Genomic DNA, 57,671 nt, shown 5'->3' on the forward strand with positions numbered 1-57,671 from the left:
CGCGGTCGAGATAGATGGTCTGGCCCGGATAGATCCAGTGCGGGTTCTTGATCTCGTCCTTGTTCATGCCCCACACCTCGGGCCAGCACCAGGGCGTGGCCAGGAATTTGGTCGAGATATCCCACAGCGTATCGCCCTTGACGACCTGGTACTGGTCGGGGGCGGCGGGCAGAATCGTGCAGTCGGCGGCGAGCGCGGGACGGACCGCGGCGGCGATCAGACAGGCTGCCGCGACGAAGCGGTAGCCGCATGTGCTAGAATTTTTCATTGGCTTGTCCGTTAAAACGCTTGCCGAAGTGGTTCAAATTCTGCACATAAATCCTTGAAACTGCAAGGAATTCGGCAATCTCCCCTAGCATCTATGGCAATACTGAAGATCCTCCGCTATCCCGACCCCCGCCTGCACAAGGTGGCCAAGCCCGTCACCGTGTTCGACGAGCGCCTGCCGCGCCTGGTCGCGGACATGGCCGAAACCATGTACAAGGCGCCCGGCATCGGCCTGGCCGCCACCCAGGTCGACGTGCACGAACGCGTGATCGTCATCGACACCTCGGAAACCAATGACCAGCTGCAGGTCTTCATCAATCCCGAGATCCTGTGGGCCAGCGCAGACAAGGCCGTGTACGAGGAAGGCTGCCTGTCGGTGCCCGGCATCTACGACGGCGTCGAGCGCCCGACCCAGGTGCGGGTGCGCGCCCAGGACGTGCACGGCGCGTTTTTCGAGATCGACTGCGACGGCCTGCTGGCCGTCTGCATCCAGCACGAAATGGATCACCTGATGGGCAAGGTCTTCGTCGAATACCTGTCCCCGCTGAAACGCAACCGCATCAAGCAAAAGCTGCTCAAAGAAGAACGCGGTCTGGAACGCGAGGCCTCGGCCCGCGCCGCCGCCCGCCGCTAAACCTGCTCTTGCCGGGAGGCCTATGAAAGTCGTTTTTGCCGGAACGCCGGAATTCGCGGCCTGCGCGCTGCGTGCCATTCTCGAGGCCGGGTTCGAGGTCCCGCTCGTGCTGACCCAGCCCGACCGCCCGGCCGGGCGCGGCCTGCAGCTGCATGCCTCGGCCGTCAAGCAGCTGGCCCTGGCCCATGGCCTGCGCGTGCTGCAGCCGCTCTCGCTGCGCCTGGACAGTACCGATGCCCAGCGCGCGGCCGAGGCCGCCGCAGCCCATGCGGCCCTGCAGGCGACCGACTACGATGTGATGGTGGTGGCCGCCTACGGCCTGATCCTGCCGCGCTCGACGCTCGACCTTCGCCCCTGCATCAATATCCACGGCTCGCTGCTGCCGCGCTGGCGCGGGGCGGCGCCGATCCAGCGCGCGATCGAAGCCGGCGACGCCGACACCGGGGTCACCATCATGCAAATGGAGGAAGGCCTCGATACCGGGCCGATGCTGATGATCGAGCGCCTGCCGATCACGCCCCAGGACAGCACGGCCAGCCTGCACGACAAGCTGGCCGCGCTCGGTGCGCGGATGATCGTGGCCACACTGCGCAAGCTGCAGGCCGGCCCGCTCGAGGCCATGCCCCAGCCGGCCGAGGGCGTGACCTATGCGGCCAAGATCAGCAAGGACGAGGCGGCGCTCGACTTCAGCCGCCCGGCCGAGCTGCTGAGCCGCCAGATCCGCGCCTTCAATCCCTTCCCCGGCGCCCATGCCAGCGTCGAGGGCAGCACCATCAAGATCTGGGAAGCCGAGGCGCTGGCAGCCGACAGCCCATGCGCGCCCGGCACTGTGATCGCGGCCGACCCGCAGCACGGCATCATCGTCGCCTGCGGCCAGGGCACACTGCGCCTGCACTGCCTGCAGAAGCCGGGCGGCAAGCGTCTGCCGGCCGCCGAATTTCTCAAGGGCTTCACGCTCGAAGAGCGCCGCTTCGGCGCATAAAAAAAAGGCGGCCGCGGCCGCCTTTTTTTGTGGCCCGCGCGGGCCTCAGTGCGAGATTTCGGGATTCGAACGGGCCGTGTCGAGCAGCTCGCGCGCCTTCATCGTGGTCAGCATGCGGTCACCGGCCACGCCGGGAATGCGGCTGCCGGTCATCGTGTAGCGCGAACGGTCGAGATTCTTGACCGGGGCGGCATTTGCCACCGGCACATACAGGTCGATCGGTTCCATCGCGGCGCAGCCGCTCAGCATGGCCAGGGCCAGCACTGCCGGGATCATCAGTGTCTTCATGGGACTATCCAATCACAGTCATCATCATCCACACACCGGCCGCAGCCGGGACATCCCGCTATCCTACACCCAGCGTGTCAGTTGCGCGAGAGTTCCGGGCTGGTTTTGTTGCCGTCCAGGATGTCGCGTGCCTTCATCGTGGTCAGCATGCGGTCGCCGGCGATCCCGGGGATGCGGCTGCCCGTCATCGTGTAGCGGCTGCGGTCGAGATTCTTGACGGGACCGGCGTTGGCCACCGGCACATACAGATCAATCGGTTCCATCGCCGCGCAGCCGGACAGCAGGGCCAGCACAGCGCTGATCAGCACAAGTTTCATGATGCTTCCTTCCAGGAGGGTGAGGGGGCCAGCGGGACCTCGCCCGCCGATCTCACCATCCTAGCCGGAATACAGACGTGAATTGTGCAAAAAGTGTAAGCGCTCAGGCGCTGGCGGACGGGTCCTGGACCGGGGCGGTGGCGATACGCGGATTGTTTTCCATGTATTCACGCAGCACCTGGTTGATGCGGGTCTGGTAGCCCGGACCCTCGGCCTTGAACCAGGCCAGCATATCGGTATCGAGACGGATCGTGACGATCTGCTTGACCGGCGTGGCCTGGCCATGCCGGCTGTTGCTGCGTGCGCGCACGCCGGTCGCGGGTTCGATACGGTTCGAGTCGATCTGGGTATGCATGGTGTCACCTTTACAAATTAAGAAAGCTGCCGCTCAGCGCACACCGCTCATCTGGACAAACACCAGCCAGGCCGCCGCGACGACGGTATAGGTGGCGATCAGCAGATAAACCAGTTGCGCTTTCATCTGAACTCCCGATGGGGGCAGCGACCAGGTTATTGTCGCCAAACCATGTATCAATAAGATTGCAAATACGGGGTAGTTTTGTATCGGCATGTATCAATACAGCATTGCCATGCAGCAACGCTGTTACATGGCACATTTCCAGCGCCGCCGGGGAAAGTCCAGGCTTTCCCGTATAATTTTCGATCTGCCTCAATCTTCTGAAAGCCCCCGATGACGTATTCCCCGACCGAAGCCCGCCTGCGCGACCTGATGGCCCAACGCATCCTGATTCTGGACGGCGCCATGGGGACCACGATCCAGCAGTACAAGCTGGACGAGGCCGATTATCGGGGTGAACGTTTCAAGGATTTCGCCCCGCCGGCCGGCACGGCCGTGCGCGAACTCTTCGTCAAGGGCAATAACGAACTGCTGACGCTGACGCGTCCGGACGTGATCCTGGCCATCCACGAGCGCTACCTGGCCGCCGGCGCCGACCTGATCGAGACGAATACCTTCGGCGCCACCAGCGTTGCCCAGGACGACTACCACATGGCCGACCTGGCCTATGAAATGAACGTGGCGGCGGCGCGCCTGGCCAAGCAGGCCTGCGCCAAGTACAGCACGCCGGACAAGCCGCGCTTCGTGGCCGGCGCCCTCGGCCCGACGCCGAAGACGGCCTCGATTTCGCCCGACGTCAACGATCCGGGCGCGCGCAACATCACGTTCGACCAGCTGGTGGCGGCCTATCACGAGCAGGTGCGCGGCCTGGTCGACGGCGGCGCCGACGTGCTGCTGGTCGAGACGATTTTCGACACGCTCAACTGCAAGGCGGCGCTGTTCGCGATCGACCAGTATTTCGACGAACACCCCGAACAGGTGCGCCTGCCACTGATGATCTCCGGCACCGTCACCGACGCCTCGGGCCGCATCCTGTCGGGCCAGACCGTGGCCGCCTTCTGGCACTCGGTGCGCCACGCGCGCCCCCTGACCATCGGCCTCAACTGCGCGCTCGGCGCCGCCCTGATGCGCCCGTATGCGGAGGAGCTGTCGAAAATCGCCGACACCTTCGTCTGCATCTACCCGAACGCGGGCCTGCCCAATCCGATGAGCGAGACCGGCTTTGACGAGCTGCCGGCCGACACCGCCGCCCTGCTGCAGGAATTTGCCCAGGCCGGCTTCATCAATATGGCCGGCGGCTGCTGCGGCACCACGCCCGAGCACATCGCCGCCATCAGCAAGACGCTGGCGCCGCTGGCGCCGCGCCGCCCGCCCCAGATTCCGGTGGCCCTGCGCCTGTCCGGCCTGGAGCCGTTCACGATCGACGAGGCCTCGCTGTTCGTCAACGTCGGCGAGCGCACCAATGTGACCGGCTCCAAGGCCTTCGCCCGCCTGATCCTCAACGAGCAGTACGACGAGGCCCTGGCCGTGGCGCGCCAGCAGGTCGAGAACGGCGCCCAGGTGATCGACATCAATATGGACGAGGCCATGCTCGATTCGGTGGCGGCGATGACGCGCTTCCTGAATCTGATCGCCTCCGAGCCCGACATCGCGCGCGTGCCGCTGATGATCGACTCCTCGAAATGGAGCGTGATCGAGGCCGGCCTCAAATGCGTGCAGGGCAAGGCCATCGTCAACTCGATTTCGCTGAAGGAAGGCGAGGCCGAATTCCTGCGCCAGGCGCGCCTGTGCCGCCGCTACGGCGCGGCCGTGATCGTCATGGCCTTCGACGAGCAGGGCCAGGCCGACAGCTTTGCGCGCAAGACCGAGATCTGCGCACGCGCCTACAAGGTGCTGACCGAACAGGTCGGCTTCCCGCCCGAAGACATCATCTTCGACCCGAACATCTTCGCGATCGCCACCGGCATCGAGGAGCACAATCACTACGCGGTCGACTTCATCGAGGCCACGCGCTGGATCCGCGCTAACCTGCCCCATGCCCACATCTCGGGCGGGGTGTCGAACGTGTCCTTCTCGTTCCGCGGTAACGACCCGGCGCGCGAGGCCATCCACACGGTCTTCCTCTACCACGCGATCCAGGCCGGCATGACCATGGGCATCGTCAACGCCGGCATGATCGGCGTCTACGACGAGCTCGACCCTGAGCTGCGCGAGCGCGTCGAGGACGTGGTGCTGAACCGCCGCCCCGACGCCACCGAGCGCATGATCGACTTCGCCGCCACCCTCAAGGCCGGCGGCGCCAAGCAGGAACAGAATCTGGCCTGGCGCGAGCAGCCTGTGCAGCAGCGCCTCGCGCATGCGCTGGTGCACGGCATCACCCAATGGATCGTCGAGGACACCGAGGAAGCGCGCCAGCAGGCCATGGCCAGCGGCGGGCGCCCGATCCATGTGATCGAAGGCCCGCTGATGGACGGCATGAATGTGGTCGGCGACCTGTTCGGCCAGGGCAAGATGTTCCTGCCCCAGGTGGTGAAATCGGCACGCGTGATGAAGCAGGCCGTGGCCCATCTGGTGCCGTATATCGAAGAGGAAAAGCAGGCCGAGGAGCGCCGCACCGGCATCGTCGCCAAGCCCAAGGGCAAGATCGTGATCGCCACCGTCAAGGGCGATGTGCACGACATCGGCAAGAACATCGTCTCGGTGGTCCTGCAGTGCAATAACTTCGAGGTCGTGAACATGGGCGTGATGGTGCCCTGCTCCGAAATCCTGGCCAAGGCCAAGCTCGAGAACGCCGACATGATCGGTCTGTCGGGCCTGATCACGCCTTCGCTCGAGGAGATGGCCTACGTGGCCAAGGAGATGGAGCGCGACCCGCACTTCCGCACCGCCAAGATTCCGCTGCTGATCGGCGGCGCCACCACCAGCCGCGCCCACACGGCCGTCAAGATCGCCCCCCATTACTCGGGCCCGGTCGTGTATGTGCCGGACGCCTCGCGCTCGGTCTCGGTGGCGCAGAGCCTGCTGACGCCGGGCCAGCGCGAACACTATGTGAGCGAACTCGAGGCCGACTACGCGCGCATCCGCGAGCAGCATGCCAACAAGAAGGCCACGCCCATGATCAGCCTGGCCGACGCGCGCGCCAACAAGGCGCGCCTCGACTTCGCGCCGCTCAAGCCGAAGTTCATCGGCCGGCGCGTGTTCCACAATGTCGACCTGGGCACGCTGGCGCGCTACATCGACTGGGGCCCGTTCTTCCAGACCTGGGACCTGGCCGGCCCCTACCCGGCCATCCTGCAGGACCCGGTGGTCGGCGAGGCCGCGCGCAAAGTGTTCGAAGAAGGCCAGGCCCTGCTGAAGAAAGTCATCGACGGCCGCTGGCTGACGGCCAATGGCGCCATCGCCCTGCTGCCGGCCAACAGCGTCAACGACGACGATATCGAGGTCTACACCGACGACAGCCGCAGCCAGGTCGCCTTCACCTACTACGGCCTGCGCCAGCAGGGCGTGAAGCCGGTGATCGACGGCGTCCAGCGCCCCAACCAGTGCCTGGCCGATTTCATCGCGCCCAAGGACTCGGGCGTGAAGGACTATCTGGGCATGTTCGCCGTGACCGCCGGCCTCGGCATCGAGAAACACGAGAAGGCCTTCGAGGACGCGCACGACGACTATTCGTCGATCATGCTCAAGGCCCTGGCCGACCGCCTGGCCGAAGCCTTCGCCGAATACCTGCACGAGCGCGTGCGCACCGATCTGTGGGGCTATGCGGCCGACGAGAAGCTCAGCAATGAGGACCTGATCGCCGAACGCTACCGCGGCATCCGCCCGGCGCCCGGCTATCCGGCCTGCCCCGAGCACAGCGTCAAACGCGAGGTGTTCCAGGTGCTGCAGGCCGAGGAGATCGGCATGGGCCTGACCGAGTCGCTGGCGATGTTCCCGGGCGCTTCGGTGTCAGGTTTCTACTTCGCCCATCCCGAGGCCAAGTATTTTGTGGTGGGGAAAATCGGCGCCGACCAGTTGGCCGACCATGCGGCCCGGCGCGGTCTCAGCCAACAAGAACTGGAGCGCTGGCTGGCGCCGAATCTGAACTAGGCGCGATCAGCGGGGCCAGCAGCTGCGAACCGCGCGGCAGGCGCGCCTGCAGGGCCTGGATCGCAGCGGCGGTCAGGCTCACGTAGGCGTTCATGTTCTCGTGCAGATGGCGCGTGATGAAGGTCCAGCCGGCATCCGTTTCGCGCAGCCAGGTCATGCCGGGCGGGAAGCGGTGCGGCAGATGCTCGGCGTCACAGGCCAGCACGGTCTGGCTCCAGTGGCCCCACAGATAGGTGGGCGGATCCTCGCGCAGCCAGCGCACGCCCTGGGCCTCGGCGTATTCGCGGTTATTGCGTACGGTCAGGTCGATCACTTCGCGCTCGCCGACCGTCTCGTCGACCGATTCGATCCAGCAGTGGTAGGCGCCGCCGGCCTCGTTGGCAAAGGCCTGGTTGTCGCGCAGGTGGATGTGCTGGCCGCCGCCGCAATCGATGATGGCAAAGCCCGCCACCGGCCGGTAGACGCGGTTGAACACGATGCTGATCAGATTCGCGCCGACGATCGCATGCGCATGGCACAGGGCCGAATAGCGCTGCGGATAAGTGCGCCGGATAACGCTTTGCACACTGTCGGTAATCAGGGCCTGGAGGGGTAAAGACATGCTGCTGCCGCTTTCGGGATTCATCCCCCGTAAACGGCAGCCGCGGCGCTTTCTTTACCCTGTGCAATATCTTCAGGCGCGCCGCGCGTCGGCCGAGAACTTCCACAGGGCCAGCACGCCGAACAGCAGGGCAAAGCCGAGCTGGATGGCGGCCGGCACCAGCGCCGCCTCGAGGCCGAGGCCGCGCCAGGTCATGGCGTCGAGGCCATCGACGGCCCAGCGGGTCGGCACGGCCAGGGTGGCGGTCTGCATCCACGGCGGGAAGATGAAGGACGGGGCCCAGGCGCCGCCCAGCATGACCAGGATCAGCGTGGCGAACACGGCCAGGCCGCGCGCCGCTTCCGGCGTTTTGCCGAAGGCCGCGATCAGCAGGCCGAAGCAGGCCGTGAACAGGGCGAAGCTCAGGGCCACCAGCACGAAGCCGAGCGGATTGCCGATGCTGACCTTGAACACCAGGATGGCCACGCCGAACACCACGGCCATCAGGCCGCTGGCGATCAGGGCGGCCGAGGCGGCGCGCGCCAGCAGCACGGTGTGCAGGCTGACCGGGGCCGCCAGCAGGCGGTTCCAGATGCCGCTGCGGCGCGCCAGCAGAATGCCGATGCCCATGTCGATGCCCATGAACAGGATGAACTGCACGCTCATGCCGGCGAAGGAATGCGCGTAGCCGTTGTAATTGGCCATGGCGGCGCCGGCCACGATGGCCTGGTCGCGGGTGGCGAACGGCATGCTCAGGCCGGCCGGTGCGGCCTGGCCGGCGGCGCCCGGCTGGCGCTGCTGATAATGCTTGACCTCCACCAGCAGCTGCTGCAGACGGCGCGTCTCGGCATCGTCCTTGTGGGCGAGCGCGAGCAGGCTCTCGTCGATGAACTGCTGGCCGCTCGGCCCGCTCATCATTTCGCTGCTGACGTGCTGCATCACCTGCTGGGTCAGCAGACCCTTGACCATGCCCAGCACGGCGCCCTCGCTGGGGTCGTACAGCAATTCCAGGCTGGGGCGCTCGCCGGCGCCGAACAGGGCCTTGCCGGCCGCCGCGCCGAAGCCGGGCGGAATCACGATCGCCACTTTCTGCTTGCCTTTGCGCACCTGCTCGCGCGCGGCCTCGAGGCTCAGCACGCTGACGTGCAGATTCGGATCGGCGGCCAGGCCGGCGCCGATCCGCTGGCCGAGCACGCCCGTGTCCTGCTGGACGACGGCGATGTCGATCTTGCTGGTTTCGTGTTTGCCGGAACCGCCGAACAGGAAGCCGAAGAAGGCGGCCAGCACGATCGGCATGATCACGTGCATCAGGAGCGCGCGGCGCTCGCTCAGGTAGAGCTGGAGATCCTTGCGGATCAGGGCGAGAAAGGCAGTCATGGCATCAGTCGCGCAGGGTGCGCCCGGTCAGGTTCAGGAAAATGTCTTCAAGGCTGGTGCTGGCGGTGGCGAAATGGGTGGGCGCCACGCCCTGGTTCTGCAGCCACAGCAGCACCGGCAGGGCCTGCTCCTGGCTGTGCAGGCGCAGCACCAGCTGGTCGCCGGTGCTGTCGATGCGGGTCACGCCGGGCTGGGCGCGCAGGGCCGCGAGCAGGGCCGGATCGGGGGCCGCGGCCAGGCTCAGGCTGAGCGCCGCCTGGGCCGGCAGGCGCCGGTACAGTTCGGCCGGGCTGGCGTCGGCCAGCACCTTGCCGTGGTCGATGATCACGATGTGGTCGGCCAGCCGCTCGACCTCCTCCATGTAGTGCGAGGTATAGATCAGGGCGCAGCCGCGCCGCTTGAGCGCCTCGAGCGTGTCGAAGATCGCATTGCGGCTCTGCGGATCGACGCCGACCGTGGGCTCGTCGAGGATCAGCAGCCTGGGGTCGTGCATCAGGGCGGCGGCGATGTTCAGGCGGCGCTTCATGCCGCCCGAGAAGGTGCTCGGCTTGTCGCCCGCGCGCTCGCTCAGCTGGACCAGCGCCAGCACCTCGGCGCAGCGCTGACGGCGCGCCGCCAGCGGCATGCCGTACAGGGCGCCGAACAGCAGCAGATTGTCGCGCGCCGGCAGGTCCTCATACAGGGCCAGGTCCTGCGGCACCAGGCCGATCTGGCGCTTGGCCGCGGTCACGCCGGCCCCGATCGCCTGGCCGTCCAGACGCACGCTGCCCTGGTCGGCGCGCAGCAGGCCGGCGATGATCGCCACCGTGGTCGATTTGCCGGCCCCGTTCGGTCCCAGCAGGCCAACGGTCTGGCCGGCGCGCACCTGGAAGGACACGCCGTCGAGCGCGCGCCGGCTTCCATAGGACTTGACCAGGTCCGCCACTTCCAACAACACCTCGCTCATGCTTGCTCCTTCGGTAATGACGCGAGGCAGTGTAGCCTGATTGACATCAACAACACCAGGGAGAAGTGCATTGAACTTTATGACAAACGTCAGGCTCTAAATGCATATACCCTGATACGGAGGTGTTGATATGGCAATCCATTTCTCGACCAAACGCTGGCAGGATCAGGTCATCCTGCTGCTGGGTCTGTGGCTATTCGTGTCCCCCTGGGCCATGAATATCGCCGCCGACTCGCCGCTCGCCATGAATGCCCATGTCTCGGGCCTGCTCATGGCCATCCTTGCGGCCTTCGATTTGTACAGCACCTATTTGTGGGCCGTACTGCTCAATATGGCGGTCGGGGTCTGGACGGCACTGTCGCCCTGGGCGCTGCGCACGACCGATAACCAGGCCATGGTGGCCAATGCCGTCATCGTCGGCGTGGCCGTCGTGGTACTCGGCTTGTGGGAGCTGCAGAGCGACCCCGAACTGCACCAGAAGTGGGCCGGCTCCACGTCCGGCTAAGGGCACATCACCACGCCTTCAGTGCGTGCTGCGGGTGACTCGGTCACTCCATTCAAAGGCGGCCATTTCCAGATGAACCAGTTCATCCGTGGAGATGGCCAGCCCGCGCAAGGTCGGTAGCAGGTCTTCCTCGCGTTCCTCGATGCGTTCGACGCATTCGGTCAGGTAGAGCAGATTACCGAGGAAGCCATCGCGCTCGATCAGGGCGCGCGCCACATCCTGGTTGACGGGGATCTGGGTGATGATCTCGTTCATTGGGATGCCAAACAGCGCATCCATCAGCGACATGATGCCGACCGTGAAGGCCATGTCGGCGCGCTCGCGGTCGTGCGGGCGCAGGCGGTTCGACAGCAGCTCGAGCAGGCGGCCGCGTGTCGTGGCCAGGGCCAGCAGCGGATTGCCGCCGCCATTGCCGCGGTTCGGTTCCGCGTACAGCATGATCTGCAGCCAGCGCTGCAACTGGCGCCGGCCCAGCACCATCAGGGCCTGGCTCAGCGAGGCGATCGGCTTGACGGCGCCCATGGCCGGTGAATTCACGAGGCGCAGGAGGTTCAGGCTCAGCGAGGCATCGCCTTTGACGGCGCGCTCGATGTCCGCATGTTCGGCGTCCGAGGTGATCAGATTCATCAGCTCGACGATGGCCAGCTGCGAGGGCGACAGCTTCTTCCCGCTCATCACGACGGGGCGCGCGAAATAATAGCCCTGGAAGTAATCGAAGCCGAGTTCGAGGCAGGACTTGTACTCGTCCAGGGTCTCGACCTTTTCGGCCAGCAGTTTCTTGTGGTCCTTGCGAAAGCGCGGGGCCAGCTCGCGCAGCGTGGCCGGGGCCACGTCGGCGATGTCGAGCTTGACGTAGTCGATCAGCGGCAGAAAGCGCTGGACGTCGGGCGAATCGGCCACCACATCATCGAGGGCGAAGCGAAAGCCATGGCCGGCCAGTTCCTGCATGCGCGCGATCACCTCGTCGCTGGCGCGGGTCGACTCGACCACCTCGAGCACGATGTTCTCTTTGGGCAGGAAGTTGAAGATATCGCTCTTGAGCACTTCACCGTCGACGTTCACGAAGCCGAGCGACTCGCCGATCACCTTGTCCAGGCCGAGCTGGGCCACGTGGGCGATCACGGCGGCCGTGGCCGTCAGATCATTGGGGATATTGGCCGGGCCGCTGGCCGCGCCGCGAAACAGCAGCTCGTAGCCGAACAGGCCCTGGAAGCGATCGAGAATGGGTTGCCGCCCCAGGTAAAAATCGCGTGCATTCAGCGGTTCGAGAATGGGGTCGGTCATGGCATTACACTTTCAGAACGTCAGAACCGACACTCTACACGGTTTTAGACGCCTTCTGGTCGAAAAATTACTATTGAGCAACTTTCAAACCAAGGGCGGGCGCACCGGCCCGCCCACCTGGCCACTCAGTGCAGCAGCACCGGCTGGCTCATGAGCACATCGTAACTGCCGAGGAAGTCGTCCACCTCTTCCATCGTCGGCTCGCTTTCGATGAGGCGGTTGACGTCATCGCGGAAGGTCTGGGCCAGCCTGCCGCCGATGAAGACTTCGCGCTTGCCCGATTTGTCGACGATTTCGAAACCGCCGAAACGCAGGGCCTCCCTTTGATGGTCGGCACCGAATTCCACGACGCTGTACTGCTCGCTGTTGTAGATGAGATGCATGGAGGACTCCTTTCTCTGACTGCACACGCTAGATGGGGCCGGCCCCCACGCTTTCAAGGGCAAACCAGATCGGGCGTCAGATGCAGGTGCGCCGCATACGGTGCGCTCTGCAGCCAGGCGCGCAGGCGCCCGACGTGCTCCTCACCGCTGGCCAGACCCAGAAACAGCCGGCGCGGTGCCTGACGCAGGATCCGATTCAAGCTTACCTGTAAAACCAGCTGGCCGGCGCAGCATAGACAGCCGGCCGCCACGCGTGTTGCGCTGGGCAATTCCACCTGGCCCGAGGCCAGGCCTTCGATCAGGATGGCGACGCCGTCCTCCCCGTCGGCCGCGGCGGCAATGGCCGCTTCGCGCGCGGCCGCTGTCCCGCCCCAGACCAGGGTGGTTTCGGTCATCCGTTCTTCTTGGACAGCTTGCCCGGCTCGACGCCGAGCTGCTTGAGTTTGCGGTAGAGGTGGGTGCGCTCGAGGCCGGTCTTTTCGGCCACGCGCGTCATCGAGCCGCCTTCGCGGCCCAGGTGATGTTCGAAATACATGCGCTCGAAGGCATCGCGCGCCTCGCGCAGCGGCAGGTCGAAGGACAGGTTGAGCGGATGCAGCTCGCCATTGCCGCTGCGGGCCAGCGGCAGCGGCGCCACGCCGCCCGTGCTGAAGGCGGCGGCCGGATGCTGGTCCTCGGCCGCCGGCGCCACGGCCACGGCCGGACGCGCCGCCAGCACCGGCGCGCGCGCCACTTCCTGGGCGCGGCTCAGCCCCTGTTGCACGGCCTTGAGCAGCTTGGCCATGGCGATCGGTTTTTCAAGGAAATTCAGGGCGCCGATGCGGGTCGCTTCGACCGCCGTATCGATCGTCGCATGGCCCGACATCATGATGACGGGCATGGTCAGCTGGCCGTCGCGCTGCCATTCCTTCAGCAGGGTCACGCCATCCGTATCGGGCATCCAGATATCGAGCAGGACCAGGTCTGGCGCGCCTTGGGCACGGGCCTCCCGCGCCTGCTGGGCATTTTCCGCAAGCGTGATCGCGTGGCCTTCGTCGCTCAAGATCTCCGAGAGCAGCTCTCGGATTCCCATTTCATCATCAACTACGAGAATGTTTGCCATCTGTAAGCCTTCCTGATTTCCCTACCGGGGCCAGCGCCTGGGGCAAGCCGGCGCCAACCATGATTCTATGCGCGTTCCTGCCCGTCCGCCAGAGGCGAGGCCTGTGCTAACTTTAACAGCAAAATCACAATCCTTGCTCCGCTGCCATCGGTCCGATTCTGGATCTCGATGCGCCCGCCGTGCTCATCCACGATCTTCTTCACCATCGGCAGGCCCAGGCCGGTGCCGCGCACTTTCGAGGTCACATAGGGCTCGAAGGCGCGCGCCAGGATCTTCGGCGAAAAGCCCGGGCCGTTATCGCTGATCACCAGGCGCACGGCCGTGCCGGCCCCGCCCTCGGCGCTTTCGTAATGCACGGCTTCGGTGCTCAGCGTGATGCGCGCCGGCGGCGCGGCCGGGTCGCGGTCGCTGAGCGCGTCCTGGGCGTTCTGCAAGAGATTGTGGATCACTTGGCGCAGCTGGGTCGGGTCGCCCATCACGCGCGGCAGCGCCGGGCCGAGCACGGTGTCGATCATGCCCAGCTCCAGGCCTTCCGAATACAGCTGGAGGATGTCGTCGATCAGGGCGTTCAGATCGAGCGGCTGCAGCACGGCCGGCGGCGTGCGCGCGTAGTCGCGGAAATCGTCGACCATGCGCTTCATCGCCGCCACCTGGTTGATGATGGTGGTGGTCGATTTGCGCAGCAGCTCGGCCTCGGTCGCGGCCAGGCTGGCCTCGAGCTTCATCTGCAGGCGCTCGGCCGACAGCTGGATCGGGGTCAGCGGGTTCTTGATTTCGTGCGCGAGGCGGCGCGCCACTTCGCCCCAGGCGATCGAACGCTGGGCCGCGATCACGTCCGAGATATCGTCGAACACCACGATATAGCCGCTGCCGCTCGAGACTGGCAGGCGCGAGCCGCGCGCCAGCAGGGCCAGGCCCTGGTCCTCCTGGCTGCCGCCCTGGCGCGGCAATTCGATCTCCTGCTGCCAGTGGGTGCGCTGGGCGCCCTGGCCCGACGCCTTCTGCGCGCTCTGGGCCGAGAAGGCCTGGCGGATCGCCTCGGCAAACCCGGCATCGACCTCGTCCACCGCTTTGCCCACCAGCACAGGGTCGCTGGTGCCGAGAATCCGGCCGACCGCCTCGTTGGTGCTGACCACGCGGAACTCGGCGTCGAGCACCAGCACCCCGGCCGACATATTCTCCAGCACCGATTCGAGGTGGGCCTTGGCGTCCTGCAGGGCGGCGCGGTTGCGCTCGACGGCGGCGCGCGCCTCGAACAGCTGGCGCGTCATGGTGTTGAAGGACTGGGTCAAGGTGCCCAGTTCGTCAGTCGTCTCGATGATCGGGCGCGGCGAGAAGTCGCCGGCCGCCACCGCCGCCGTGCCCTCGGCCAGCACCAGCAGCGGAGTCGCCAGCTTCTCGGCAATCACGAACGAGGCCACGACCGCGCCGAACATGGCCAGCAGCAGGGTCAGGGTCAGGGTCTCGATATACATCTTGCGCAGGCCGACGCGCGCCAGATCACGCTCCTTGTACTCGGAATAGGCGGCCGTCAGCACGGCCGCATTGGCCGCCAGATTGGTCGGCGCCGGCGTGATCAGCTGCAGGAAGCGCTTGTGGTTGGCCTCCACATGGTCGGGCACCACGATCAGCACGCGCAGGCGCAGGCCCATGGCGGCGTCGAGCGGACCGGTGTCGCGCGCGCCGCTGTCGACCCCGCCTTCGAGCACGGCATAGCCATCGGCCGCATCGGCATGCTCGATCATGTCGCCATTGGGCAGATCGGCCTGGCCCTCGGGCGCCCCATGCGGTTTCAGGCTCAGCAGTACATTGCCGTAGGCATTCACCAGCAGCGCATCGTCGAGGCCTTTTTCGCTGCGCTTCAGGCGCTCGAGTTCGGCGCGGGTACCGTCCAGATCGCGGTCGGCCAGCTGGGCCGCCACCTTGCGGGCCGTGCCGCGCAGGGCCGTCAGCTCCTCGTCGAGCGCATTGCGGCCCAGGGTCAGGCCGGAGTCGAGCGCCTGCTCGATGCGCACATTGAACCAGGAGTCGATCGAATGCGAGACGAACTGGATCGAGACGACGAAAATGACCAGACCCGGCAGCACGCCGATGCCGGCGAACAGCAGCACCAGGCGCAGCATCAGGCGCGAGCCGAACTTGCCGCTGCGGTAGCGCGCCACCAGGCGCCACAGCGACACCGCCACCAGCACCAGCAGCGCGAACGCGGCCAGCGCGTTCAGGCCCAGCAGCCAGGGATAGTAGCGGTCGAACAGGCCCGAGTTGTCGGAGGCGGAAGCGAGCAGGAACAGCAGGATGCCCATGATGGCGCCACCGACCACGAGCGCATAGCGCAACACCCGCCCGACCACGTTTATTCCGCCTTGTAGCTAAAGGTCTTGGTCTTCGATTCGAAGCGCCAGCCCGCGTTGTTCAGGGCGTTGACCTGCAGGGGTTTGGACAGGTGCTCGCGGTCGAGCAGCAGGCGCACATTGACGTTGTAGACGTCGCCCGGCTTGAGCTGGCCCTTGGCCGCCACCGTCCAGCGGCTCGGCCGCCGGATCAGGAACAGCGCGTCCTCGAGCGAGGTGAAGCGCTGCTGAAAGCCGCCATTGACCGACACATGGTACTGGCGTGTCAGGGGATTGAAGGCAATCGTCGTGGTCTGGCGCGCCAGATTGAATTTCTCGTCGAACCAGTACCAGCGCGGCTTGGTGATCTGCACTTCGGTATTGAAGCGCAGCGTCAGCCCGTGCGTGAGGGCGTCCTTGAGTTCCTCCGACAAGTCGAAGGAGAACGCCGCCGCCAGCTTGTAGCCGTCGTCGCTCAGTTCGATCTGGGCCTTTTCCACCTCCACGGTATCGGATGCCCACGCCGGCAGGCTGGCCGCAGCCAGTACCAGCGACAGGATCAGGAGGCGAAGAAACTGAAGAATCACGTGGGCGCCAGGATCGTTTTCGGTAAGGGTTTAGGCCGCGCTCTTTTCGAACAGGGCATAGAACAAGCCATCGTGGTCGGCGTCGGGCGCCTGCGACGGCAGCAATTGGCCCGGCGCCGCCAGCCGTTTTGCCTGATGGCGCACAGCGAAGGCGGCGGCCTGCGCCTCGGACTCCTGCGGCCAGAGCGAACAGGTCACGAACAGCAATTTACCACCCGGTGCCAGCATCTGCCACAGGTTGTCGAGGATTTTGGCCGAAAGTGTTGCGAGTTGTAGGGTGTCCGACTTGCGCCGCAGCCAGCGGATATCCGGGTGGCGCCGCACGATGCCCGAAGCCGTGCACGGCACGTCGGCCAGGATGCGGTCGAAGGGCTGGCCGTCCCACCACACGCGCGACTGGGCGTCGAAGGCCTTCAGGCGCGCCGTCAGGCCGAGCCGGTCCAGGTTCTCCTGCACGCGCGTCAGGCGCTTGGCGTCGGCGTCGAGCGCGGTCAGCTCGAGATCGGCCAGCTCGAGCAGATGGCCGGTCTTGCCGCCCGGCGCCGCGCAGGCGTCGAGCACGCGCATGCCGTCGCGCACGTCGAGCAGGGGCGCGGCCAGCTGGGCGGCCGCGTCCTGCACCGACACCAGACCGTCGGCGAAACCGGGGATCTGCTCGACCGGCACCGGCTTGTCCAGGCGCAGCGCAACCGGGCCGATCTGGCGCGCGCCGAGGCCGGCGGCCGCCAGCGTGGCCAGATAGGCCTCGACCGTGGTCTTGCGCACATTCACGCGCAGGGTCAGCGGCGGCGGCGCGTTGCCGGCCGCCAGAATCGCTTCCCAATCGCGCGGATAGGCCTGGCGCAGGCTGTCGATCCACCAGCGCGGGTAATTCCACTGGGCTTCGGGCTCACGCAGGGCGGCCGCCAGCAGACTGTCTTTTTCACGCAAAAAGCGGCGCAGCACGGCATTCACCATGTTCTTGCCGTGCGCCATGTCCGGATGGGCATTGGCGGCCGTCACGGCCTGGTCGACCACGGTGAAGGCCTCATACGGCGCGCTCGCGCCGGCCGGCGTGTCGAGCAGGGCCAGGGCCACGCCCAGCAGGGCCGCCAGCAGCGGCGGCTCGGGCGCCTTGCTCGTCATCAGGCCGATCAGCACCTGCGTGCGGCCCCATTGGCGCGCGCCGCGGTAGGCCAGGTCCTGGATCGCCCCGCGCAACTGGGGACCGGCGGCGGCCACGCCGAAGGCCACCTGCAGGGCCTGGGGCAAGGTGGTGCCGGCGCGCATCTGGGCCAGGGCATTGGCCGCGCCCACCAGCGCCATGGCCAGGGAATCGGCCTTCAGATCGGGGCGCACGCCGCTGCTGAGGGCGGCGCGCGGCGGCCGTTCCGGACGGGGGGAACGGGCCGGGGCCGGGCGGGCCTTGGGTTGCAGCGACAGCGTCGGGCGCTTGGTGTTCATAGTCTTGTCTTGGTAGAAAGGCGGCATTGTAATGCACACGGCGGCCGCGCACGCCAGTACGGGGTCAAGCCCAGTATAATGGACGCTGTTTGCTTTTCAGAATTCAACTATGCTCGCCCAACAAAAACAAGAGATTGCCGCCCTGTTCCAGGCCGCCCTGGCCCCGCTGCTCGCGGGGACCGACCTGACCCCGAACCTGGTGCTGGAGCGCCCGCGCGACCCGGCCCACGGCGACGTCGCCTGCAATGTGGCCATGCAGCTGGCCAAGCCCCTGAAGACCAATCCGCGCGCCCTGGCCACCCAGCTGGTCGACGCCCTGCTGGCCGATCCGAACGGCAAGGCCCTGATCGCCAGCGCCGAGATCGCCGGCCCCGGCTTCATCAATCTGCGCATCACCGACAGCGCCAAGCAGTCGGTCGTGCGCAGCGTGCTCGAAGCTGGCGCCGACTACGGCCGCGGCGCCTCCGGCAACGGCAAAAAGGTCATCATCGAATTCGTCTCGGCCAACCCGACCGGTCCGCTGCACGTCGGCCACGGCCGCCAGGCCGCGCTCGGCGACGCCCTGTCGGCCCTGTTCGAAGCCCAGGGCTGGACGGTGACGCGCGAGTTCTATTACAACGACGCCGGCGTGCAGATCGGTAACCTGGCGCTGTCGGTGCAGGCGCGCGCCAAGGGCCTGAAACCGGGCGACGCCGCCTGGCCGGAAGCGGCCTACAACGGCGACTACATCGCCGACATCGCCGCCGACTTCCTCGCCAAACAGACCGTCTCGGCCTCGGACGGCACCCCGGCCACGGGCTCGGGCGACCCCGAGGACCTGGAGTCGATCCGCCACTTCGCCGTCACCTACCTGCGCCACGAGCAGGACATCGACCTGCAGGCCTTCGGCGTCAAGTTCGACAATTACTACCTCGAGTCCTCGCTCTACACGGACGGCAAGGTCGAAGGCGCCGTCAACGCCCTGATCGCCTCCGGCAAGACCTACGAGGACGGCGGCGCCCTGTGGCTGAAAACCACCGACTACGGCGACGACAAAGACCGCGTGATGCGCAAGACCGACGGCAGCTACACCTATTTCGTGCCGGACGTGGCCTACCACATCGTCAAATGGCAGCGCGGTTTCGCCCAGGCCATCAATATCCAGGGCTCGGACCACCACGGCACCATCGCGCGCGTGCGCGCCGGCCTGCAGGCGGCCAATATCGGCATCCCCCAGGGCTACCCCGACTACGTGCTGCACAAGATGGTCACCGTGATGAAGGACGGCCAGGAGGTCAAGATCTCCAAGCGCGCCGGTTCGTATGTGACGGTGCGCGACCTGATCGAATGGTCGGGTAATGGCGACATCACGCGCGGGCGCGACGCCGTGCGCTTCTTCCTCATCTCGCGCAAGGCCGACACCGAATTCGTGTTCGACGTCGACGTCGCCCTCAAGACCAATGACGAGAACCCGGTCTACTACGTGCAGTACGCCCATGCGCGCATCTGCTCGGTGCTGGCCCAGTGGGGCGGCGACGAGGCCAGCCTGGCTACGGCCGATCTGTCGCCGCTGACTTCGCCGCGCGAAGCGACCCTGCTGGCCACCCTGGCCGCCTATCCGGACATGCTGGAACGCGCCCAGAGCGAGCTCGGCCCGCACCAGGTCGCCTTCTATCTGCGCGATCTGGCCGGCGAGCTGCATGGCTACTACAATGCCGAGCGTTTCCTGGTCGACGACGCGGCCCTGCGCCACGCCCGTCTGGCCCTGCTGCTGGCCACGCGCCAGGTGCTGCGCAACGGCCTGGCCCTGATTGGCGTCTCGGCGCCCAACAAAATGTAAGCGACCATGACTGTCCTCCATAAGCAACGCGGCAACACCCTGACTGGCATCATCATCGGCCTGGTGATCGGCCTGGCCGTGGCTGTGGTGGTGGCCCTGGTGATCACCAAGGGTTCGACGCCCTTCACCGACAAGTCCGGCAAGCTGGGCAAGCCGGCCGAGCTGCCGAACGGCCAGCTGGCCGATCCCAACAAGCCGCTGTATGGCAAGGGCGACGCCGCGCGCGAGGCCAACAAGGACTTCCAGAAGGACGAGAAGCCGGCCGCCCCGGCGGCGCCGGCCGCCGCGCCCGACCCGATCGCCCAGATCGCCGCCGGCGTCAAGCCGTCGGCCGTGGTGGCGGCCCAGACGCCGGCGCCGGCCAAGCCAGCTGCGGCTACCGCCCCCGCCCCGGCCGCCGCTCCCGCCGCCGCGCCGGCCGCGGCTGGCGCCGACGACAAATACGTCTACTACCTGCAGGCCGGCGCCTTCCGCGACATGCCCGACGCCGAAGCGGCCAAGGCCAAGCTGGCCCTGCTCGGCTACGAAGCCGCCATCAGCGACCGCAGCAGCGACTCGGGCGTGCTGCACCGGGTCCGTCTCGGCCCCTACAACCAGGTCGAGGCCATGAACAAAGTGCGCGCCAAGCTGTCCGAAGCGGGCGTCGATGTCGCCGTTGTGCGTAACCAGAAATAAGGAGTCGCCATGCAAGTGTTCCGCCGCCTGATGTGTCTGATCGCCGTGCTCGCCCCCATGCTGGCGGCCGCCGCACCGATCAATCCCCAGCCGGGCGTGGAATACGTGGTGCTGCCGACCCCGCAGAACACCGACACCGGCAAGAAGATCGAGGTGATCGAGTTCTTCGCCTACTACTGCCCGCACTGCAATGCCTTCGAGCCCGAGCTGAACGCCTGGGTCAAGAAACAGGGCGAGCGCATCGTGCTCAAGCGCGTGCCGATTGCGCTCAACGAAGACGTGCTGGTCCAGCAGAAGCTGTACTTCACGCTGCAGGCCATGGGCGAGCTCGACCGTTTGCACCAGAAAGTGTATGACGCCATCCACAAGGAGCGCCTGCGCATGAACCGCGACGAGATGGTGTTCGACTGGGTGGCCAAGCAGGGCGTCGACCGCCAGAAGTTCGCCGACACCTTCCGCTCGTTCGGCGTGGCCGCGGCCGTGCGCCGCGCCAAGGCCATGATGGACGCCTACAAGATCGACTACTGGCCGCGCATCATCATCGATGGCCGCTTCCAGACCTCGCCCAGCCAGGCCGCCGCCACCCTGCCCGACTCCGTCAGCGAAGCCGAGCAGAACAAGGCGGCGCTGCAGGTGATGGACGTGCTGGTCTCCAAGGCCATCTCCGAGAAGAAATAAGCCGATGCGGCGCGTCTTCATCACCGGCGCCTCGAGCGGCATCGGCGCCGCCCTGGCGCGCGCCTATGCGGCCCAGGGCGCCAGCCTCGGCCTGGTGGCGCGCCGCGCCGACCTGCTCGAGGCCCTGCGCGCCAGCCTGCCCCGTCCCGAACGGCACCGCTGCTATGCGCTCGACGTGACCGCGCACGCCGCGCTGGCCGCCGCGGCCCAGGATTTCATGGCCGCCCACGGCGGCTGCGACGTGGTGATCGCCAATGCCGGCGTGTCGGCCGGCACCCTGACCGAGCATGCCGAAGACCTGCCCGTGTTCCAGCGCATCATCGACATCAATGTGACGGCCACGGCCGCCACCTTCCAGCCCTTCGTGGCCGCGCTCAAGGCCCAGGGCAGCCCGGCGCGCCTGGTCGGCATTGCCAGCGTGGCCGGCATCCGCGGCCTGCCCGGGGCCGAGGCCTACAGCGCCAGCAAGGCCGCCGTGATCAGCTATTGCGAGTCGCTGCGCCTGGAGCTGCGCGCCAGCCCGGTCAAGGTGGTGACGATTGCGCCCGGCTACATCGACACGCCGATGACCCAGAAGAACGCCTACCCGATGCCCTTTCTGATGCCGGTCGAGCGCTTCGCCGCCGCGGCCGTGCGCACCATTGCGGCCGGGCACAGCTACCGCGTGATCCCCTGGCAGATGGGGGTGGTGGCGAAAATCCTGCGCCTGTTGCCGAACGCGGTGTACGATGCCTTATTCGCCAGGGCGCCGCACAAGGCGCGGGGAGGCCAGCCATGAGCAGCACACTATCCGCCGCCGCGATTGCGGCGCACAGCCGCGCCGGCGTCGCCATCGAAGTCGTCGCCAGCACCGGCTCGACCAATGCCGACCTGATGGCGCGCGTGCCGACCCTGACGGCGCCGCTACTGCTGGTCGCAATCGAACAGACGGCCGGCAAGGGCCGCGCCGGGCGCAGCTGGCTGTCCGACAGCGCCGGCTCGCTGACCTTCTCGCTGGCCTGGCGTTTCGCCCGCCCGCTGCCGCGTCTGGCCGGCCTGCCGCTGGCCGTCGGCGTCGCCCTGGCCGAGACCCTCGGCCAGCTCGGCGTGCAGGTCCAGCTCAAGTGGCCGAACGATCTGCTCAAGGACGGCAACAAGCTGGCCGGCGTGCTGATCGAAAGCCGCTCGAGCGCCGATGGGGCCCTGTGGGGCGTGATCGGCGTCGGCCTCAACCTGGCCCTGCCCGACCACCTCGAACAGCAGATCGCGCGCCCGGCCGCGAACGCCACCTGGCTGGCCCAGATGGACCGCAACGCCCTGATGGCCGCCCTGCTCGACGGCCTGGCCAATGCCGTGCGCGAATTCGAAGAGCGCGGCTTCCTCGCCTTCATCGACCGCTGGAATGCGCGCCACGCGTATGCCGGCGCCGACGTCCAGATTCTCGACCATGGCGCCGTGCTACAAAGCGGCACCGCAGCCGGCGTGGACGAACAGGGCAATCTGCTGCTCGACACCGCCAGCGGACGCGCGGCCGTGGTGGCGGGCGACGTCTCGCTGCGCCCCAAGGCCTGACATGCTGCTGCTGATCGACGCTGGCAATACCCGCATCAAATGGGCCATGGTGGCCGAAGCCGATTCGCTCGGCGCCTGGAGCGTCAGCGGCGCCGTCCTGCATGCCGAGGCCGAGCGCCTGGGCGCGATCTGGGGCGCGGCCAGCATCAGCCGCGTGCTGGCCGCAAATGTGGCCGGCCCCGCCATGCGCGCGCGCCTGAGCGGCCTGCTGGGCGCCACTCCGGCCGAGTGGTTCCGCTCGAGCGCTGCCGCGTGCGGTCTGAAGAACGGCTACCGCGATCCCGAGCAGCTCGGCTGCGACCGCTTTGCGGCCGCCATCGGCGCCTGGCAGATGCAGCCCGGCCAGCGCACGATTGTCGCCACCTGCGGCACCGCCACCACGATCGACGCCATCAGCGCCGACGGCGTATTCCTGGGTGGCATGATCGCGCCCGGCCTCGGCACCATGGCCGCCTCGCTGGCGCGCAACACCGCCCAACTGCCCCAGGTCCAGGCGCATGCACCGTTTCCCCAGGGCTTTGCGGACAATACCGACGACGCCATCCTGAGCGGCTGCATTGCCGCCCAGGCCGGCGCCATCGAGCGCGCCTGCCGCATGCACCAGGCCCAGAGCCTGTTGCTGTCGGGCGGTGCGGCCAGCTATATCAGCCCCGCCCTCTCGATTCCGCACCGGATTGTCGATAATATCGTGCTGCTCGGCCTGCATGCCGTCGCGCTCGGAGAACGCCCGTGTTGAAATTCATCGTCTGGACCCTGGTGGCCGCGAACGCCGCCGTCTTCGCCTACAGCCAAGGCTGGCTCGGCAGTTTCAGTGCGAGCAGCCGCGATCCGCTGCGCGTGCGCCAGCAGCTCAATCCCGAGAAGCTCGTGCTGATGAGCAGCGCCAGCGCCACGGCGGCCGTCGCCGCGCTCGAAGAAGCCAAGGCCCCGCCCAAGCCGGCCGAAGTGCCGCAGTGTCTCGAGGTCGGCGACTTCAGCCAGGCCGACGGCAAGAAATTCGAAGCCCAGCTGAGCGCCCTCAAGCTCGGCGAGCGCCAGTCGCGCCACAACACCCAGGTGCAGGAGGTAAGCAGCCACATCGTCCTGATCCCGCCGCAGGGCAGCAAGGACGGGGCCGAGAAGAAGGCAGCCGAGCTGCGCGCGCTCGGCGTGAAGGACTATTTCATCCTGAGCGACGCCAGTTCCGGCCCGATGCGCTGGGCCATTTCGCTGGGCGTCTTCAAGAGCGAGAGTGCGGCCCAGGCCCTGCTGGCCAATCTGCAGAAGCAAGGCGTCAAGAGCGCCCGCATGCAGGACCGCACGACCAGCGCCACACGACTGCAATACCGATTCAAAGAGATCGACAGCGCGACCAGCGCCCAGATCGAAGCGATCGCCAAAAAATACGAAGACACCAAGCTCCGCGCCTGCAAGTAACGGAACGGTGTCAGGTCCGGCAATCGGACATTTCGGGAACTTTGCAGATCCTGAACGGTGTCAGGTCCGGCAATCCGACATGCTGGAACTTCTCGGCCGAGCCTTGGTCGCGCGCCACCTGCGCGACAGGATGTGCGCTGCAAAGTTCCAGCATGTCCGATTGCCGGACCTGACACCGTTCCGTTTCTAGCGCTGGATGACGATGGGCTTGACGCCGAGGCTGGGGGGCAATGCGTCGGCGGCTTGCTGGGCTTCTTCGCGCGTGGCGAAGGGGCCGGCGTACAGGCGCTGCATGCTGCCATTGGCGACCATTTCGACATTGCTCAGCGCGCCGCCGTGGCGCTCGAATCGACGCTTGGCCGCTTGGGCATTCTCTACCTTGCCATACGCGCCCAGCTGCAGATAGAAGGCACTGGTCGTGATGCGCGGCACGGCCGCCGCGGCCATGTCGACAACTTTGTCCTCCAGCATCAGGCGCTCGACCTCGGGCGGCGGCTTGGCGCCGCCACTGCGCGCCGCCACAATGCGCCGGATCTCGTCGGGCAGGATGCGCTCGATCCGCACTTTGTGGCTGCCCTTGCCGAGAATCCCGAGCTTGAGCGCGGCCGTGTAGGACAGGTCGATGATGCGCTCCGCATGGAAGGGCCCGCGGTCGTTCACACGCACCACCACGGTCTTGCCGCTCTCCAGGCTGGTCACGCGGATGTAGGAGGGAATCGGCAGCAGCGGGTGCGCGGCCGTCATCTTGTACATGTCGTAGGGCTCGCCCGAGGACGTGCGCTGGCCATGGAACTTCTTGCCATACCAGCTGCCCACGCCTTCCTGCACATAGGGGTCGTATTCGCCCAGCGGCGTATAGGTCTTGCCGAATATGACATACGGGCGATTGGTGCGCGGGTTCAGCGGCTCGAGCTTGACGTCGGCATCGGGCATGTCGACCAGATTCGGCGGCGGATTCTCGCCCGGGCCGTCGTCCTTGTAGTAGCCCCCGCGCCCGGAATTGGCAGCCGGCAGGGTCGGCGTGGCCGGGTCCTGGCTCGGCACGTTCGCGGGGGTGACGGCCGGCGTTCGCGCGGCCGGCGTGGGCGCAGGCGCGGGACTGCGCGGCGCCGGCGTCGGCACACTGGCACAGGCTGCCAGCAGGCTGGCAAGCGCACACAGACTGGCGGCCGATCGGAACATGCGCATGGCGCCCGCCTGCTTCAGGTCTGCACCAGCTTGCGGTGGCGCTGGATACTCATCAGTATCCCGGTCCCGAGCCCGAGCGTGATCAGCGCCGTGCCGCCATAGCTGATGAAGGGCAGCGGCACGCCGACCACGGGCACCAGGCCGCTGACCATGCCCATATTGATGAAGGCATAGGTGAAGAAGATCATCGTGATGGCCCCGGCCAGCAGGCGCGTGAACGCATTCGGCGCATTCGCCGCGATGATCATGCCGCGCCCGATCAGCAGCGAGTACAGGATCACCAGAATCAGATTGCCGACCAGGCCGAACTCCTCGGAGTAGACCGAGAAGATGAAGTCGGTCGTGGTCTCGGGCACGAATTCCAGGTGGGCCTGGGTGCCTTTCAGCCAGCCCTTGCCGGACAGGCCGCCCGACCCGACCGCAATCATCGACTGGATGATGTGAAAGCCCTTGCCCAGCGGATCGTGCGAGGGATCGATAAAGGTCAGCACGCGGTTGCGCTGGAAATCGTGCAGCAGCGACCAGATGATCGGCAGACTGGCGGCGCCGGCAATGAACAGCGCAGCCAGCGCCTTCCAGGCGAGCCCGGCCAGAAAAATCACGTAGAAGCCGGCCGCCAGCACCAGGGTCGCGGTCCCCAGGTCGGGCTGCTTGGCGATCAGGCCGACGGGCACGGCCAGCAGCACGGCGGCGACGGCGAAGGTCTTCCAGTTCTGCACGCTGCCGCGGTACTGGAAATACCAGGCCAGCATCAGCGGCATGGCGATCTTCATGATCTCGGACGGCTGGATGTCGACGCCCACATACAGCCAGCGGCGCGCGCCCTTCTTCACCACGCCGAACACGGCCACGGCGATCAGCAGGGTCACGCCAAACGTGTAGATCGGCACGGCCATGCGCTGCAGGGTCTGGGGCGGAATATTGGCGGCGATCCACATGATGAAGAAGGCCAGCGCGATATTGCGCAGCTGGGCTTCGACTCGGCCGGGAAAATCGATGCCGGCCGAATACAGGGTGATCAGGCCGGTCGACAGCAGCAGGAACACGAACAGCGCGAGCGGCCCATCGAAGACGGTGAAATAGGGCTTGAGCCGGGTCAGCAGGGGTGTCTTGTGGATCGACATGGCTTACTCCTTATTGCCCGGGGTCTCGCCGCCCGATTTGTGCTCGGTCGGCACATCGCCCTTGGCCTCGTCGACGCTGCGCAGCACGGCGTCTTCGCGCGGCATCTTGGGCGCGTCTTTCTTGTCCGGACGAATGCCCAGCAGATAGTAGTCGAGCGCCTTGCGCGCGATTGGCGCCGCATAGGTGCCGCCGAAGCCGACGTTCTCGACCACCAGCGCCAGCGCGATCTTCGGCTTGTCGGCCGGGGCGAAGGCGATGAACAGGGCGTTGTCGCGCAGGTGGGCGGCAATCGTGTTGGCGTTGTACTTCTCGTTCTGCTTGATGCCGACAACCTGGGCCGTACCGGTCTTGCCGCCGGCCAGATAGGGCGCCGTGTGGAAGGCCGCGTAGCCGGTGCCGAAGGTCTCGGTCATCACCCCGACCATGGCGCGTTTGACGAAGTCGATGTTCTCCTGCTTGAGCGGAATCCGCCCGCTTTCCTTGGGCACGGTCAGGCTGCGCTTCTTGCTCAGCGGATCTTCGATGATCTTGACCAGGTGCGGCTTCATGATCACGCCATTGTTGGCGAGGATGGCCATGGCATTGGCCAGCTGCAGCGGCGTGTAGTTGTTATAGCCCTGGCCGATCGAGACCGACACGGTGTCGCCGCCCTGCCATTTCTGCGCCGCCTTGTTTTTCTTGAAGCGCTCGCGCTTCCATTCCTGCGAGGGCAGTACGCCGGCCTTCTCGTGTTCGAGGTCGATGCCGGTCAGCGAACCGAAGCCGAAGGGGCGCATGAAATTGGCGATCGCATCGATGCCGAGGTCGACCCCGAGCTGGTAGTAATAGGTGTCGCACGAGGCGACGATCGAACGGTACATGTCGACGAAGCCATGGCCTTCGGGCTTGTCGTCGCGGAAGCGGTGGCCGCCCAGCACGAAGAAGCCGGGGTCGGCGATGCCCTGGGTCGGCGTGCGCTTGCCCAGTTCGAGCGCGGCCAGGGCCATGAAGGGCTTGAAGGTCGAGCCCGGCGGATAGGTGCCGGACAGCGGCCGGTTCACCATCGGCCGGTCGAGCGAGGTATTGAGTTCGTTCCAGCTCTGGCTGTCGATGCCGTCGACGAACAGATTCGGGTCGTAGCCGGGCTTGGACACATAGGCGAGGATATCGCCCGTTTCGGGTTCGATCGCGACAAAGGCGCCGCGGAATTCGCCGAAGGCCTCTTCCACCACCTTCTGCAGTTCGATGTCGATCGACAGAATCAGATTATTGCCCGGCACCGCATCCTTGCGCGACAGCGTGCGCAGCGCGCGCCCGCGCGCCGTCTTCTCGACCGACTCGTAACCGGTAATGCCGTGCAGGTATTTCTCGTAGCTCTTTTCGAGGCCTTCCTTGCCGATGTAGTCGGTACCGCGGTAATTATTGTCGTCGTCCGATTCTTCGAGCGCATCCTTCTCGGCGGCATTGATGCGGCCGATATAGCCGATCACATGCGAGGCGATTTCGCCCAGCGGATATTGGCGGAACAGGCGCGCCTGCACCTCCACCCCGGGAAAGCGGTAGCGGTTGGCGGCGAAGCGCGCGACTTCCTCGTCGCTCAGGCGGTTGCGCAGCGGGATCGATTCGAAGGACTTCGACTCCTCCAGCAGGCGCTTGAAACGCTTGCGGTCCTTGGCTTCGACCGCCACCAGGGCCGCCAGTTCATCGATCACCTGATCGAGCGGCGCGCGCAACTTGGACGGCGTGATTTCGAGCGTATAGGCCGAGTAATTGCGCGCCAGGACCACGCCATTGCGGTCGAGGATCAGGCCGCGATTGGGCACAATCGGCACCGGCGCGATGCGGTTGCCTTCCGCATCGGCCAGAAAATCATTGTGCTTATACACCTGCAGGTAAAAAAAGCGGCCGATCAGGGCCAGGAAGCACAGCATCACAAAGCCGCCGAGCACCGTCAGGCGCACGCGGAACTGATGCAGTTCCTGTTCGGTATTCTTAAACTCGGTCATGGTCGCTTACAGGGGGCGCGTATGGTCGCGGTCGACAGCGCGCCGTTGCGGCGCCATCAGCAGCACGGTCAGCAGCGGCCACAGGGCGGCCGAGACAAAGCTGTCGATAAAGTGCAGGAAGCCGCCAAAGCGGCCCGAGACGATGAACTCGACCAGCACCTGCACCAGCTGGGTCATGGCCATCAGCGGCAGCACATGCAGGGCCTGGGTCGTCACCGGGAACCACAGCACGCGCTTGTGCAGCATGATCGCGAAATACGACAGCAGCGTGTAGGCCAGCGCATGCTCGCCCAGCAGGGCGGCCGCATGCACATCCATCAGCAGGCCCATCGAGAAAGCCACGCCGATGCCAACCTTGCGCGGCTGGCGGATACCCCAGAACACCAGCACCAGGGCGACGAAGTCGGGCACCCCGACATGCGCGCCCCAGGGCATCAGATTAAGCATGAAGGCCAGCGCCAGCGAGAACGCGATGAACAGCGGGCTGACCGGCAGCAGAATGTACTGCGGCTGGTTCATCGTCCACCTCCGGCCTCGGCCTTGCTGTCGGCCTTGGCGCCCTTGCCTTTCTTGGCCGAAGCGGCCGGCTTGCCATCGTCCTCGGCCGGGCGCGGCAGCGGTTCGGGCAGATCGGTCAGCACCAGCAGCTGACGGTTGCGTTCGACGCCGCCGAGCGGCTGGCAGATGATGCGGCCGAAACCGCCCTGCCCGCCCGCATCGACGCGCAGCACCTTGGCCACGGCCAGGCCGGCCGGATAGATGCCGTCCAGGCCCGAAGTGACGATGATGTCGCCGACCTGGACATCGGCGTTCGGCGCCACATGGCGCAGTTCGAGCTGGCTGCCGGCATAGCCATAGGCAATGCTGCGCAGGCCGCTGCGCAGCACCTGCACGGGTGTGGCCTGTTCCTTGTCGGTCAACAGCGTCACTTCCGAGGTCATGGGAAACACGCGCGTGACCTGACCGACCACGCCCAGGTGGTCGATCACCGGCAGGCCGACGTGCACGCCGGCCGTGGTGCCGCGGTCGAGCACGATGCGGCGCGCGGTCGGGTCGCGTGCGTCATACAGAATCTGGCCGACCAGGGACTTCAGGCCGACCTGCTCGCGCGCGCCCAGCAGACGGCGCAACTGGGCGTTCTCCGCGAGCAGCATCTGGTATTGCTGGAGGGTGTAGGCGCTCTCGACCTGCTGACGCTGCAAACGCGCCACCTGGCCCTGCAACTCGGACACGCTGGTGAAATAGTTGACCACCCCGTCCTTGGCCTTGACCGGCAGCAGGGCGACCATTTGCAGCGGATACAGCAATGTCCCGGCCACCTGGCGCACCGTGGTCAAGGTGTGCAGGTGGGAGTCGATCATCAGCAATGCGATCGAGATCAGCGCGAACACCGTCACTTTCACCCTCGCCGGGGCACCTTGCTTGAAAAGTGGCGGTGGACTGTATTCCATGTATTCCTATCGGGCGGCCGCGGCCGCCAAGGTCTTACTCGTAGGAGAAAATGGAACCGAGCTTGTCCATGCGTTCCAGCGCCATGCCCGAGCCGCGCACCACGCAGGTCAGCGGATCCTCGGCCACCAGCACCGGCAGGCCGGTCTCTTCCATCAGCAGACGGTCGAGGTCGCGCAGCAGGGCGCCGCCGCCGGTCAGCATCATGCCCTTCTCGGCGATGTCCGCGCCCAGTTCCGGCGGGGTCTGCTCGAGGGCGTTCTTGACGGCCGAGACGATGTTGTTGAGCGGATCGGTCAGGGCTTCGAGGATCTCGTTCGAGGAGATCGTGAACGAGCGCGGGATGCCTTCCGACAGATTGCGGCCCTTGACTTCCATCTCCTTGACTTCGGAGCCCGGGAAAGCCGAGCCGATGGCTTTCTTGATGGCTTCGGCCGTCTGTTCGCCGATCAGCATGCCGTAGTTACGGCGGATATAGTTGACGATGGCTTCATCGAATTTGTCGCCGCCGACGCGCACCGAGCCTTTGTAGACCATGCCGCCGAGCGAGATGATGCCCACTTCGGTGGTGCCGCCGCCGATGTCGACCACCATCGAGCCGGTCGCATCCGACACCGGCAGGCCGGCGCCGATCGCGGCCGCCATCGGTTCTTCGATCAGATACACCTGCGAGGCGCCGGCGCCGAGCGCCGATTCGCGGATCGCACGGCGCTCGACCTGGGTCGAGCCGCAGGGCACGCAGATGATGATGCGCGGCGAAGGGCGGAAAAATTTCGAGTCGTGCACCATGCGGATGAACTGCTTGAGCATCTGCTCGGTGACGGTGAAGTCGGCGATCACGCCATCCTTCATCGGACGGATCGCTTCGATATTGCCCGGCACTTTACCGAGCATCTGTTTTGCTTCCTTACCAACTGCCTGAATCTGCTTCTTGCCGTTCGGTCCACCTTCCTGACGGATGGCCACCACCGAGGGCTCATCGAGCACGATCCCCAGGCCACGCACGTAAATCAGGGTGTTGGCGGTACCGAGGTCGATCGCCAGATCATTCGAAAAATAACTACGCAGAAAACCAAACATGTGTGTCCTGACGCGCAAACACTTGCGCAAACAAATAATTAACGGATCCCGTTCTGGAATGCGGCGGCAGGCTGTTAAAGCGCCGACAACGCATTAACCTGCCATTCTACCTTATAATCTGTGGACTTTTGTCGGAAAAAACGGCACTTTGTCTTTGCGAGAAGCCGGAGATTCGCGGGGTTTTACGGCCCGGATCACGACATTTATCAAAACTTCACCAACCTTATCCCAGCTGCAACAGCTGCTTTGCACACCATGTCCCTGACCCTATCCGACGTGAAACGCATCGCCAATCTGGCCCGTCTTGACATGGACGACAACCATGCCGAGACCGTCCTCGGCGAGCTCAATGGCATTTTTGCCCTGGCCGAACAAATGCAGGCGATCGACACCACGGGCGTGGCGCCCCTGGCCCAGCCGCTCTCGGCCGTCCTCGAGCACCTCGATCTGCGCCTGCGCGAAGACCGCGTGACCGAGACCGACCAGCGCGCCGCCTACCAGGCCCCGGCCCCGAAGACCGAAGACGGCCTCTACCTCGTGCCCAAAGTCATCGAATAAGAGCGAACATGCATAACCACACCATCAAGGCGCTGTCCGCGCTATTGCAATCGAAGCAAGTGTCGGCCACCGAACTGGCCAAGGACTATCTGGCGCGCATCGCCGCCAGCGACATCAATGCCTTCCTGCACGTCGATCCCGAGCTGACCCTGGCCCAGGCCGCCGCGGCCGACGCCCGTCTGGCCACCGGCAAGGCCGGCCCCCTGACCGGCGTGCCGATGGCGCACAAGGACATCTTCGTCACCAAGGGCTGGCGCTCGACGGCCGGTTCGCACATGCTGGCCAATTACACCAGCCCCTTCGACGCCACCGTGGTCGAGCGCCTGAGCGCGGCCGGGATGGTCAACCTGGGCAAGCTCAACTGCGACGAATTCGCCATGGGCTCGTCCAACGAGAACTCGGCCTTCGGCGCCGTGAAAAATCCCTGGGACAAGCGCGCCGTGCCGGGCGGTTCCTCGGGCGGCTCGGCCGCAGCCGTGGCCGCACGCCTGGCGCCGGCCGCGACCGGCACCGATACCGGCGGCTCGATCCGCCAGCCGGCCGCCTTCTGCGGCATCACCGGCATCAAGCCGACCTATGGCCGCGTGTCGCGCTACGGCATGATCGCCTACGCCTCCTCGCTTGACCAGGGCGGCGTGTTCGCCCAGAGCGCCGAAGACTGCGCCCTGATGCTGAACGAGATGATCGGCTTTGACGAGCGCGATTCGACCAGCCTGACGGTCGAACAAGGCAACCACAAGGAAGACCTGACGCGCGATCTCCATCAACCGCTGGCCGGCCTGCGCATCGGCGTGCCGAAAGAATATTTCGGTGAAGGCCTGGCGGCCGACGTCGAAGCGGCCGTGCGCGCCGCTCTCGCCCAGTTCGTGCAGCTGGGCGCGACCCTGGTCGACATCTCGCTGCCGAAGACGGCGCTGTCGATTCCGACCTATTACATCATCGCCCCGGCCGAAGCCTCGTCCAATCTGTCGCGCTTCGATGGCGTGCGCTACGGCCACCGCGCGGCCGCCTACAGCGACCTCAACGACATGTACAAGAAGACCCGCGCCGAAGGCTTCGGCGCCGAGGTCCAGCGCCGCATCATGGTCGGCACCTATGTGCTGTGCCATGGCTACTACGACGCCTACTACGTCAAGGCCCAGCAGATCCGGCGCCTGATCGCCAACGACTTCCAGGCCGCCTTCCGCGAGCACTGCGACGTGATCATGGGCCCGGTGGCCCCGAGCGTCGCCTGGGATCTGGGCGACAAGGCCAACGACCCGGTCGCCAACTACCTGGCCGACATCTTCACGCTCTCGACCAGCCTGGCCGGCCTGCCCGGCATGTCGATCCCCTGCGGCTTCGGCCAGGGCGAGAAGAACAGCCAGCGCCCGGTCGGCCTCCAGATCATCGGCAATTATTTTGGCGAGGCCAAGCTGCTGAACATTGCCCACCAGTTCCAGCAAGCCACGGACTGGCACACGCGCGCGCCCGCCAACGTTTAATAGCGAGAACAGAACATGCAATGGGAAGTCGTCATCGGTCTTGAGAACCACGTGCAGCTCACGACCCAGTCCAAAATCTTTAGCGGCAGTTCGACGCAGTTCGGCGCCGCGCCCAACACCCAGGCCTCGGCCGTGGACCTCGCCCTGCCGGGCGTGCTGCCCGTGATGAACAAGGGCGCCGTCGAGCGGGCGATCCGCTTCGGCCTGGCTGTGGGCGCGACGATTGCGCCGCGCTCGATCTTCGCGCGCAAAAACTATTTCTATCCCGACCTGCCCAAGGGCTATCAGATCAGCCAGTTCGAGCTGCCCGTCGTGCAGGGCGGCGCGCTGACCTTCGGCTACGAGAAGGACGGCCAGTTCGTCACCAAGACCGTCAACCTGACCCGCGCCCACCTCGAGGAAGACGCCGGCAAGTCGCTGCACGAGGACTACCACGGCATGTCCGGCATCGACCTGAACCGCGCCGGCACGCCGCTGCTGGAGATCGTGTCCGAGCCCGAGATCCGCTCGGCCGCCGAAGCCGTGGCCTATGCCAAGGCCCTGCACGGCCTCGTGGTCTGGCTCGGCATCTGCGACGGCAATATGCAGGAAGGCTCGTTCCGCTGCGACGTCAACGTCTCGGTGCGCCCGCTCGGCCAGCAGGAATTCGGCACGCGCTGCGAGATCAAGAACCTCAACTCCTTCCGTTTCATGGAAGAAGCGATCCACTACGAAGTGCGGCGCCAGATCGAGCTGATCGAAGACGGCGGCAAGGTCGTGCAGGCGACCCGCCTGTGGGATCCGGACAAGAAGGAAACGCGCGCCATGCGCTCGAAGGAAGATGCGCAGGACTACCGCTACTTCCCCGACCCCGATCTGCCGCCGCTGGTGATCGGCGCCGACTGGATCGCGCGCGTGCAGGGCGAGATGCCCGAGCTGCCGAGCGCGATGAAAGCGCGCTTCATCGACGACTACGGCCTGCCCGAGTACGACAGCCTGGTGCTGACCGCCTCGCGCGCGATGGCCAGCTACTACGAAGCCGTGGTGGCCGCGGCCGGCAAGGAGAACGCCAAGGCCGCCTCCAACTGGATGATGGGCGACGTCGCCTCGACCCTGAACCGCGAGGGTGTCGAGCTCAGCGCCGCGCCGGTCAAGCCGGCCCAGCTCGCGTTGCTGCTCAAACGCATCGCCGACGGCACGATTTCCAACAAGGCCGGCAAGGAAGTTTTCGCCGCCATGTGGGAAGCGGGCGTGGACGCCGCCGATCTGGCCGACACCATCATCGCGCAGAAGGGCCTGAAGCAGATTTCGGACACCGGCGCGCTCGAGGCCCTGCTCGACGAGGTCATCGCCAACAACGCCAAGTCGGTCGAGCAATACAAGGCCGGCAAGGAAGCCGCCATCAATGCCCTGATCGGCCAAGCGATGAAAGCCTCGCGCGGCAAGGCCAACCCAGCCCAGCTGACCGAGCTACTCAAGAAAAAACTCGCCAGCTAATCCTGAACGGTGTCAGGTCCGGCAATCGGACATGGCAGAACTAAACGGCCCGCCGATTGTCACGCTAAAGCGCGACATCGTGCGGGCCGTTTAGTTCGGTGATGTCCGATTGCCGGACCTGACACCGTTTGGGATTTATTTGAGGACGTCGGTCAGCACGCGGCCTTCGGCACCGGCGGGCGGGCGCACATGCAGCAGATAGGCCAGGGTCGGCGCGAGATCGACGACTTCGGTATAGCTGCCCACACTGCCGGGCTTGATCCAGCGCTTGCCCATGATGAACAGCGGTACGTTCGTGTCGTAAGCATACGGCAGGCCGTGCGAGGTGCCGTTCTTGCCATAGCCGATCACCCAGTAGGGCTTCATCACGATCAAGAGGTCGCCCGAGTTATTGCTGTTCCAGGCGCGCTGCATGAGCGTGCCGATGCGCGTGTGCGGCACATTCCCGCTCTCGAGCTGGGTGCGCGTATAGGCCTCGGCGATGCCGGGCTGATCGGACAGCCAGCGCGCGGCGGCTTGCTCGATTTCCGCGCGCTTGAGGCCGGCCTTGTCGATCTGCGCATAGTCGAGGTGCAGACTGGGCAGCGAGGTATTGCGCACCAGCTTCTTCAGACCGGTCTTGGCTTCGAGGAATTTGTCGAGGTCGGCGCTGAGCTTCTTGCCATCCACGCGGCCGCTGTCGAAATGGCGCGCCTGGTAGAACTCGGGCGTGTTCGGGAAGCCGTGGTCGGCCGTCAGCACCACCAGCACATTCTCGAGGCCGACTTTCTTGTCGAGGTCCTGGAAGAAGCCGGCCAGCAGGCGGTCGAGCTGCTGCAGGTGGTCGTGCGAGGCGCGGCTCTCGGGGCCATACGCGTGGTTCACATAGTCGTGGCTCGACAGGCTGATGCCGAGCACGTCGGGCACGCCGGCCGGGTTCTTGCCGAGCTGCTCGCCGTCGATCGCGGCACGCGCGAAGTCCAGCGTCAGCGCGTCGAGGAAGGGCGTGGCGCGCAGGCGGTTGTAGTACTTCTCGTCGAGATCGCCACTGTCGCTGGCCATCGTGAAGGGGAAGCGGTTACGCTCGGTGCCGGCCACGCGCGGCGCGATCAGATCGTCGTCGGCGTCGTGCGCGTAGGCGTTTTCGGGCAGCAGCTTGGTCCAGCTCTTGCCGTAGTACTTGTCGGCCGGACGCGCAGCATTGAACTTCTGCACCCAGGCCGGATGCTGCTGCATGTAGTAGGTCGAGCTGGCGAAGCTGCCGCCGCGGTCCATGAACATATAGGCGCTGCCGCTCTTGCCGGCCAGCAGAATCGCGCCGCGGTCCTTGCCCGACACGGTCACCACTTTCGACTGGTTGCCGGTCGCATAGCGCAGCTCGTCGCCGACCGTGTTCACGCGCAGATTGCGCGGCGAGGTGCCGTCGTTCGGCTTGGTCTCGGCGCCGATATAGGTGTAGGCCGGATCTTCGGTGCAGTACATGTTCGCCTGCGTCTTCGGATCGATCCAGTTATTGCCGATGATGCCGTGCACATAGGGATAGGCGCCGGTCAGGATGGCCGCATGGCCGACCGCCGTCACCGTCACGCCATGGGCCTGGTGGGCATTGTTGAAGTAGGCGCCGTCGGACATCAGGCGGCGGAAGCCGCCCGCGCCGAACTGCTCGCGGTAGCGCTGCACCTGCTCGTTCGGCAGGCCGTCGACGACCATCACGACGACCAGTTTGGGCAGGGCCGGGGTGGGCGAAGGAGCCGCCGCCCAGGCCGCCTGTACCGCGAACAGGGCTGACAGAGCGAGGGCGTGTAATGACATGCGTTGTGGTTTCATGGGCGCGGTGGGATCCGTGGGAAAACTTCGGATCATACCGGAAACTTGTCACCGTTTCATGTCCGCCCGCGCAGTGTGGCCGGCGGCTGTGGCTTATACGCCGTAGCGCGCGCGGTAGGCGCTGACGGCCTCGGTGTAGCGCGCCAGTTCGGGGTCGGCGCCCTCGGCCGAAATATAGCCGAGCAGATCGTCGAGGTTGCCGATCGAAATGACCGGAATGCCGAACTCGCGGCTCACTTCCTGCACAGCCGAGCCGGCCGACAGGGCGCCATCCTTGCCCGAGCGTTCCATGCGGTCGAGGGCGATCAGCACGGCGCAGGGCTCGGCCCCGGCGGCGCGGATCAGGTCGACCGATTCGCGCACCGAGGTGCCGGCCGAAATCACGTCGTCGACGATCACCACCTTGCCCTGCAGCTTGGCGCCGACCAGGGTGCCGCCTTCGCCGTGGTCCTTGGCTTCCTTGCGGTTGTAGGCGAAGGCGGTATTGTGGCCGAGCTGGGCCAGGGCCACGGCGGTCGCGCTGGCCAGGGTGATGCCCTTGTAGGCCGGGCCGAACAGCATGTCGAAGGCGACCCCGGCATCGAGCAGGGTGCGCGCGTAGAACTGCGCCAGCTGGCCCAGAGTCGCGCCGTCATGGAACAGGCCGGCATTGAAAAAATACGGCGACTGGCGCCCCGCCTTGGTCGTGAATTCGCCGAAGCGTAGCACTCCCGTGGCCACGGAAAAGGCGATAAACTGTTGGCGCAAATTGCTCACGTGTATCCTCGCTGGTGCATGTCAAAGCCCTATTTTACCCTGCCGATCCATGCCCAAAATTATCTCCGCCAACCTGAATGGCATCCGTTCCGCCCATAAAAAAGGTTTCTTCAACTGGATGGCCGGCACCCAGGCCGACTTCGTCTGCGTGCAGGAACTGAAGGCCCAGCAGCCCGACATGACGCCCGAGTTTCTCAGCCCGCCCGGCTACCACGGCGCCTTCCATTACGCGGAGAAAAAAGGCTATTCGGGCGCCGGCGTCTACTCGCGCCAGGCGCCGGACCGGGTCGTGACCGGCTTCGGCAGCCCCGAGTTCGACGCCGAGGGCCGCTATGTGCGCGTCGATGTCGGCGACCTCAGCGTGATCTCGGTCTACTGCCCCTCGGGCTCGTCCTCGCCCGAGCGCCAGGAGGCCAAATTCCGCTTCATGGACCTGTTCCTGCCGCACCTGCAGGCGCTGCGGGCCGAGGGCCGCGAAGTCGTCATCTGCGGCGACTGGAACATCGCCCACAAGGAAATCGACCTGAAAAACTGGAAGTCGAACCAGAAGAATTCGGGCTTCCTGCCCGAGGAGCGCGCCTGGCTCAGCCGCGTGTTTGACGAGCTCGGCTTCGTCGACGTGCACCGCAGCCTCGACCCGCGCCCCGAGCAGTACACCTGGTGGAGCGCGCGCGGCGCCGCCTACGACAAGAACGTCGGCTGGCGCATCGATTACCACGTGGCCACCCCGGGCATCGCCGCCCGCGCGCGCGAGGTCGCCGTCTACAAGGACGAACGCTTCTCCGACCACGCGCCCCTGGTGATCGACTACGGGCTGTAAATACATTGTCCGCGCGGTGTTCGGGATGGACAACACCGGTGCCGCAATTCCAATGAAGATACGATAAATTTAATGTATATCAACACTGGAATTGCTACACTAACCACTGTCCACCCCTAACCCGTTGGCGCTGAGAATGTGCGCCCAGCCGCGGCCGTGCCGCACGAGCGACCATGAGTACTGCGCGTTTTGTCGACCAGCTCTACCACACCTATCTTGGCCGCGCCGCCGACCAGGGCGGCCTGACCTTCTGGAGCCAGCTGCTCGACTCGGGCGCCGCCAACGCCATCCAGGTCACCCAGGCCTTCCTGAACAGCCCTGAATTCGCCGACAAGGTCGAACCGCTGGCGCGCCTGTACGCGGCCGCCTTCCACCGCATTCCCGACGCCGGCGGCCTGGCCTACTGGCTGCAGCGCGCCCAGGCCGGTCTGGGCCTGGACGAGATCAGCCGCGCCTTCGCCGCCTCGGGCGAGTTCCAGCAGCGCTATGGCGCGCTCGACGACAGCCACTTCCTCAGCCAGCTCTACACCGATATGTTCGGCCAGGCGCCCGACGCCGCCACCCTCGCCCACTGGCAGGGCCAGCAGCTCGACCGCGCCGGTCTGCTGAGCGGCCTGGCCAATGCGCCCGCCTATGTGGCGGCCGAGAGCCAGGCGGTGAAGGTGATCGCCCAGTTCCACGCCGTGCTCGGCCAGGCGCCCACCGAGGCCCAGCTGGCGGCGGCCCTGGCCATGAAGAATCCGGGCGCCCTGCTGGCCAGCCTGTATGCCAGCCCTGACTACCAGGGCGAGCCCGTACCGGGCATGACGACCGGCGGCAGCATCGTCGACGGCTATGTGCGCAACGCCGTCGTCTTTGTCGACAGCAACCACAACGGCCAGCTCGACAGCGGCGAACTCTCGGCCCTGAGCGACCATGCGGGCCGCTTCCAGTTCTCCCAGCCGGTCTTCGGCGGCACCCTGGTCAGCCTGGGCGGGATCGACACCAGCACCGGCAAGCCGAGCGGCGAAGGCTATCGCGCGCCGGCCGGCGCCAGCGTGCTCAATCCGCTGACCAGCGTCCTGGCCCAGCTCGTCGATGAGCAGCATCTGGGCGTCGACGCGGCCCAGACCCAGCTGCTGCAGGCGCTCGGCCTGCCGTCCGGCCTCGACCTGCTGCACACCGATCTGCTGCAGCGCGCCCTGAGCGGCGACGGCAACGGCCTCGCGGCCCAGCGCCTCGTGGCCCAGCTCGACGCCTATGCGACCCTGAGCGGCGCCCTGCTCAGCGGCAGCGGCCTGGCGGCCAGCACGGCCCAGGCCGAAGCGGCCGCCTACAGCGCGCTCGCCGCCTGGGTCAGCCACGGTGGCCAGGGCGCCCAGGTCCTGAACTCGGCCGCGGCGCTCGCGACCCTGGTGGCCGAGGCCGCAGCCAGCCTGGGCGCCAGCGCGGCCCAGCTGCAGACGGTCGGCCATCTGGCCGGCCAGACCGGGCAGATCATCGCCCAGGTCAACAGCACGCTGGCCCACGCCACCGGCTTGAGCACCAGCGCGGCCGTCCTGGCCATGGCCACCATCAGCGCCAATGTCGACAGCGTGGCCGGCGCCCTGCGTCTGAGCAGCGGCAGCGGCGACCTCGGCCCGGCCGTACTGATGGCCAATGCCGATCTGTTGACCAGCGCCAGCGCCGGCGGCAGTGGCGGCGGGGCCGGCCCTTCGCTGGTCGACCTGACGGCGCCGACCCTGCTCTCGGCCAACCCCGGCAATGGCGGCACCATGCAGGCCAATGCCAACCTCGTGCTGAGCTTCACCGAGGCCGTGCAGATCAATAACAGCGGCGGCCAGATCATCCTCACCGATGGCGCCGTGCAGACCGTGTTCCAGGGCAGCACCCTGGCCACGCGCATCGTCGGCGCGACCGACACGCGCTACATCCAGATCAGCGACAGCGGCCAGGTCAGCATCAGCGGCAGCAATGTGACGATCAACCCGAGCCAGGATCTGGTGGCGGGCCTGAACTACAAAGTCATCATCAGCAACAATGCGCTGTCCGACGCGGCCGGTAACCCGCTGGTCAGCATGGCCAGCGGCAAGGCCCTGGCCTTCAGCGCCACGGCCGTACCCGACACCACGCCGCCGACCCTGACCGGCGCCAGCCCGGCCGACGACAGCACGGGCTATGTCGGCCAGTCGCTGAGCCTGAGCTTCAGCGAATCGGTGCAGGCCGGCACCGGCAATATCGTGCTGCACGCCGTCAATGGCAGCGTCGACACGGCCACCACGATCAGCGTCACCGACACCACCCAGGTCAGCTTCCAAGGCAACAGCCTGACCCTGACCCCGACCGTCCACCTGAACGGCGCCACCAATTACTACGTGAATGTCGACAGCACGGCCGTGCGCGACATGAGCAACAACGCCTTCGCCGGCATCAGCGACAGCACCACGCTGAACTTCAGCACGGGCGCGATCGACAACACGCCGCCGACGCTGACGGCCACCAGCCCGGCCGCGAATGCCACCGAGGTGACCGCCACGGCCACGCTGAACTTCACCTTCAGCGAGCCGGTCAAGGCCGGTACCGGCTACATCTCGATCAACAACTACGCGGGCGACAGTCGCAGCTTCCTGATCACCGACAGCACCCAGGTCAGCTTCTCGGGCAATGTGCTGAGCGTGCATCCGAGCACGCCGCTGGCCAACAACTCGACCTATGCCGTCACGATCGACGGCGTCTCGGTCTACGACAACAGCAATAATCCTTTCGCCGGCACCGGCGTCAGCACCGGCCTGGTCTTCAAGACCCGGGACACGATCGTGCCGACGGCCACGCTCGGCACCTCGGCCAGCCTGATCAAGACGGGCGAGACCCTGACCATGGTGCTGAGCTTCAGCGAGCCCGTCACGGGTCTGTCCAACAGTTCGCTGTCGGCCTTCACGGCCAGCGGTGGCACGCTGAGCAACCTGAGCGGCAGCGGCGCCAGCTACACGGCCACCTTCACGCCGAATGCCGACACCGAGCTGAGCAGCGCGAAACTCAGCGTCGACTTCAGCCAGCTCAATGTGCGCGATGCGGCCGGCAACCAGATCACCAGCATCCTCGACAGCAGCGGCTTCAAGATCGACACCAAGGCCCCGACCCTGCTCGCCAGCAGCCCGGCCGACAACAGCGCCAGTGTGGCCGTCAGCAATGACATCGTGCTGACCTTCAGCGAAGCGATGGCGGCCGGCGGCGGCTATATCCACATCACCAATGGCAGCGACGAGCGCCTGATCCTGGCCAATGACCACAGCCAGGTCAGCTTCAATGGCGCCACCGTCACCATCAATCCGCTGCAGGACCTGAGCGCCAACGGCCACTACCACGTGGAGATCGACGGCGCCGCCCTGCACGATCTGGCCGGCAATCCGCTGGCGGCCATCACCAGCAGCACGGCGCTCGACTTCTGGACCCCGGACACGATCGCCCCGACCGCCTCGCTCTCGCTCAGCAGCAACAACCTGAGCCAGGGCGGCACGGCCGTGCTGCACATCGATTTCAGCGAATCGGTCACCAACTTCGACAGCAGCGACCTGAGCGCCAGCGCCGGCACGCTCAGCAGCGTAAGCACCACCGACCACCAGCACTTCACCGCCACCTACACGGCCAGCAGCGCCACCAGCAATGGCGCCATCACGCTGAACCTGTCCGGCGTCGACGACCTGGCCGGCAACCATGGCGTGGGCAGCATCAGCACCAGCCCGATCACGGTCAGCGCCAGCCTGCCGGCGCCGTCGGCGGCGATCAGCCTGTCCGACGCCGCGCTCGGCATCGGCGAACATTTCGTCGCCACCATCAGCTTCAATACGGCCGTGACCGACCTGAGCACGGCTGCCATCACGGCGCCCCACCTGAGTTCGCTCTCGCTGAGCAGCAATGGCGCGCACACGGTCTGGACCCTGACCGGCGATCTGCCCGAGGCCGGCGAGTACAAGGGCAATGCTCTGTCGATCGACCTCAGCCAGGTACACAATGCCAATAACGTGGCCGGCAGCGGCAGCGTCAGCAGCAGCTACGACATCGACCTCGTGCGTCCGACGGCCACCCTGAGCCTGAGCGACACCACGCTGACGATCGGCGACGCGGCCACGCTGACGGTCAGTTTCAGCGAGGCGGTCGAGCAGCTGTCGACCAATGCCTTCTATGTCGAGCACGCCACGCTGAGCAATCCCCAGCACAGCGCCGACTACCTGACCTGGACCCTGACGCTGACGCCCGACGCCGACAGCGGCGACACCTATGCCTCGAGCGATCTGTTCCTTGACCTGAGCCAGATCCACGACCGCGCCGGCAATGCCGGCAATGGCAGCGCCGGCTTCTATCCGTATCTGGTCGACACCCACCGTCCGCATGCCGAGATCAGCATCGGGGCCGAGGGCAGCATCCACCCGAACGAAGACCGGCTCGTCTACATCACCTTCGGCGAGACCATCCCCGACCTCAGCGATGCGATGCTGCACACCGACAACGGCAGCATCGGCGGCGTCTACGAGTGGTACACGGGCACCTATATCGCCACCCTGGTCGCGGCCAACACGGGCAGCGCCACCGTCACCCTCGACCAGTCGGGCCTGCACGACAACCACGGCAATGCCGGCAGCGGCAGCGTGACCACCACCGTCACGGTCACCACCCTGCCCCCGCCCGCGCCCGAGGCCAGCCTCAGCATGGACGACAAGTCGCTCAAGATCGGCGACAGCGCCCAGCTGACGATCAGCTTCAACACGGCCGTGCCGACCCTGAGCGCGAGCGCCCTGAGCACGCCCTACCTGAGCGTGAGCAATCTCAGCACGAGCGACAATGGCCTGACCTGGACCGCCACCCTGACCCCGGACAGCCATGCCTCGGTCGCCGAACAGACCGTCGAACTCAATCTGAGCAGCGTGCAGAACAGCGGCGGCATCAGCGGCAGCGGCCTGGCCACCAGCGCCTACTATGTGGTCGACACGGTGCGTCCCTCGGTCACCGCCTTCAGCCTCAGCGACACCGACCTGCGCGCCGGCGAAGTGGCCACGGCCACGATCACCTTCAGCGAGGCGGTCAGCAACCTGGCCCAGGAAGACTTCAGCCACCCGAACGTCAGCCTGGGCAGCTTCTACACGACGGACAGCACGGTCTGGACCTTTGCCGTCACGCCCTACAACAACAGCTCGGCCACGGTCAGCTCCGCCAGCCTCAGCCTGACCAGCGTGTTCGACGAACACGGCAACGCCGGCAGCGGCAGCTACAGCCTGCCCAGCTACACGGTCGACACCACGCGCCCGCATCTGAGCAGCGTCAGCCTGGGCAGCAGCAGCCTGACCACCGGCGCCACCACCACCGTCACCTTCGTGTTCGACCGCGCCGTCAGCGGCTTCGATCTGGGCGACGTCAGCGTCCAGCACGGCACGCTGAGCAATCTGAGCACCAGCAACAACACCACCTTCACGGCCACCCTGACGAGCAGCGGCGGCAACAGCACCGGCAACGTCATGACGGTGAACATGAGCGGGCTGACGGCCGCCGGCAATGGCAATCCCGGCAGCGGCAGCACCGACTCCGGCTACTACGACGTGGTGGCCCCGCACCCGACCGCCACCGTCAATCTCAGCCCGAGCACGATCACCAGCACCAGCCCGGTGACGGTGATGGTCACTTTCTCGGAAGCGGTGACCGGCTTTACCTCGGCCGACATCAGCAGCAGCGTGCTCAGCGGCGGCACCCCGACCAGCAGCGACGGCATCCATTGGTATCTGACGATGACGCCGAGCAGCGACGTCTACAGCAGCAATGCCAGCCTCAGCATCGATCTGGGCGGCGTCGCCAGCAGCGCCTACAACCAGGCTGGCAGCGGCAGCGCCACGGCCAGCTTCAGCATCAACACCGAAGTCCTGAGCGGCAGCATCAGCCTCAGCGACACCAATCTGCTCCACGGCGAAACGGCCCTGGTCACGCTCGCGCTCAACCATGCGCTGAGCGGCACGCCGACCCTGTCGGCCACGGCCGCCGGCGGCAGCCTCGGCGCCTTCACCTCGAGCGACAACCAGACCTGGTACGCGAGCTTCACGCCTAATGCCAGCCTGGACCAGACGGGCAACACGATCAGCGTCAATCTGAGCGGCCTGAGCACGGCGCACGCGAGCGGCAGCGGCAGCATCAGTTCGCCGACCTATGCGGTCCACACAGTGATCCCGACGGCCACGCTGAACCTCGACCATACGAGCCTGAAGGCCGGCCAGACGGCAGTGCTGTCGATCACCTTCAGCGAAGCCGTGAGCGGTCTGGACAGCAGCGACTTCAGCCTCGCTGGCGGCAGCCTCAGCGGTCTGGCCTCGACCGACCAGATCCACTACATGGCCACCTACACACCGGGCAGCAATATCCAGACGGCGAGCGGCCAGATCACGCTCGACCTCAGCGGCGTGACCGACAGCGACGGCAATACCGGCAGCGCCAACCCGGGTACCAGCTTCTTCCAGATCGACACGCGCGCCCCGACCGCGACGGTGAGCATCAGCGACACCTTCGTCACCTATGGCGACACGCCGATCGTCAACATCCGCTTCTCGGAGGCCGTCAGCGGCATGAGCCTGGGCGCCCTGTCGGCCGCGCACGGCAGCTTCACCAATCTGGTCACCTATAGCAGCAGCTCCTTCACGGCCAGCTATATCCCGGATGCGATCAACAGCAGCACCGACAATGTCACGCTGAGCCTGAGCGGCATCAGCGACACCATCGGCAACAGCGCCAGCGGCACGGCCTCGCTGACCTCGGCCTTCAGCCTCGACACCATCTGCCCGACCCTGAGCGCGATCAGCATGGGCAGCACCACGCTGACCGCCGGCCAGAGCACGGAGGTGCATTTCACTTTCAGCGAATCGGTCTATCTGGACGACACCAGCATCGCCGTCCCCGGCGGCACGCTGACCAGTTTCACCGAGAACGCCAGCCATGTGTGGACGGCCACCTTCACGCCGAGCAGCAACACCGAGACCAGCGGCGCCATCAGCGTCAATCTCGCCTACCTGACCGACGACCTCGGCAACCCGGTGTCGGGCATCGATTCCGGCCCCTTCTACATCATCGACACCAAGCGCCCGACGGTCGAATCCTTCTCGCTCGACAGCACGCCGATCAATGCCAGCAGCAGCACGGTCACGGCCCATATCGTGTTCTCGGAAGACATCCAGGGCTTCACGGCGGCCGACTTCAGCAGCCACCCGCACGGCAGCATCGTCTCGGTCATGCAAGATGGCAATGCCAGCAGCTGGACGGCTGTGTATTCGCTCGACGCCAGCGTGACGGCCGCCGACAATGTGCTGACCATCGATCTGAGCGGCATCAGCGACATGCACGGCAATGCCGGCAGCGGCAGCGCCTCGACCGACGCCTTCCTGATCGACAATGAGGTGCCGAGCCTGGTGAGCACCAGCATTCCCGCCAGCGTGATTTCGAGCAGCGGCACGACATTGAGCTTCACCTTCTCCGAGGCGCTGGCGGGCGACGACCGCGATTTCATTTCGCATCTGCAGTCCGACCAGGGCAGCTTCAGCAGTGCCGTCAGTTCCGACAGCATCCACTGGACGGTCAGCTTCACGCCGACCATCAGCAGCCCGGGCGCATCGCTGAGCCTGAGCATGACCGGTCTGCAGGACCAGGCCGGCAACACCTTCTCGGCCACACCCACGGTCAGCGCCAGCATCGACACGGTCGGCCCCACGGTCAGCATGGCCAGCTTCGGCGACGGCGTGCTCACCGCAAGCGAACTGAGCGCCGGCGTGACCCTGTCGGCCGCGATCGGCATCGACGCCAGCTCAGCCAGCCTGATCATCGACGGCCACACCTACAGCCCGACCATCAGCGGCTACAGCTGGACCTATGTGCTCAGCAGCAGCGATGTCAGCAGCATCAGCGATGGCAGCTACACGGCCAGCATCGTCGCCACCGATGCCGCCGGCAACCACACGAGCGCCACGGGCAGCGTCGCCTTCGACCGCGTCGGTCCGAGCGTGGTGACCACCGAGCTCGGCTACGACCCCGGCAATGACTTCCTCGTCAACGGCGTCTACCAGTCGATCAAAGGCACGGCCTCCGAGACCTGGGTCAATGGCGCCACGGCCGAAGTCTCGGTCGACGGCGGCAGCAGCTGGACGGCGGCCAATTACTACACCGGCACCAGCTGGGAAACTTCCTCGGTCGACCTGTCGCGCGGCGGCAGCATCAGCACCGGCACCCTGCTCGTGCGCCTGACCGACGTGTATGGCAATGTGGGGCCGACCTGGTCGCACACCTATTCGCTCGACACCAGCTCACCGTCGGCGCCGACGGCCGCGCTGTCGACCGACACGGGCGAATCGTCGAGCGACAAGGTCACCAATTCGGTCGTCATCACCGGCACCACCGAGCCCTACATCAAGGTCACGGCGCTCGATACGACGTCCAGCTGGACCCAGCTCGGCTTCACGAATGCCGATGCGAGCGGCCACTACACGATCGATCTGACCAGCTTGCTCAGTTCCGGCACCTACACGCTGTCGCTGCACGCGACCGATCTGGCCAGCAACCAGAGCCTGAGCGACACCAGCATCAGCAATGTGGTGGTCGACAAGGTGGCGCCGACCGTCGTCAGCACGCCCAGCGTCGGCACCCTGTTGCAGGGCACCTCGCTGGCCGTGCAGTTCGACGAGGACATCTATGTCGACAGCGGCATCTCGATCAGCATCGTCGACACCACCACCTCCTCGGTGGCGCTGACCATGAGCGCGAGCAATGTGTCGCACAGCGGCCATCTGCTCTACCTGACCCTGCCCTCGGCCCTGAACGGCCTGCACAATTATCAGGTGACGATCGTCGGCTCGGCCCTGCACGATCTGGCCGGCAATGCGGTGTCGGGCAATGTGGTGTTCAGCATCACCGGCAACAGCGCTTAAGCGGCCGGCCAGTCGAGCCGGCGCGCGCTGGTGAAGCAACGCGGCGCGCCCGTCAAGGGATCGGTAAAGCGCACGGCGCGCGCCAGCAGCTGCAGCGGGGCCGACACATCGTCTCCCTTGCAGGGCAGCGCGACCGGGTAGAACGCATCATTGAGAATCGGCGCACCGAGCGCCGCCATGTGCACGCGCAGCTGGTGCTGGCGGCCCGTATGCGGCAGCAGACGATAGCGGCCGAGGCCGCCACGGGTCTCGATCAGGTCGATCTCCGACTCCGCATTCGGCGCGCCCGCCACCTCTTTCATCACGAAAAATTTGTCGCCGATATCGAGGCGGCTGCGGTAGGTGAAGGGAAAGCTGCGCTCGGCCATCAGCGGCGCCAGGGCCTCATATTCCTTGCCGATCACGCGCTGCTGGAACATCGACTGATAGATGCCGCGCGTGGTGCGGTTGGTCGAGAAAATCACCACGCCGGCCGTCTCGCGGTCGAGCCGGTGAATCGGCACGAGGTCCGGGTTGCCGGTCGCCTTTTTCAGGCGCACGAGCAGGGTTTCATGGAGAAAGCGCCCGGTCGGAATGGTCGGCAGAAAATGCGGCTTGTCGACCACCAGCAGATGCGCGTCCTCATGCAGCACCGTGTGGGTGAAGGGAATCGGCGTCTCGGCTTCGAGCTCGCGGTAATACCAGATGCGCATGCCGCGCTGGTAGCGCGAATCGGCGCGCAGCGCCCGCCCCTGCCCATCGACGACTTCGCCACGCGCGAGGCGCGCGCGCCACGAGGCCTCGGACACCAGCGGAAAATTCTCGACCAGGAAGGGCAGCAGGTGCGTCCACGGCCCATCCTGCAGCCACAGATAAGACGGCGACACGCCCTCGCGCATCGGCAAGGGCACGAAGGCGTTGGCCTCGGCCTGGCGTCCCATCAGCGCGTGGCGTAGGGCGGCAGCTTGTCGACCGTGGTGCCCTTGGCGCTCGCGTACAGGGGCAGCAGCAGCGGCAGATGCTCCTGGATCTTCTCGATCCGCTCGGGGCCGAGCGGGTGGGTCGACAGCAGGGCCGGCGGCGCGCTCTTGCTCAGCGCGCCCATTTTCTGCCACAGCACGATGCCGGCGCGCGGGTCGTAGCCGGCGCGCGCAGCGATGTCCAGACCGATCAGATCGGCCTCGCGCTCGTCATCGCGCGAATACTTGAGGGCCAGGCCCTTGGTGGCGATCTGCGCGCCCTGCTGGGTCAGGTTGGGGTCGATGTTGTAGCGGTAGCCGAGCAGGCTGCCGATACCCTGGGCCAGCATGCCGGTCACGGCCGTCTTACCCTGCTGGTAGCGGCTGTGTTCGCGCAGGGCGTGGGCCATTTCGTGGCCCATCACGGCGGCGATCTCGTCGTCGGTCATCTGCAGCTTGTCGAGGATGCCGCTGAAGAAGGCGATGCGCCCGCCCGGCATGCAGAACGCGTTGACCGTGCCCGAATTGAGCACATTGACCTGCCACTGCCAGCGCTGGGCCTCGGGCTTCCAGCGCGGCGCATAGCTGATCAGGCGCTGGGCCACGGCGCGCACGCGCTGCACGCGCGGGTCGCTGTCGGGCAGCAGCGCATGCTTTTCCTGCGCCGCATTCAGCAGCTGCGAATACTGCATGCGCGACTGGGACTCGACCTGCTCGGCCGGGACCAGGGCTTCGAAAGGCAGGCGCTGGCGCACGGTAATGCCATCCTGCACGACGGTGCGATCGGCCGCACCGGCCAGGCCGCTGACCAGGGCCAGGGCCACCACCACAAAGTTAATGCGCATCGGACTCCCTCCAGGGCGCGATCTTGGGCAACATCAGCATGGCCGGGATCGCCGCCGCAAAACACACGAGAAAGAACTGAAACCACCCCAGCTGGGCCACGATGTAGCCGACCGAGGCATTGATAAATGTACGCGGCACCGCCGCCAGGCTGGAGAATAGCGCGTACTGGGTGGCCGTGTAGCGCGTGTCCGTCGCGCGCGACAGGAAGGCCACCAGGGCCGTCGCACCCAGACCGAGGCTGGCAAACGACTCGAAACCCATGACCGCCGCCAGCAACAGCGTATTCGCGCCCACCAGCGCCAGCCAGGCAAAGCCGAGAATCGCCAGCGCCTGCAGCGCGCCGAACACCCACAGCGCCCGGTTCACGCCCAGCTTGATCATCCACACGCCGCCCACCAGGCCACCCGCCACGCTGGCCCACAGCCCGACCGCATTGGCCGCTGCCCCTATCTGGGAGGTGCTGAAGCCAATATCAAGGAAAAATTTGGTGGCCAGGGCCGTGGCCATGCTGTCGCCGATTTTGTAGAGCAGCATGAAGGCCAGCATCCAGCCGGCCTGAGCCCAGCCCCCGCGCGTCAGAAACTCCTTGAACGGCAGAATCACCGCCTGCTCGAGATTCTTCGGCGTGGCGCCGTACAGGGCCGGTTCACGCGCCAGCAGCGTGACCAGGAAGCATGGCAGCATGCAGGCGCCGACGATCCAGAACACCAGCGACCAGGGCAGGAATTCGACCAGGGCCAGCCCGAGCGCGCTCGGAATCAGGCCAGCCGCCTTGTAGGCATTGACGACGACGGCGGCGCCCAGGCCCTGCTCGGCGTCGCTGAGAATCTCGCGCCGGTAGGCGTCGATCACGATGTCCTGCGAGGCCGACAGGAAAGTGACGCCGGTGGCGGCCAGCACGATGGCGCCCAGCTGGGTGGCCGGGTCGAGCATGCCCATGGCGCCGATCGCGACGCACAGGCCGAGCTGGGTCAGGGCGATCCAGCCGCGCCGCCGCCCGAGCGGCAGCGCAAAGCGGTCCATGAACGGCGCCCACAGGAACTTGAAGGTGTAGGGGAACTGCACCAGGCCGAACAGACCAAGCGCCTTGACCTCCACCCCGCCCTTGGCCAGCCAGGCCTGGACGAAGTAGATCAGCGTGAACAGCGGCAGGCCCGAGCTCACGCCCAGGGCCAGCACGGTCAGCATGCGCCTGTTGAACAGGCTGCGCCAGTCAGTCTTCACCCGGCGGCCCGCTGCTTTTTGCGCAGCCTGAACACGGCCAGGCTGCCGCGCAGATTGGGCAGAAAATGCACCGGCTTGCCGTCGGCCAGGGCCACGCATTCGAGCACTTCGAGCCCGACCTCGTGCGCCAGTTCGGCGAAATCATAGATCGTCGCGCAGCGCACGTTCGGCGTGTCGTACCACTGGTAGGGCAGCGACTTCGACACCGGCATGCGCCCTTTGAGCAGGGCCAGACGGTGCGGCCAGTGGGCAAAATTGGGGAAGCTGACGATGGCCTCGGCGCCCACCCGCACGATATCGCGCAGCAGGTCCTCGACATGGGTCATCATCTGCAGCGAGGACAGGCACAGCACCGTGTCGAAGCTGTTATCGCCGAACATGGCCAGGCCGTTTTCCATGTCCTGCTGGATGACGTTGATGCCGCGCGCGGTCGAGGCCAGCACCTGGGCGTCGTCGAGTTCAATGCCATAGCCGCTGCAGCGCTTGTCCACCTGCAGATGGCGCAGCATGGCGCCGTCGCCGCAGCCCACGTCGAGCACGTGCGAACCCTCGCGCACCCAGTGCGCGATGAAGGCCAGGTCCGGACGGACGGCAGAGAGTTCGTTGAAGTTCATGCGAATTCCTTGGCGATGCGCTCGTAGTAGGCCCGGATGAAGTTGTGGTAGCGCGGGTCTTCGAGCAGGAAGGCGTCGTGTCCGTGCGGGGCGTCGATCTCGGCGTAGCTGACCTGGCGGCGGTTGGCCACCAGGGCCTGCACGATCTCGCGCGAGCGCTCGGGCGCGAAGCGCCAGTCGGTGGTGAACGAGGCCACCAGGAACTGGGCGCGGGTAGCGGCCAGCGCGGCCGCCAGATCGCCATCGAAGGGGCGCGCCGGATCGAAGTAGTCGAGCGCCTTGGTAATCAGCAGATAGGTATTGGCGTCGAAGTATTCGGAGAACTTGTCGCCCTGGTAGCGCAGGTAGGACTCGATCTCGAAGTCGACGCCGAAGTCGAAGTTGTAGGCGTCCTTGTCGGCCGCGTTGCGCAGCTTGCGGCCGAATTTTTCGGCCATGTCGTCGTTCGACAGATAGGTGATATGGCCGATCATGCGCGCCACCCGCAGACCGCGCCGCGGCACCACGCCGTGTTCATAGAAATGCCCGCCATGGAAGTCGGGGTCCGACAGGATGGCCTGGCGCGCCACGTCATTGAAGGCGATGTTCTGGGCCGACAGCTTGGGCGTGGAGGCAATCACCATGCAGTGGCGCAGGCGCTGCGGATACAGGATCGACCAGGCCAGGGCCTGCATGCCGCCGAGCGAACCGCCCATCACGCAGGCGAACTGGCCGATGCCGAGGGCGTCGGCCACGCGCGCCTGGGCGTGCACCCAGTCTTCCACCGTCACCACCGGAAAATCGGCGCCATACGGCTTGCCGGTAGCTGGATTGGTGTGCATCGGACCGGTCGAGCCGAAGCAGGAACCGAGGTTGTTCACGCCGATGACGAAGAACTTGTCGGTGTCGAGCGGCTTGCCCGGGCCGACCATATTGTTCCACCAGCCGGTGTTCTTCGGCTGGTCGGCATACACGCCGGCCACATGGTGCGAGGCATTGAGCGCATGGCAGACCAGCACCGCATTGGACTTGTCGGCGTTCAGGGTGCCATAGGTTTCGATCATCAGCGCATAGTCGCTGAGGGAGGCGCCGCTCTGGAGCCGCAGCGGCTCGCTGAAATGCAGGCTTTGCGGGACAACGATTCCGATGGAGGACATAGTGAGAATTAAAGCGTCTGCAGCTGGGCCACCGCCTCGGCGATCGCCTGGGGTTCGGTGGCGCGCAGGATCTTGCGCGTCTGCGCCGTCAGGGCCGCCAGATCGCTGTTGAGGATTTCCTGCTTCACGGCCAGCAGCTGGGCCGGATGCATCGAGAACTCGCGCAGGCCCATGCCGAGCAGCAGGCGCGTGAGCTTGGTGTCGCCGGCCATCTCGCCGCACACGGCGACATCGATCCCGGCCTTGTGGCCGGCCTGGATGGTCATCGCGATCAGCTGCAGTACGGCCGGATGCAGGGGGTTGTACAGGTGCGCCACTTCGTAGTCGACGCGGTCGATCGCCAGCGTGTACTGGATCAGGTCATTGGTGCCGATCGAGAGGAAGTCCATGCGCTTGACGAACATCGGCAGCGACAGGGCCGCAGCCGGAATCTCGATCATCGCCCCGACTTCGACCTGCGGGTCGAACTTCTGGCCGGCCTCGCGCAGCTGCTGCTTGGCCTGTTCGATCATGGCCAGCGACTGGTCGATCTCGAAGGCGTGCGCCAGCATCGGAATCAGGATGCGCACCTTACCGAAGGCGGAGGCGCGCAGCAGCGCGCGCAGCTGGGTCAGGAACAGCTGCGGCTCCGACAGGCAGTAGCGGATCGCGCGCAGGCCGAGGGCCGGATTCAGGGCCGTGTGCTCGGCGCCGTCGAGCGGCTTGTCGGCGCCGATGTCGAGCGTGCGGATGGTGACCGGCTTGCCCTTCATGGCCAGCACGGCTTTCTTGTACTGCTCGAACTGCTCGTCCTCGGTCGGCGTCTTGTGGGCGTGGTTGGCGCGCCCCATGAACAGGAATTCGGAGCGGAACAGGCCGACGCCCATGGCGCCCGATTCGAGCGCGTGCGGGCAGTCCTCGGGCAGCTCGATATTCGCCAGCAGCGTGACGGCGGTGCCGTCGCGCGTGACGGCCGGGGTCTTCTTCAGCTTCAGCAGCTTCTTGCGCGCCTTGAGCAGGGCGCCCTGGCGCGCGCGGTACTGGTCGAGCACCAGCGGGCTCGGATTGGCGATCACCACGCCGGCGTCGCCGTCGATGATCACCCAGTCATCCTGTTCGATCAGCTGGGACGCATTGCCCATCCCGACCGCGCACGGAATATCGAGCGAGCGGGCGACGATGGCCGTGTGCGAGTTCTGGCCGCCGACATCGGTGACGAAGCCGACGAAGCTCTTGTCGCGGAACTGCAGCATGTCGGCCGGCGAGATGTCGTGCGCCACCACGATCATCTGCGGCTGATAGTCGTCGCGCAGTTCGGCCGAGGGCAGCTGGGCGCTGCCCATCAGGACCTTGAGCACGCGCTCGGCCACCTGCTGGATGTCGGCCTTGCGCTCACGCAGATAGGGATCTTCGATTTCGTCGAACTGGGCCGACAGCTCCTCGATCTGGGTCACGAGCGCCCATTCGGCGTTGTAGTTGCGGGTGCGGATGATGTCCAGCGGCGCTTCCGAGATCATCGGGTCGGACAGGATCAGCACGTGGACGTCGATGAAGGCCCCGAGTTCGGTCGGCGCGTCCTTCGGCAGTTCGGTCCACAGGGTCTGCAGCTCGCGGTGCACCTGGGCGATGGCTTCCTGCAGGCGCAGGACTTCGGCTTCCAGATGTTCTTCGGCCACCAGATAATGCTGGACCTCGAGTGCGGCCGGCGCCAGCAGGTGGGCGCGCCCGATCGAGATCCCGCGCGACACGGGAATCCCGTGCAGCGTGAAGGAGGCCATATTGCGCGCGAGCGAGGGCATTTACTCGCCTTCGCCGAATTTGTCGTTGATCAGGCCGGTCAGCGCGGCGATGCAGTCCTGTTCGTCCGGGCCATCGGCTTCCAGCGTGACCTTGGCGCCTTTGCCGGCGGCCAGCATCATCACGCCCATGATCGACTTGGCGTTCACGCGCCGTCCATTACGCGACAGGAAAACATCGCTCTTGTACTTGGCGGCGAGCTGGGTGAATTTGGCCGAGGCGCGCGCGTGCAGGCCCAGTTTATTAATGATTTCGAGTTCTTGTTGAATCATCTTCCCTTGAATCGCTTTCAGTTGGGACCCAGGCGGATCCGGTTATCGACGCGCACGGCGCCATTCTGGCCCCCGGCCAGGGCCATCTCGACCACCACGTCCAGCGTATCGCGGCGGTAGGTGATGGCGCGCAGCAGCATCGGCAGGCTGATGCCGGCGATGACTTCCACGCGCCCGCTCTCGGTGAGCGCATTGCAGCAGTTGGCGGGCGTGCCGCCCTTCACATCGGTCATGACCAGCACCCCGTCGCCCTCGTCCAGGCGGGCGATGGCCGCCTGCGCCAGGGCGTTGACCTGACCCGGGTCCTGGTCGGCCACGACGTCGATCGCTTCCAGCTGCTCGACCGGCCCGCGGAACACATGCTGGACGGCGGCCACGAAGGCCGCGCCCAGCGGGGCATGGGTCATCAGCAAAATGCCGACCATCTCAGGCCACCGCCCGTTCGAGGGCGTCGATGAAAATGGCGGCGACGTCGCATCCGGTTTGCTGCATGATCTCCTGGAAGCAGGTGGGACTGGTCACGTTCACCTCGGTGAGGTAATCGCCAATCACATCGCATCCTACCAGCAGCAGGCCGCGTGCGGCCAGTTCCGGCGCCAGGCTTTCGCCGATTTCGCGCTCGCGCGCCGTCAGCGGCTGGGCCACGCCGGTGCCGCCGGCGGCCAGATTGCCGCGCACCTCGCCGGCCTGGGGAATGCGCGCCAGCGCATACGGCACCACCTGGCCGCCGATCAGCAGCACGCGCTTGTCGCCCTTGCTGATCTCGGGGATGTAGCGCTGGGCCATGATGGTGCGGCGCCCGTGATCGGTCAGGGTTTCGATGATGGCGCCGAGGTTGATGCCATCGTCCTTGACGCGGAAGATGCCCATGCCGCCCATGCCGTCGAGCGGCTTGAGGATCACATCGCCATGCTCGGCGTGGAAGGCGCGCAGGCGGCGCGGATCGGACGTGACCAGGGTCGGCGCCGTGAATTCGGCGAACTGGGCGATGCTGAGCTTTTCATTGTGGTTGCGGATCGCGGCCGGTTTGTTGAACACGCGCGCGCCCTGGCGCTCGGCCAGTTCCAGCAGATAGGTGCCGTAGATGTACTCCATGTCGAACGGCGGGTCCTTGCGCTGCAGGACGGCGTCGAAGGACTCCAGAGCGCGCGCCTGCACGGGGCCGGCGTGGTACCAGTTGTCGGGGTCGCCCGTAAGCGTGATCTCGGCCACATTGGCCACCACGCGGCCGCCCTCGAGCGCCATATCGCCCTGCTCGAAAGCATACAGCGTATGGCCGCGGCGGGCCGCTTCGCGCATCATGGCGAAGGTGGAATCCTTGTAGATCTTGAAGCTCGCCAGCGGATCGGCGAGAAATGCGATATTCATGGGATCTCCTCGACGGGGAACCCCGATTTTAGCCCGAAATGGCAGGGACCGCCTTGCGCGGCCCCGGCGCCATCCTCAATACACCTCGGGGTGGGGGTCGGTGCGTTCGAGTTCGAGCGAGGCGGCCAGCAGGGCCAGGCGCGCCACCACGCCATACACGTAGAAGCGGTTCGGCGCGGCCGTACCCGGCTTGGCCTGCAGATCGGGCACCGCATGCTGCTGGGCGAAGGCGAGCGGCACGAACTGGGAGCCGGGCGCATTCAGGTTCTGGTCGACCCCGCGCTCGGCGTGCACGCGGTAGAAACCGCCGATCACGTAGCGGTCGATCATCGACACCACCGGTTCGGCCACGGCCTCGCCGATCGATTCGAAGGTCGGCACGCCTTCCTGGATGATCAGGTCGCTCACCTCGACGCCGGCCTTTATCACCGACATCTTGTGGCGCTGCTGGCGCGTCAGGTCCTTGACCTCGTTCGGGTCCTTGACCGTCATGACGCCCATGCCATAGGTGCCGGCATCGGGCTTGACGATGACGAAGGGCTTCTGCTTGATCCCGTACTCCTTGTACTTCTTGCGGATCTTGGCCAGCAGGGTCGAGACCTGGTCGGCCAGGCAGTCGGCCGGGTCGGCCACATTCACGTCCTGGCACTGCAGGTGGAGCGGATTGACCATCCACGGATCGACGTCGATCAGCTTGCCGAACTTCTTGGCCACCTCGTCGTAGGCGTTCAGGTGATTGCTCTTGCGGCGCAGGGCCCAGCCCGCATGCAGGGGCGGCAGCAGGGCCTGCTCGTGCAGGTCTTCGAGGATCGGCGGGATGCCGGCCGACAGGTCGTTATTCAGCAGGATCGTGCAGGGATCGAAGTCCTTCAGGCCCAGCCGGCGGCCATTGGGCGAGCGCACGAGCGGTTCGATGACCAGCATATTCCCGTCCGGCAGCGGCAGCGGGGTCGGCTCGGTGATGTCGGGCGACACCGAGCCGAGACGCACATGCAGGCCGGTCTGGCGAAACACCTGCATCAGGCGCGCCACGTTCTGCAGATAGGTCGGGTTGCGCGTATGCGATTCGGGAATCAGCAGCAGATTGCGCGCGTCCGGGCAGTATTTGTCGATCGCCGCCATGGCGGCCTGTACGGCCAGGGGCAGCATCTCGGGATTCAGATGATTGAAACCGCCGGGGAACAGATTGGTGTCCACCGGGGCCAGCTTATAGCCGGCATTGCGCAGGTCCACCGAACAGTAGAACGGCGGCGTGTGCTCCTGCCATTCGAGGCGGAACCAGCGCTCGATGGCCGGGGTCGCCTCGAGAATTTTCTTTTCGAGGTCGAGCAGGGGGCCGTTCAAAGCCGTTACGAGGTTGGGAACCATGCCAATCTTCCAAAAAACAGCATCTTACCTTGGGCTGTCCCACATCGGGGCAATTTCGGAGAATTCAAGCGGGTTTCCAAATTACCAAGCAAAAAAAAGCGCCCCCGAGGGGGCGCGAAGCATGGTCCCTTACCCCGGACCAGGAGAACACCGCTTTTCAATCAGCTGTGGTAGGCCGATTCACCATGGCTGGTGATGTCGAGGCCTTCGCGCTCTTCTTCTTCCGGCACACGCAGGCCGATCACGATATCCACAAGCTTGTAGGCGATCAGCGAGACCACCGCCGACCAGATGATGGTGGTGCCGACCGCGATGGCCTGGGTCTGCACCTGGCCGAGAATCGAGTAGTCGGCCGAGGCCTTGTTGGCCACGTAGTCGAACACGCCCTGGCCGCCGAGCGAGGGGGCGGCGAACACGCCGGTCAGGATGGCGCCGAGAATACCGCCGACACCGTGCACACCGAACACGTCGAGCGAGTCGTCGGCGCCGATCAGACGCTTCAGACCGTTCACGCCCCACAGGCAGACCAGGCCAGCGGCCAGGCCGATCAGCAGCGCACCCATCGGGCCGACGAAGCCGCAGGCCGGGGTGATCGCCACCAGGCCGGCCACGGCGCCGGACGCGCCGCCGAGCATCGAGGGCTTGCCCTTGGTGATCCATTCACCGACCACCCAGGAAACGGTGGCAGCGGCGGTGGCCAGCAGGGTGTTGATGAAGGCCAGGGCGGCGATGTCGCCCGCTTCCAGGGCCGAACCGGCATTGAAACCGAACCAGCCCACCCACAGCAGCGAAGCGCCGATCATGGTCATCGTCAGCGAGTGCGGGGCCATGGCTTCGCGCCCGAAACCGACGCGCTTGCCAATCAGGATGGCGCCGACCAGGCCGGCGATGGCGGCGTTGATGTGCACCACGGTGCCGCCGGCGAAGTCGAGCGCGCCCTTCTGGAACAGGAAGCCGGCTTTCTCGGTTTCCGACGCCAGGGTGGCGGCGTCCTTGATCGCATCCGGACCAGTCCAGAACCAGACCATGTGGGCGATCGGCAGGTAGCTGAAGGTGAACCACAGGATGATGAAGGCCATCACGGCCGAGAACTTGGCGCGCTCGGCGAAGGCGCCGATGATCAGGCCGCAGGTGATCGCCGCGAACGTGCCCTGGAACGCGACGTAGACGAACTCCGGAATCACCACGCCCTTACTGAAGGTGGCCGCGTAGCTGAAGCTGCCTTTGGCGGCGTCGAAGATGCCGCCCAGGGCCAGACGGTCAAACTTGCCGATGAAGGCATTGCCCTCGGTGAAGGCGAGCGAGTAGCCGTACAGGCACCACAGGGTGATGATGGTGGCGAAGATCATGAAGACCTGCATCAGCACGGACAGCATATTCTTCGAACGCACCAGGCCGCCGTAGAACAGGGCCAGGCCGGGGATGGTCATCAGGATCACGAGCAGGGTGGCGACCATCATCCAGGCGGTATCGCCCTTCTGCGGGGTCGGCGCGGCCGGGGCCGCTGCGGCGGGGGCCGGCGCCGGCGCGGCAGCCGCGGCCGGTGCTGCAGCCGAGGCCGCTTCCGAGGCGGCAGCCGCTGCCGAAGCCGGCGCGGCGCTGGCCGCAACCGCGGCCGAGGCGGCCGGCGCGCTGGCCGGCGCCTTGGCCTCGTCGGCGCTGGCCACGCCCACGCTGCCCAGGGCCAGCGTGAACAGGACTCCCATCACCCAGTTCTTCATGGTGTTCTTCATATTCAAATCCCCTTGATTAGAGCGCATCGTTGCCGGTTTCACCGGTACGGATCCGCACGACTTGTTCCAGGTTGTAGACGAAGATCTTGCCGTCGCCGATCTTGCCGGTGCGCGCAGCGTTTTCGATGGCC

Annotated in this window: 50 protein-coding genes (2 of these 50 cut by a window edge); 16 read left to right on the plus strand and 34 right to left on the minus strand. The window is 66.1% G+C overall.

Annotated features, from left to right (window positions below; genetic code table 11):
• A protein-coding gene (locus LZ005_RS14035) for a LysM peptidoglycan-binding domain-containing protein (RefSeq protein ID WP_237808697.1) crosses the window boundary here: on the minus strand, positions 1-268 show its start. 839 nt of this gene lie to the left of the window's left edge; 268 of the gene's 1,107 nt are visible here — the first part of the coding sequence; it begins with the start codon at positions 266-268; the stop codon falls past the left edge of the window.
• A 93-nt stretch (positions 269-361) separates the two neighbouring features.
• Here LZ005_RS14035 and def point away from each other — a divergent pair, with 93 nt between their 5' ends.
• Together def and fmt are read left to right on the plus strand one after the other, a co-directional pair.
• Positions 362-901, plus strand: coding sequence for a peptide deformylase (def, locus tag LZ005_RS14040; protein ID WP_237808698.1), 540 nt, complete (start codon positions 362-364; stop codon positions 899-901).
• A 22-nt stretch (positions 902-923) separates the two neighbouring features.
• A complete protein-coding gene (fmt, locus tag LZ005_RS14045) occupies positions 924-1,883 on the plus strand; it encodes a methionyl-tRNA formyltransferase (protein WP_237808699.1) in 960 nt (319 codons plus the stop codon).
• 45 nt (positions 1,884-1,928) lie between these two features.
• On the opposite strand, the gene LZ005_RS14050 is transcribed toward fmt, so the two are convergent.
• From LZ005_RS14050 to LZ005_RS14060, 3 genes are all read right to left on the minus strand, one after another.
• Positions 1,929-2,171 (minus strand): hypothetical protein, encoded by a 243-nt coding sequence (locus LZ005_RS14050; RefSeq protein ID WP_237808700.1) that lies wholly within the window; start codon positions 2,169-2,171, stop codon positions 1,929-1,931.
• A gap of 77 nt (positions 2,172-2,248) precedes the next feature.
• Positions 2,249-2,488: a hypothetical protein gene (locus LZ005_RS14055; protein WP_237808701.1), complete on the minus strand. Its 240-nt coding sequence runs from the start codon at positions 2,486-2,488 to the stop codon at positions 2,249-2,251.
• 103 nt (positions 2,489-2,591) lie between these two features.
• A complete protein-coding gene (locus LZ005_RS14060; protein ID WP_237808702.1) occupies positions 2,592-2,843 on the minus strand; it encodes a BrnA antitoxin family protein in 252 nt (83 codons plus the stop codon).
• A gap of 336 nt (positions 2,844-3,179) precedes the next feature.
• On the opposite strand from LZ005_RS14060, the gene metH reads away from it, so the two are divergent.
• Positions 3,180-6,935, plus strand: coding sequence for a methionine synthase (gene metH, locus LZ005_RS14065; protein ID WP_237808703.1), 3,756 nt, complete (start codon positions 3,180-3,182; stop codon positions 6,933-6,935).
• On the opposite strand, the gene LZ005_RS14070 is transcribed toward metH, so the two are convergent.
• The 3 genes from LZ005_RS14070 to LZ005_RS14080 form a co-directional block, all read right to left on the minus strand.
• Positions 6,889-7,536, minus strand: coding sequence for a hypothetical protein (locus tag LZ005_RS14070; protein WP_237808704.1), 648 nt, complete (start codon positions 7,534-7,536; stop codon positions 6,889-6,891). The genes metH and LZ005_RS14070 overlap by 47 nt on opposite strands.
• Before the next feature lie 72 nt (positions 7,537-7,608).
• Positions 7,609-8,892, minus strand: a complete 1,284-nt coding sequence (locus LZ005_RS14075; protein ID WP_237808705.1) for an ABC transporter permease — start codon at positions 8,890-8,892, stop codon at positions 7,609-7,611.
• Positions 8,893-8,896: 4 nt separating this feature from the next.
• A complete protein-coding gene (locus LZ005_RS14080) occupies positions 8,897-9,838 on the minus strand; it encodes an ABC transporter ATP-binding protein (RefSeq protein ID WP_237808706.1) in 942 nt (313 codons plus the stop codon).
• Positions 9,839-9,968: 130 nt separating this feature from the next.
• On the opposite strand from LZ005_RS14080, the gene LZ005_RS14085 reads away from it, so the two are divergent.
• Complete coding sequence (locus LZ005_RS14085; RefSeq protein ID WP_237808707.1) at positions 9,969-10,343, plus strand: SPW repeat protein; 375 nt, start codon at positions 9,969-9,971, stop codon at positions 10,341-10,343.
• An 18-nt stretch (positions 10,344-10,361) separates the two neighbouring features.
• Here the strand turns inward: LZ005_RS14085 and LZ005_RS14090 are convergent, their stop codons facing one another.
• The 7 genes from LZ005_RS14090 to rsmB form a co-directional block, all read right to left on the minus strand.
• A complete protein-coding gene (locus tag LZ005_RS14090; RefSeq protein ID WP_237808708.1) occupies positions 10,362-11,627 on the minus strand; it encodes an EAL and HDOD domain-containing protein in 1,266 nt (421 codons plus the stop codon).
• A 125-nt stretch (positions 11,628-11,752) separates the two neighbouring features.
• Positions 11,753-12,010: a DUF3567 domain-containing protein gene (locus LZ005_RS14095; protein ID WP_237808709.1), complete on the minus strand. Its 258-nt coding sequence runs from the start codon at positions 12,008-12,010 to the stop codon at positions 11,753-11,755.
• Between the two features lie 53 nt (positions 12,011-12,063).
• Entirely contained in the window at positions 12,064-12,405 is a 342-nt protein-coding gene (locus tag LZ005_RS14100; RefSeq protein ID WP_237808710.1) for a GTPase, read from the minus strand.
• On the minus strand, positions 12,402-13,112 hold the full coding sequence (locus tag LZ005_RS14105) for a response regulator (protein ID WP_237808711.1): 711 nt from the start codon (positions 13,110-13,112) through the stop codon (positions 12,402-12,404). Before LZ005_RS14105 ends, LZ005_RS14100 begins: the two co-directional genes overlap by 4 nt.
• A gap of 65 nt (positions 13,113-13,177) precedes the next feature.
• On the minus strand, positions 13,178-15,415 hold the full coding sequence (locus LZ005_RS14110; RefSeq protein WP_237808763.1) for an ATP-binding protein: 2,238 nt from the start codon (positions 15,413-15,415) through the stop codon (positions 13,178-13,180).
• A gap of 50 nt (positions 15,416-15,465) precedes the next feature.
• The gene (locus LZ005_RS14115) at positions 15,466-16,029 is read right to left on the minus strand and encodes a DUF4390 domain-containing protein (protein WP_237808712.1); all 564 of its coding nucleotides are present in this window, start codon (positions 16,027-16,029) and stop codon (positions 15,466-15,468) included.
• 30 nt (positions 16,030-16,059) lie between these two features.
• On the minus strand, positions 16,060-17,472 hold the full coding sequence (gene rsmB / locus LZ005_RS14120) for a 16S rRNA (cytosine(967)-C(5))-methyltransferase RsmB (protein ID WP_237808713.1): 1,413 nt from the start codon (positions 17,470-17,472) through the stop codon (positions 16,060-16,062).
• Positions 17,473-17,581: 109 nt separating this feature from the next.
• Between rsmB and argS the strand changes: the two genes are divergently transcribed.
• The 7 genes from argS to LZ005_RS14155 are packed head-to-tail and all read left to right on the plus strand — an operon-like array spanning position 17,582 to position 23,611.
• On the plus strand, positions 17,582-19,291 hold the full coding sequence (gene argS, locus LZ005_RS14125; RefSeq protein ID WP_237808714.1) for an arginine--tRNA ligase: 1,710 nt from the start codon (positions 17,582-17,584) through the stop codon (positions 19,289-19,291).
• Between the two features lie 6 nt (positions 19,292-19,297).
• On the plus strand, positions 19,298-19,966 hold the full coding sequence (locus LZ005_RS14130) for an SPOR domain-containing protein (RefSeq protein WP_237808715.1): 669 nt from the start codon (positions 19,298-19,300) through the stop codon (positions 19,964-19,966).
• A gap of 9 nt (positions 19,967-19,975) precedes the next feature.
• Positions 19,976-20,644 (plus strand): thiol:disulfide interchange protein DsbA/DsbL, encoded by a 669-nt coding sequence (locus LZ005_RS14135; RefSeq protein ID WP_237808716.1) that lies wholly within the window; start codon positions 19,976-19,978, stop codon positions 20,642-20,644.
• Positions 20,645-20,648: 4 nt separating this feature from the next.
• Complete coding sequence (locus LZ005_RS14140) at positions 20,649-21,422, plus strand: SDR family oxidoreductase (protein WP_237808717.1); 774 nt, start codon at positions 20,649-20,651, stop codon at positions 21,420-21,422.
• Positions 21,419-22,195, plus strand: coding sequence for a biotin--[acetyl-CoA-carboxylase] ligase (locus tag LZ005_RS14145; protein ID WP_237808718.1), 777 nt, complete (start codon positions 21,419-21,421; stop codon positions 22,193-22,195). Before LZ005_RS14140 ends, LZ005_RS14145 begins: the two co-directional genes overlap by 4 nt.
• A gap of 1 nt (position 22,196) precedes the next feature.
• Positions 22,197-22,931, plus strand: a complete 735-nt coding sequence (locus LZ005_RS14150) for a type III pantothenate kinase (protein WP_237808719.1) — start codon at positions 22,197-22,199, stop codon at positions 22,929-22,931.
• Positions 22,925-23,611 carry an SPOR domain-containing protein gene (locus LZ005_RS14155; protein WP_237808720.1) on the plus strand — a complete coding sequence of 229 codons (687 nt, stop codon included), beginning with the start codon at positions 22,925-22,927 and terminating at the stop codon, positions 23,609-23,611. Before LZ005_RS14150 ends, LZ005_RS14155 begins: the two co-directional genes overlap by 7 nt.
• 186 nt (positions 23,612-23,797) lie before the next feature.
• Here LZ005_RS14155 and LZ005_RS14160 read toward each other — a convergent pair whose 3' ends face one another.
• The 6 genes from LZ005_RS14160 to LZ005_RS14185 form a co-directional block, all read right to left on the minus strand.
• Complete coding sequence (locus LZ005_RS14160; protein ID WP_237808721.1) at positions 23,798-24,799, minus strand: septal ring lytic transglycosylase RlpA family protein; 1,002 nt, start codon at positions 24,797-24,799, stop codon at positions 23,798-23,800.
• Positions 24,800-24,813: 14 nt separating this feature from the next.
• A complete protein-coding gene (gene rodA, locus LZ005_RS14165; protein WP_237808722.1) occupies positions 24,814-25,923 on the minus strand; it encodes a rod shape-determining protein RodA in 1,110 nt (369 codons plus the stop codon).
• Between the two features lie 3 nt (positions 25,924-25,926).
• Positions 25,927-27,909, minus strand: coding sequence for a penicillin-binding protein 2 (gene mrdA, locus LZ005_RS14170; RefSeq protein ID WP_237808723.1), 1,983 nt, complete (start codon positions 27,907-27,909; stop codon positions 25,927-25,929).
• Positions 27,910-27,915: 6 nt separating this feature from the next.
• On the minus strand, positions 27,916-28,428 hold the full coding sequence (mreD, locus tag LZ005_RS14175) for a rod shape-determining protein MreD (protein ID WP_237808724.1): 513 nt from the start codon (positions 28,426-28,428) through the stop codon (positions 27,916-27,918).
• Positions 28,425-29,300 (minus strand): rod shape-determining protein MreC, encoded by an 876-nt coding sequence (gene mreC, locus LZ005_RS14180; protein WP_237808725.1) that lies wholly within the window; start codon positions 29,298-29,300, stop codon positions 28,425-28,427. The genes mreD and mreC overlap by 4 nt, the downstream gene beginning before the upstream one ends.
• A 94-nt stretch (positions 29,301-29,394) precedes the next feature.
• Positions 29,395-30,438, minus strand: a complete 1,044-nt coding sequence (locus LZ005_RS14185) for a rod shape-determining protein (protein ID WP_237808726.1) — start codon at positions 30,436-30,438, stop codon at positions 29,395-29,397.
• A 255-nt stretch (positions 30,439-30,693) separates the two neighbouring features.
• On the opposite strand from LZ005_RS14185, the gene gatC reads away from it, so the two are divergent.
• The 3 genes from gatC to gatB are packed head-to-tail and all read left to right on the plus strand — an operon-like array spanning position 30,694 to position 33,956.
• Positions 30,694-30,996, plus strand: coding sequence for an Asp-tRNA(Asn)/Glu-tRNA(Gln) amidotransferase subunit GatC (gene gatC, locus LZ005_RS14190; RefSeq protein ID WP_237808727.1), 303 nt, complete (start codon positions 30,694-30,696; stop codon positions 30,994-30,996).
• Positions 30,997-31,004: 8 nt separating this feature from the next.
• Positions 31,005-32,480, plus strand: coding sequence for an Asp-tRNA(Asn)/Glu-tRNA(Gln) amidotransferase subunit GatA (gene gatA, locus LZ005_RS14195; RefSeq protein WP_237808728.1), 1,476 nt, complete (start codon positions 31,005-31,007; stop codon positions 32,478-32,480).
• Positions 32,481-32,495: 15 nt separating this feature from the next.
• A complete protein-coding gene (gene gatB, locus LZ005_RS14200; RefSeq protein WP_237808729.1) occupies positions 32,496-33,956 on the plus strand; it encodes an Asp-tRNA(Asn)/Glu-tRNA(Gln) amidotransferase subunit GatB in 1,461 nt (486 codons plus the stop codon).
• 135 nt (positions 33,957-34,091) lie between these two features.
• Here gatB and LZ005_RS14205 read toward each other — a convergent pair whose 3' ends face one another.
• Positions 34,092-35,747 carry an alkaline phosphatase family protein gene (locus LZ005_RS14205; protein ID WP_237808730.1) on the minus strand — a complete coding sequence of 552 codons (1,656 nt, stop codon included), beginning with the start codon at positions 35,745-35,747 and terminating at the stop codon, positions 34,092-34,094.
• Between the two features lie 108 nt (positions 35,748-35,855).
• Complete coding sequence (gene pyrE / locus LZ005_RS14210) at positions 35,856-36,518, minus strand: orotate phosphoribosyltransferase (RefSeq protein ID WP_237808731.1); 663 nt, start codon at positions 36,516-36,518, stop codon at positions 35,856-35,858.
• Positions 36,519-36,567: 49 nt separating this feature from the next.
• Here pyrE and LZ005_RS14215 point away from each other — a divergent pair, with 49 nt between their 5' ends.
• Both LZ005_RS14215 and LZ005_RS14220 read left to right on the plus strand, forming a co-directional pair.
• Positions 36,568-37,338, plus strand: a complete 771-nt coding sequence (locus tag LZ005_RS14215) for an exodeoxyribonuclease III (protein WP_237808732.1) — start codon at positions 36,568-36,570, stop codon at positions 37,336-37,338.
• Between the two features lie 173 nt (positions 37,339-37,511).
• A complete protein-coding gene (locus tag LZ005_RS14220; RefSeq protein WP_237808733.1) occupies positions 37,512-46,265 on the plus strand; it encodes an Ig-like domain-containing protein in 8,754 nt (2,917 codons plus the stop codon).
• Here LZ005_RS14220 and LZ005_RS14225 read toward each other — a convergent pair.
• From LZ005_RS14225 to LZ005_RS14280, 12 genes are all read right to left on the minus strand, one after another.
• Positions 46,262-47,185, minus strand: a complete 924-nt coding sequence (locus tag LZ005_RS14225) for an RluA family pseudouridine synthase (protein ID WP_237808734.1) — start codon at positions 47,183-47,185, stop codon at positions 46,262-46,264. The two genes, LZ005_RS14220 and LZ005_RS14225, sit on opposite strands and share 4 nt — an antisense overlap.
• Positions 47,185-48,048: a M48 family metallopeptidase gene (locus LZ005_RS14230; RefSeq protein ID WP_237808735.1), complete on the minus strand. Its 864-nt coding sequence runs from the start codon at positions 48,046-48,048 to the stop codon at positions 47,185-47,187. The genes LZ005_RS14225 and LZ005_RS14230 overlap by 1 nt, the downstream gene beginning before the upstream one ends.
• Positions 48,038-49,237: an AmpG family muropeptide MFS transporter gene (locus LZ005_RS14235; RefSeq protein WP_237808764.1), complete on the minus strand. Its 1,200-nt coding sequence runs from the start codon at positions 49,235-49,237 to the stop codon at positions 48,038-48,040. The genes LZ005_RS14230 and LZ005_RS14235 overlap by 11 nt, the downstream gene beginning before the upstream one ends.
• 32 nt (positions 49,238-49,269) lie before the next feature.
• Positions 49,270-49,887, minus strand: a complete 618-nt coding sequence (gene metW / locus LZ005_RS14240) for a methionine biosynthesis protein MetW (protein WP_237808736.1) — start codon at positions 49,885-49,887, stop codon at positions 49,270-49,272.
• Complete coding sequence (locus tag LZ005_RS14245; RefSeq protein ID WP_237808765.1) at positions 49,884-50,990, minus strand: homoserine O-acetyltransferase; 1,107 nt, start codon at positions 50,988-50,990, stop codon at positions 49,884-49,886. The genes metW and LZ005_RS14245 overlap by 4 nt, the downstream gene beginning before the upstream one ends.
• A 41-nt stretch (positions 50,991-51,031) precedes the next feature.
• Positions 51,032-52,780, minus strand: coding sequence for a phosphoenolpyruvate--protein phosphotransferase (ptsP, locus tag LZ005_RS14250; protein WP_237808766.1), 1,749 nt, complete (start codon positions 52,778-52,780; stop codon positions 51,032-51,034).
• Between the two features lie 21 nt (positions 52,781-52,801).
• Positions 52,802-53,071 (minus strand): HPr family phosphocarrier protein, encoded by a 270-nt coding sequence (locus tag LZ005_RS14255; RefSeq protein ID WP_237808737.1) that lies wholly within the window; start codon positions 53,069-53,071, stop codon positions 52,802-52,804.
• 17 nt (positions 53,072-53,088) lie between these two features.
• Complete coding sequence (locus LZ005_RS14260) at positions 53,089-53,496, minus strand: PTS sugar transporter subunit IIA (RefSeq protein WP_237808738.1); 408 nt, start codon at positions 53,494-53,496, stop codon at positions 53,089-53,091.
• A 1-nt stretch (position 53,497) separates the two neighbouring features.
• Positions 53,498-54,439, minus strand: coding sequence for a glutathione synthase (gshB, locus tag LZ005_RS14265; protein ID WP_237808739.1), 942 nt, complete (start codon positions 54,437-54,439; stop codon positions 53,498-53,500).
• Between the two features lie 75 nt (positions 54,440-54,514).
• On the minus strand, positions 54,515-55,807 hold the full coding sequence (gene gshA / locus LZ005_RS14270) for a glutamate--cysteine ligase (protein ID WP_237808740.1): 1,293 nt from the start codon (positions 55,805-55,807) through the stop codon (positions 54,515-54,517).
• Between the two features lie 161 nt (positions 55,808-55,968).
• Complete coding sequence (locus LZ005_RS14275) at positions 55,969-57,540, minus strand: ammonium transporter (RefSeq protein ID WP_307727807.1); 1,572 nt, start codon at positions 57,538-57,540, stop codon at positions 55,969-55,971.
• A gap of 16 nt (positions 57,541-57,556) precedes the next feature.
• Positions 57,557-57,671 carry the final stretch of a P-II family nitrogen regulator gene (locus LZ005_RS14280; protein WP_237808741.1) on the minus strand. 224 nt of this gene lie beyond the right edge of the window, so the window shows 115 of its 339 coding nt (coding positions 225-339); its start codon lies beyond the right edge, outside the window; it ends in the stop codon at positions 57,557-57,559.

This window comes from Massilia sp. TS11, from assembly GCF_022012445.1.
In the GTDB taxonomy this organism is placed as follows: Bacteria; Pseudomonadota; Gammaproteobacteria; order Burkholderiales; family Burkholderiaceae_D; genus Telluria.

Excerpts from the sequence above, each read along its gene's own strand:
- def (WP_237808698.1), top strand. The coding sequence starts at position 362 with ATGGCAATACTGAAGATCCTCCGCTATCCCGACCCCCGCCTGCACAAG.
- fmt (WP_237808699.1), top strand. The coding sequence starts at position 924 with ATGAAAGTCGTTTTTGCCGGAACGCCGGAATTCGCGGCCTGCGCGCTG.
- LZ005_RS14050 (WP_237808700.1), bottom strand. The coding sequence starts at position 2,171 with ATGAAGACACTGATGATCCCGGCAGTGCTGGCCCTGGCCATGCTGAGC.
- LZ005_RS14055 (WP_237808701.1), bottom strand. The coding sequence starts at position 2,488 with ATGAAACTTGTGCTGATCAGCGCTGTGCTGGCCCTGCTGTCCGGCTGC.
- LZ005_RS14060 (WP_237808702.1), bottom strand. The coding sequence starts at position 2,843 with ATGCATACCCAGATCGACTCGAACCGTATCGAACCCGCGACCGGCGTG.
- metH (WP_237808703.1), top strand. The coding sequence starts at position 3,180 with ATGACGTATTCCCCGACCGAAGCCCGCCTGCGCGACCTGATGGCCCAA.
- LZ005_RS14070 (WP_237808704.1), bottom strand. The coding sequence starts at position 7,536 with ATGTCTTTACCCCTCCAGGCCCTGATTACCGACAGTGTGCAAAGCGTT.
- LZ005_RS14075 (WP_237808705.1), bottom strand. The coding sequence starts at position 8,892 with ATGACTGCCTTTCTCGCCCTGATCCGCAAGGATCTCCAGCTCTACCTG.
- LZ005_RS14080 (WP_237808706.1), bottom strand. The coding sequence starts at position 9,838 with ATGAGCGAGGTGTTGTTGGAAGTGGCGGACCTGGTCAAGTCCTATGGA.
- LZ005_RS14085 (WP_237808707.1), top strand. The coding sequence starts at position 9,969 with ATGGCAATCCATTTCTCGACCAAACGCTGGCAGGATCAGGTCATCCTG.
- LZ005_RS14090 (WP_237808708.1), bottom strand. The coding sequence starts at position 11,627 with ATGACCGACCCCATTCTCGAACCGCTGAATGCACGCGATTTTTACCTG.
- LZ005_RS14095 (WP_237808709.1), bottom strand. The coding sequence starts at position 12,010 with ATGCATCTCATCTACAACAGCGAGCAGTACAGCGTCGTGGAATTCGGT.
- LZ005_RS14100 (WP_237808710.1), bottom strand. The coding sequence starts at position 12,405 with ATGACCGAAACCACCCTGGTCTGGGGCGGGACAGCGGCCGCGCGCGAA.
- LZ005_RS14105 (WP_237808711.1), bottom strand. The coding sequence starts at position 13,112 with ATGGCAAACATTCTCGTAGTTGATGATGAAATGGGAATCCGAGAGCTG.
- LZ005_RS14110 (WP_237808763.1), bottom strand. The coding sequence starts at position 15,415 with ATGGGCATCCTGCTGTTCCTGCTCGCTTCCGCCTCCGACAACTCGGGC.
- rsmB (WP_237808713.1), bottom strand. The coding sequence starts at position 17,472 with ATGAACACCAAGCGCCCGACGCTGTCGCTGCAACCCAAGGCCCGCCCG.
- argS (WP_237808714.1), top strand. The coding sequence starts at position 17,582 with ATGCTCGCCCAACAAAAACAAGAGATTGCCGCCCTGTTCCAGGCCGCC.
- LZ005_RS14130 (WP_237808715.1), top strand. The coding sequence starts at position 19,298 with ATGACTGTCCTCCATAAGCAACGCGGCAACACCCTGACTGGCATCATC.
- LZ005_RS14135 (WP_237808716.1), top strand. The coding sequence starts at position 19,976 with ATGCAAGTGTTCCGCCGCCTGATGTGTCTGATCGCCGTGCTCGCCCCC.
- LZ005_RS14140 (WP_237808717.1), top strand. The coding sequence starts at position 20,649 with ATGCGGCGCGTCTTCATCACCGGCGCCTCGAGCGGCATCGGCGCCGCC.
- LZ005_RS14145 (WP_237808718.1), top strand. The coding sequence starts at position 21,419 with ATGAGCAGCACACTATCCGCCGCCGCGATTGCGGCGCACAGCCGCGCC.
- LZ005_RS14150 (WP_237808719.1), top strand. The coding sequence starts at position 22,197 with ATGCTGCTGCTGATCGACGCTGGCAATACCCGCATCAAATGGGCCATG.
- LZ005_RS14160 (WP_237808721.1), bottom strand. The coding sequence starts at position 24,799 with ATGCGCATGTTCCGATCGGCCGCCAGTCTGTGTGCGCTTGCCAGCCTG.
- rodA (WP_237808722.1), bottom strand. The coding sequence starts at position 25,923 with ATGTCGATCCACAAGACACCCCTGCTGACCCGGCTCAAGCCCTATTTC.
- mrdA (WP_237808723.1), bottom strand. The coding sequence starts at position 27,909 with ATGACCGAGTTTAAGAATACCGAACAGGAACTGCATCAGTTCCGCGTG.
- mreD (WP_237808724.1), bottom strand. The coding sequence starts at position 28,428 with ATGAACCAGCCGCAGTACATTCTGCTGCCGGTCAGCCCGCTGTTCATC.
- LZ005_RS14185 (WP_237808726.1), bottom strand. The coding sequence starts at position 30,438 with ATGTTTGGTTTTCTGCGTAGTTATTTTTCGAATGATCTGGCGATCGAC.
- gatC (WP_237808727.1), top strand. The coding sequence starts at position 30,694 with ATGTCCCTGACCCTATCCGACGTGAAACGCATCGCCAATCTGGCCCGT.
- gatA (WP_237808728.1), top strand. The coding sequence starts at position 31,005 with ATGCATAACCACACCATCAAGGCGCTGTCCGCGCTATTGCAATCGAAG.
- gatB (WP_237808729.1), top strand. The coding sequence starts at position 32,496 with ATGCAATGGGAAGTCGTCATCGGTCTTGAGAACCACGTGCAGCTCACG.
- LZ005_RS14205 (WP_237808730.1), bottom strand. The coding sequence starts at position 35,747 with ATGTCATTACACGCCCTCGCTCTGTCAGCCCTGTTCGCGGTACAGGCG.
- LZ005_RS14215 (WP_237808732.1), top strand. The coding sequence starts at position 36,568 with ATGCCCAAAATTATCTCCGCCAACCTGAATGGCATCCGTTCCGCCCAT.
- LZ005_RS14220 (WP_237808733.1), top strand. The coding sequence starts at position 37,512 with ATGAGTACTGCGCGTTTTGTCGACCAGCTCTACCACACCTATCTTGGC.
- LZ005_RS14225 (WP_237808734.1), bottom strand. The coding sequence starts at position 47,185 with ATGGGACGCCAGGCCGAGGCCAACGCCTTCGTGCCCTTGCCGATGCGC.
- LZ005_RS14230 (WP_237808735.1), bottom strand. The coding sequence starts at position 48,048 with ATGCGCATTAACTTTGTGGTGGTGGCCCTGGCCCTGGTCAGCGGCCTG.
- LZ005_RS14235 (WP_237808764.1), bottom strand. The coding sequence starts at position 49,237 with ATGCTGACCGTGCTGGCCCTGGGCGTGAGCTCGGGCCTGCCGCTGTTC.
- metW (WP_237808736.1), bottom strand. The coding sequence starts at position 49,887 with ATGAACTTCAACGAACTCTCTGCCGTCCGTCCGGACCTGGCCTTCATC.
- ptsP (WP_237808766.1), bottom strand. The coding sequence starts at position 52,780 with ATGGCCTCCTTCACGCTGCACGGGATTCCCGTGTCGCGCGGGATCTCG.
- LZ005_RS14255 (WP_237808737.1), bottom strand. The coding sequence starts at position 53,071 with ATGATTCAACAAGAACTCGAAATCATTAATAAACTGGGCCTGCACGCG.
- LZ005_RS14260 (WP_237808738.1), bottom strand. The coding sequence starts at position 53,496 with ATGGTCGGCATTTTGCTGATGACCCATGCCCCGCTGGGCGCGGCCTTC.
- gshB (WP_237808739.1), bottom strand. The coding sequence starts at position 54,439 with ATGAATATCGCATTTCTCGCCGATCCGCTGGCGAGCTTCAAGATCTAC.
- gshA (WP_237808740.1), bottom strand. The coding sequence starts at position 55,807 with ATGGTTCCCAACCTCGTAACGGCTTTGAACGGCCCCCTGCTCGACCTC.
- LZ005_RS14275 (WP_307727807.1), bottom strand. The coding sequence starts at position 57,540 with ATGAAGAACACCATGAAGAACTGGGTGATGGGAGTCCTGTTCACGCTG.